This window comes from Polycladospora coralii, assembly GCF_014773435.2.
GTDB classification, from domain to species: Bacteria; Bacillota; Bacilli; order Thermoactinomycetales; family Thermoactinomycetaceae; genus Polycladospora; species Polycladospora coralii.
In genome coordinates, this window is the sequence record NZ_JACXAG020000001.1 from 346,029 (window position 1) to 403,699 (window position 57,671).

General features: G+C 40.4%; 57 protein-coding genes, 1 tRNA gene and 2 other annotated features (2 of these 60 cut by a window edge). Of the genes, 11 read left to right on the top strand and 47 right to left on the bottom strand.

The window, feature by feature from the left end:
• From obgE to IC619_RS01820, 6 genes are all read right to left on the bottom strand, one after another.
• On the bottom strand, window positions 1-988 hold the 5' portion of the coding sequence (gene obgE, locus IC619_RS01795) for a GTPase ObgE (RefSeq protein ID WP_191138402.1). 317 nt of this gene lie to the left of the window's left edge; only the first 988 of its 1,305 coding nucleotides appear in the window; it begins with the start codon at window positions 986-988; its stop codon lies off the left edge, out of view.
• A 23-nt stretch (window positions 989-1,011) separates the two neighbouring features.
• On the bottom strand, window positions 1,012-1,578 hold the full coding sequence (locus tag IC619_RS01800) for a Spo0B domain-containing protein (RefSeq protein WP_191138403.1): 567 nt from the start codon (window positions 1,576-1,578) through the stop codon (window positions 1,012-1,014).
• Window positions 1,579-1,702: 124 nt separating this feature from the next.
• On the bottom strand, window positions 1,703-2,011 hold the full coding sequence (gene rpmA, locus IC619_RS01805; RefSeq protein ID WP_191138404.1) for a 50S ribosomal protein L27: 309 nt from the start codon (window positions 2,009-2,011) through the stop codon (window positions 1,703-1,705).
• 32 nt (window positions 2,012-2,043) lie between these two features.
• On the bottom strand, window positions 2,044-2,373 hold the full coding sequence (locus tag IC619_RS01810) for a ribosomal-processing cysteine protease Prp (RefSeq protein ID WP_191138405.1): 330 nt from the start codon (window positions 2,371-2,373) through the stop codon (window positions 2,044-2,046).
• Window positions 2,374-2,685, bottom strand: a complete 312-nt coding sequence (gene rplU / locus IC619_RS01815) for a 50S ribosomal protein L21 (RefSeq protein ID WP_191138406.1) — start codon at window positions 2,683-2,685, stop codon at window positions 2,374-2,376.
• Window positions 2,686-2,695: 10 nt separating this feature from the next.
• Window positions 2,696-2,775 (bottom strand) — a sequence feature (ribosomal protein L21 leader region).
• Between the two features lie 11 nt (window positions 2,776-2,786).
• Complete coding sequence (locus IC619_RS01820) at window positions 2,787-3,689, bottom strand: DMT family transporter (protein ID WP_191138407.1); 903 nt, start codon at window positions 3,687-3,689, stop codon at window positions 2,787-2,789.
• 100 nt (window positions 3,690-3,789) lie between these two features.
• Between IC619_RS01820 and pdxR the strand changes: the two genes are divergently transcribed.
• Together pdxR and splB are read left to right on the top strand one after the other, a co-directional pair.
• Window positions 3,790-5,265, top strand: coding sequence for a MocR-like pyridoxine biosynthesis transcription factor PdxR (pdxR, locus tag IC619_RS01825; protein ID WP_191138408.1), 1,476 nt, complete (start codon window positions 3,790-3,792; stop codon window positions 5,263-5,265).
• Between the two features lie 58 nt (window positions 5,266-5,323).
• On the top strand, window positions 5,324-6,346 hold the full coding sequence (gene splB, locus IC619_RS01830; RefSeq protein WP_191138409.1) for a spore photoproduct lyase: 1,023 nt from the start codon (window positions 5,324-5,326) through the stop codon (window positions 6,344-6,346).
• Window positions 6,347-6,387: 41 nt separating this feature from the next.
• Here splB and IC619_RS01835 read toward each other — a convergent pair whose 3' ends face one another.
• The 11 genes from IC619_RS01835 to IC619_RS01885 form a co-directional block, all read right to left on the bottom strand.
• Window positions 6,388-7,257 carry a M50 family metallopeptidase gene (locus tag IC619_RS01835; protein ID WP_191138410.1) on the bottom strand — a complete coding sequence of 290 codons (870 nt, stop codon included), beginning with the start codon at window positions 7,255-7,257 and terminating at the stop codon, window positions 6,388-6,390.
• Window positions 7,250-8,038 carry a M23 family metallopeptidase gene (locus IC619_RS01840; protein WP_249669698.1) on the bottom strand — a complete coding sequence of 263 codons (789 nt, stop codon included), beginning with the start codon at window positions 8,036-8,038 and terminating at the stop codon, window positions 7,250-7,252. The genes IC619_RS01835 and IC619_RS01840 overlap by 8 nt, the downstream gene beginning before the upstream one ends.
• Before the next feature lie 142 nt (window positions 8,039-8,180).
• On the bottom strand, window positions 8,181-8,975 hold the full coding sequence (gene minD / locus IC619_RS01845; RefSeq protein ID WP_191138412.1) for a septum site-determining protein MinD: 795 nt from the start codon (window positions 8,973-8,975) through the stop codon (window positions 8,181-8,183).
• A gap of 18 nt (window positions 8,976-8,993) precedes the next feature.
• Window positions 8,994-9,674, bottom strand: a complete 681-nt coding sequence (locus tag IC619_RS01850; protein ID WP_191138413.1) for a septum site-determining protein MinC — start codon at window positions 9,672-9,674, stop codon at window positions 8,994-8,996.
• A gap of 66 nt (window positions 9,675-9,740) precedes the next feature.
• Window positions 9,741-10,439, bottom strand: a complete 699-nt coding sequence (gene radC / locus IC619_RS01855) for a RadC family protein (protein WP_191138414.1) — start codon at window positions 10,437-10,439, stop codon at window positions 9,741-9,743.
• A 65-nt stretch (window positions 10,440-10,504) separates the two neighbouring features.
• Window positions 10,505-11,116, bottom strand: coding sequence for a Maf family protein (locus IC619_RS01860; RefSeq protein WP_347239746.1), 612 nt, complete (start codon window positions 11,114-11,116; stop codon window positions 10,505-10,507).
• A gap of 204 nt (window positions 11,117-11,320) precedes the next feature.
• Complete coding sequence (locus IC619_RS01865; RefSeq protein ID WP_191138415.1) at window positions 11,321-12,313, bottom strand: SPOR domain-containing protein; 993 nt, start codon at window positions 12,311-12,313, stop codon at window positions 11,321-11,323.
• 143 nt (window positions 12,314-12,456) lie between these two features.
• On the bottom strand, window positions 12,457-13,383 hold the full coding sequence (locus IC619_RS01870; protein WP_191138416.1) for a hypothetical protein: 927 nt from the start codon (window positions 13,381-13,383) through the stop codon (window positions 12,457-12,459).
• Window positions 13,380-13,940, bottom strand: coding sequence for a hypothetical protein (locus tag IC619_RS01875; RefSeq protein WP_191138417.1), 561 nt, complete (start codon window positions 13,938-13,940; stop codon window positions 13,380-13,382). Before IC619_RS01875 ends, IC619_RS01870 begins: the two co-directional genes overlap by 4 nt.
• The gene (pilM, locus tag IC619_RS01880) at window positions 13,937-14,935 is read right to left on the bottom strand and encodes a type IV pilus biogenesis protein PilM (protein WP_191138418.1); all 999 of its coding nucleotides are present in this window, start codon (window positions 14,933-14,935) and stop codon (window positions 13,937-13,939) included. Before pilM ends, IC619_RS01875 begins: the two co-directional genes overlap by 4 nt.
• Before the next feature lie 23 nt (window positions 14,936-14,958).
• A complete protein-coding gene (locus IC619_RS01885) occupies window positions 14,959-15,651 on the bottom strand; it encodes a prepilin peptidase (RefSeq protein WP_191138419.1) in 693 nt (230 codons plus the stop codon).
• Window positions 15,652-15,890: 239 nt separating this feature from the next.
• Between IC619_RS01885 and IC619_RS01890 the strand changes: the two genes are divergently transcribed.
• The gene (locus tag IC619_RS01890; RefSeq protein ID WP_191138420.1) at window positions 15,891-16,622 is read left to right on the top strand and encodes an ABC transporter ATP-binding protein; all 732 of its coding nucleotides are present in this window, start codon (window positions 15,891-15,893) and stop codon (window positions 16,620-16,622) included.
• Window positions 16,622-17,827: an ABC transporter permease gene (locus tag IC619_RS01895; protein WP_191138421.1), complete on the top strand. Its 1,206-nt coding sequence runs from the start codon at window positions 16,622-16,624 to the stop codon at window positions 17,825-17,827. Before IC619_RS01890 ends, IC619_RS01895 begins: the two co-directional genes overlap by 1 nt.
• A gap of 42 nt (window positions 17,828-17,869) precedes the next feature.
• On the opposite strand, the gene IC619_RS01900 is transcribed toward IC619_RS01895, so the two are convergent.
• The 14 genes from IC619_RS01900 to hemA form a co-directional block, all read right to left on the bottom strand.
• Window positions 17,870-18,490: an SCO family protein gene (locus tag IC619_RS01900; RefSeq protein ID WP_191138422.1), complete on the bottom strand. Its 621-nt coding sequence runs from the start codon at window positions 18,488-18,490 to the stop codon at window positions 17,870-17,872.
• 118 nt (window positions 18,491-18,608) lie between these two features.
• Window positions 18,609-19,238, bottom strand: a complete 630-nt coding sequence (locus IC619_RS01905) for a hypothetical protein (protein WP_191138423.1) — start codon at window positions 19,236-19,238, stop codon at window positions 18,609-18,611.
• 86 nt (window positions 19,239-19,324) lie between these two features.
• Window positions 19,325-20,701, bottom strand: a complete 1,377-nt coding sequence (gene murC / locus IC619_RS01910) for a UDP-N-acetylmuramate--L-alanine ligase (protein WP_191138424.1) — start codon at window positions 20,699-20,701, stop codon at window positions 19,325-19,327.
• 181 nt (window positions 20,702-20,882) lie between these two features.
• Complete coding sequence (locus IC619_RS01915) at window positions 20,883-22,202, bottom strand: bifunctional folylpolyglutamate synthase/dihydrofolate synthase (protein WP_191138425.1); 1,320 nt, start codon at window positions 22,200-22,202, stop codon at window positions 20,883-20,885.
• Between the two features lie 64 nt (window positions 22,203-22,266).
• On the bottom strand, window positions 22,267-24,912 hold the full coding sequence (locus IC619_RS01920) for a valine--tRNA ligase (protein ID WP_191138426.1): 2,646 nt from the start codon (window positions 24,910-24,912) through the stop codon (window positions 22,267-22,269).
• Window positions 24,913-24,949: 37 nt separating this feature from the next.
• Window positions 24,950-25,182: a binding site (T-box leader), on the bottom strand.
• Window positions 25,183-25,237: 55 nt separating this feature from the next.
• Window positions 25,238-25,396 (bottom strand): hypothetical protein, encoded by a 159-nt coding sequence (locus tag IC619_RS01925; protein ID WP_191138427.1) that lies wholly within the window; start codon window positions 25,394-25,396, stop codon window positions 25,238-25,240.
• A gap of 488 nt (window positions 25,397-25,884) precedes the next feature.
• Window positions 25,885-26,925, bottom strand: a complete 1,041-nt coding sequence (locus IC619_RS01930) for a phosphotransferase (protein ID WP_191138428.1) — start codon at window positions 26,923-26,925, stop codon at window positions 25,885-25,887.
• A 21-nt stretch (window positions 26,926-26,946) separates the two neighbouring features.
• A complete protein-coding gene (locus IC619_RS01935) occupies window positions 26,947-28,038 on the bottom strand; it encodes a LysM peptidoglycan-binding domain-containing protein (RefSeq protein ID WP_191138429.1) in 1,092 nt (363 codons plus the stop codon).
• Window positions 28,039-28,277: 239 nt separating this feature from the next.
• A complete protein-coding gene (gene hemL / locus IC619_RS01940) occupies window positions 28,278-29,564 on the bottom strand; it encodes a glutamate-1-semialdehyde 2,1-aminomutase (RefSeq protein WP_191138430.1) in 1,287 nt (428 codons plus the stop codon).
• Window positions 29,565-29,702: 138 nt separating this feature from the next.
• Window positions 29,703-30,671: a porphobilinogen synthase gene (hemB, locus tag IC619_RS01945; protein ID WP_191138431.1), complete on the bottom strand. Its 969-nt coding sequence runs from the start codon at window positions 30,669-30,671 to the stop codon at window positions 29,703-29,705.
• A gap of 108 nt (window positions 30,672-30,779) precedes the next feature.
• A complete protein-coding gene (locus IC619_RS01950; RefSeq protein ID WP_191138432.1) occupies window positions 30,780-31,592 on the bottom strand; it encodes a uroporphyrinogen-III synthase in 813 nt (270 codons plus the stop codon).
• Between the two features lie 4 nt (window positions 31,593-31,596).
• Entirely contained in the window at window positions 31,597-32,523 is a 927-nt protein-coding gene (hemC, locus tag IC619_RS01955; protein WP_191138433.1) for a hydroxymethylbilane synthase, read from the bottom strand.
• A 64-nt stretch (window positions 32,524-32,587) separates the two neighbouring features.
• Window positions 32,588-33,403 (bottom strand): cytochrome c biogenesis protein CcsA, encoded by an 816-nt coding sequence (gene ccsA / locus IC619_RS01960; RefSeq protein ID WP_191138434.1) that lies wholly within the window; start codon window positions 33,401-33,403, stop codon window positions 32,588-32,590.
• Window positions 33,404-33,419: 16 nt separating this feature from the next.
• On the bottom strand, window positions 33,420-34,763 hold the full coding sequence (gene hemA / locus IC619_RS01965) for a glutamyl-tRNA reductase (RefSeq protein WP_191138435.1): 1,344 nt from the start codon (window positions 34,761-34,763) through the stop codon (window positions 33,420-33,422).
• A 212-nt stretch (window positions 34,764-34,975) separates the two neighbouring features.
• On the opposite strand from hemA, the gene IC619_RS01970 reads away from it, so the two are divergent.
• From IC619_RS01970 to map, 5 genes are all read left to right on the top strand, one after another.
• Window positions 34,976-35,989, top strand: coding sequence for an ABC transporter substrate-binding protein (locus IC619_RS01970; protein ID WP_191138436.1), 1,014 nt, complete (start codon window positions 34,976-34,978; stop codon window positions 35,987-35,989).
• Window positions 35,986-36,747 (top strand): ABC transporter ATP-binding protein, encoded by a 762-nt coding sequence (locus tag IC619_RS01975; RefSeq protein ID WP_191138437.1) that lies wholly within the window; start codon window positions 35,986-35,988, stop codon window positions 36,745-36,747. Before IC619_RS01970 ends, IC619_RS01975 begins: the two co-directional genes overlap by 4 nt.
• Window positions 36,744-37,562 carry an ABC transporter permease gene (locus IC619_RS01980; protein WP_191138438.1) on the top strand — a complete coding sequence of 273 codons (819 nt, stop codon included), beginning with the start codon at window positions 36,744-36,746 and terminating at the stop codon, window positions 37,560-37,562. The genes IC619_RS01975 and IC619_RS01980 overlap by 4 nt, the downstream gene beginning before the upstream one ends.
• Before the next feature lie 207 nt (window positions 37,563-37,769).
• Window positions 37,770-38,240, top strand: a complete 471-nt coding sequence (locus IC619_RS01985) for a hypothetical protein (protein ID WP_191138439.1) — start codon at window positions 37,770-37,772, stop codon at window positions 38,238-38,240.
• A gap of 54 nt (window positions 38,241-38,294) precedes the next feature.
• Window positions 38,295-39,041 carry a type I methionyl aminopeptidase gene (gene map, locus IC619_RS01990; protein WP_191138440.1) on the top strand — a complete coding sequence of 249 codons (747 nt, stop codon included), beginning with the start codon at window positions 38,295-38,297 and terminating at the stop codon, window positions 39,039-39,041.
• Between the two features lie 28 nt (window positions 39,042-39,069).
• Here map and IC619_RS01995 read toward each other — a convergent pair whose 3' ends face one another.
• Both IC619_RS01995 and IC619_RS02000 read right to left on the bottom strand, forming a co-directional pair.
• Window positions 39,070-39,414, bottom strand: coding sequence for a DUF2085 domain-containing protein (locus tag IC619_RS01995; RefSeq protein ID WP_191138441.1), 345 nt, complete (start codon window positions 39,412-39,414; stop codon window positions 39,070-39,072).
• 12 nt (window positions 39,415-39,426) lie between these two features.
• Complete coding sequence (locus IC619_RS02000; RefSeq protein WP_191138442.1) at window positions 39,427-39,672, bottom strand: hypothetical protein; 246 nt, start codon at window positions 39,670-39,672, stop codon at window positions 39,427-39,429.
• Between the two features lie 78 nt (window positions 39,673-39,750).
• Here IC619_RS02000 and IC619_RS02005 point away from each other — a divergent pair, with 78 nt between their 5' ends.
• Window positions 39,751-40,317 carry a DUF6143 family protein gene (locus tag IC619_RS02005; RefSeq protein WP_191138443.1) on the top strand — a complete coding sequence of 189 codons (567 nt, stop codon included), beginning with the start codon at window positions 39,751-39,753 and terminating at the stop codon, window positions 40,315-40,317.
• A gap of 89 nt (window positions 40,318-40,406) precedes the next feature.
• Here the strand turns inward: IC619_RS02005 and IC619_RS02010 are convergent, their stop codons facing one another.
• The 9 genes from IC619_RS02010 to IC619_RS02050 form a co-directional block, all read right to left on the bottom strand.
• Entirely contained in the window at window positions 40,407-41,513 is a 1,107-nt protein-coding gene (locus IC619_RS02010; protein ID WP_191138444.1) for a D-alanine--D-alanine ligase, read from the bottom strand.
• Between the two features lie 14 nt (window positions 41,514-41,527).
• On the bottom strand, window positions 41,528-42,133 hold the full coding sequence (gene yihA / locus IC619_RS02015) for a ribosome biogenesis GTP-binding protein YihA/YsxC (protein ID WP_191138445.1): 606 nt from the start codon (window positions 42,131-42,133) through the stop codon (window positions 41,528-41,530).
• Complete coding sequence (lon, locus tag IC619_RS02020; RefSeq protein WP_191138446.1) at window positions 42,114-44,459, bottom strand: endopeptidase La; 2,346 nt, start codon at window positions 44,457-44,459, stop codon at window positions 42,114-42,116. Before lon ends, yihA begins: the two co-directional genes overlap by 20 nt.
• 75 nt (window positions 44,460-44,534) lie before the next feature.
• Entirely contained in the window at window positions 44,535-46,217 is a 1,683-nt protein-coding gene (lonB, locus tag IC619_RS02025; protein ID WP_191138447.1) for an ATP-dependent protease LonB, read from the bottom strand.
• Between the two features lie 92 nt (window positions 46,218-46,309).
• Window positions 46,310-47,452 (bottom strand): lipid II:glycine glycyltransferase FemX, encoded by a 1,143-nt coding sequence (locus IC619_RS02030; RefSeq protein WP_191138448.1) that lies wholly within the window; start codon window positions 47,450-47,452, stop codon window positions 46,310-46,312.
• A 176-nt stretch (window positions 47,453-47,628) separates the two neighbouring features.
• Window positions 47,629-48,891, bottom strand: coding sequence for an ATP-dependent protease ATP-binding subunit ClpX (gene clpX / locus IC619_RS02035; RefSeq protein ID WP_191138449.1), 1,263 nt, complete (start codon window positions 48,889-48,891; stop codon window positions 47,629-47,631).
• Between the two features lie 22 nt (window positions 48,892-48,913).
• Window positions 48,914-49,495: an ATP-dependent Clp endopeptidase proteolytic subunit ClpP gene (gene clpP, locus IC619_RS02040; protein ID WP_191138450.1), complete on the bottom strand. Its 582-nt coding sequence runs from the start codon at window positions 49,493-49,495 to the stop codon at window positions 48,914-48,916.
• Between the two features lie 86 nt (window positions 49,496-49,581).
• Window positions 49,582-50,874, bottom strand: coding sequence for a trigger factor (tig, locus tag IC619_RS02045; protein ID WP_191138451.1), 1,293 nt, complete (start codon window positions 50,872-50,874; stop codon window positions 49,582-49,584).
• A gap of 365 nt (window positions 50,875-51,239) precedes the next feature.
• Window positions 51,240-51,575 (bottom strand): hypothetical protein, encoded by a 336-nt coding sequence (locus IC619_RS02050; protein WP_191138452.1) that lies wholly within the window; start codon window positions 51,573-51,575, stop codon window positions 51,240-51,242.
• 247 nt (window positions 51,576-51,822) lie between these two features.
• Here IC619_RS02050 and IC619_RS02055 point away from each other — a divergent pair, with 247 nt between their 5' ends.
• Window positions 51,823-54,201: a hypothetical protein gene (locus IC619_RS02055; protein WP_191138453.1), complete on the top strand. Its 2,379-nt coding sequence runs from the start codon at window positions 51,823-51,825 to the stop codon at window positions 54,199-54,201.
• Window positions 54,202-54,453: 252 nt separating this feature from the next.
• Here the strand turns inward: IC619_RS02055 and IC619_RS02060 are convergent.
• From IC619_RS02060 to IC619_RS02080, 5 genes are all read right to left on the bottom strand, one after another.
• Window positions 54,454-54,530: transfer RNA gene (locus IC619_RS02060), tRNA-Arg, on the bottom strand.
• Between the two features lie 85 nt (window positions 54,531-54,615).
• Window positions 54,616-55,140, bottom strand: a complete 525-nt coding sequence (locus tag IC619_RS02065; RefSeq protein WP_191138454.1) for a metallophosphoesterase family protein — start codon at window positions 55,138-55,140, stop codon at window positions 54,616-54,618.
• A 4-nt stretch (window positions 55,141-55,144) separates the two neighbouring features.
• A complete protein-coding gene (locus tag IC619_RS02070; RefSeq protein WP_191138455.1) occupies window positions 55,145-55,783 on the bottom strand; it encodes an XTP/dITP diphosphatase in 639 nt (212 codons plus the stop codon).
• 54 nt (window positions 55,784-55,837) lie between these two features.
• Window positions 55,838-56,569 carry a ribonuclease PH gene (rph, locus tag IC619_RS02075; protein WP_191138456.1) on the bottom strand — a complete coding sequence of 244 codons (732 nt, stop codon included), beginning with the start codon at window positions 56,567-56,569 and terminating at the stop codon, window positions 55,838-55,840.
• A gap of 92 nt (window positions 56,570-56,661) precedes the next feature.
• Window positions 56,662-57,671: the 3' portion of a GerMN domain-containing protein gene (locus IC619_RS02080; protein ID WP_191138457.1), read on the bottom strand. Its footprint extends 70 nt past the window's final position; only the last 1,010 of its 1,080 coding nucleotides appear in the window; its start codon lies beyond the right edge, outside the window; it ends in the stop codon at window positions 56,662-56,664.

Sequence of the window (57,671 nt, forward strand, 5' to 3'; positions counted from 1 at the left end):
GATCTAGCCGATCTGCTACTGCATAAAGTAATTCCTTAACACCTTGATGAGTCGCAGCGGATATAGGAAAGACAGGAATATCTGGACCTACATGTGCTTTAAAAAGCGCCAAATGATCTTCTGCATCTGGTAAATCCATTTTGTTAGCTGCTACAATTTGTGGACGGTGCTCGAGATCATGACGATATCGTTTAATCTCTTCATTAATCTGCTCCCAATCTTGTACAGGGTCGCGTCCTTCTGAACCAGCCATATCAATCACATGCACCAATACTTTCGTACGCTCAATATGACGCAAAAATTGATGTCCTAGACCCACACCTTCATGTGCACCTTCGATCAATCCTGGTAAGTCAGCCATGACAAAGCTCCGTCCATCATCAACCTGAACCACACCTAAGTTGGGAACCAGCGTTGTAAAGTGATACGCACCAATTTTAGGACGGGCAGCCGATACGACCGATAATAGTGTCGATTTCCCTACACTCGGGTACCCGACTAAACCGATGTCAGCTAATACTTTTAGCTCTAATTCAACTTCTCGCTCAACCCCTGGCTCTCCATTTTCAGCAATATCTGGTGCCGGGTTCGCTGGCGTTGCAAAACGGGTATTCCCTCTCCCACCACGACCTCCTTTCGCAATAATTGCCCGCTGTCCTTGATCCGTTAAATCAGCGATTAATTCACCACTATCCAAATCGCGTACAACTGTACCTGGAGGAACTTTTACGATTTTAGATGCCGCAGCTTTTCCATGTTGTGATTTTGAGCGTCCATGTTCGCCTCTCTCTCCTTTAAAATGGCGTTGATAGCGAAAGTCCATAAGTGTCCGTAATCCTTCATCAACTTCAAAAATCACATCACTTCCTTTTCCACCGTCACCACCTGCAGGTCCCCCATTTGGAACATACTTCTCACGGCGATAAGCAACCATGCCGTTGCCACCATCGCCACCTTTAACAAATATTTTTACTTTATCGATAAACACCTATTTCACCTACCTAAGTCGATTCATAAAGCGATTCTTAAAACCGTTTTTTCATCAGCTAAGCTGACGGATCCCGTATGTTTTCTTATACAAGTTTCTAGTCTCTCCCATTCCATAGGAGAAAAATCAAAAATCACTGCTTGCTGACCTGTTGTTTGAACGATGACATCCATATACATGTCATCTCCAATAGATTCTAAATCTATCATTAACTGTTCCCACCCCATGTTACCGTCATCTTGCCTTTCTAACCATGGAAGTAGGGTTTGAATGACATCAAGCATACGTTTCTGTAGTGGAATGTCCGTAAAAGGCAACGCGACATGAACCGAGAGATGAATCAGCCAGCGACGATAATGTTGTTTTAATAAAAGTAAGGTGACCGCCAGCGGTGCATATGAAAACTGTGCCAGCTTTCGTTCTGTTTCTGCTTGCGCACACAGTTTATGTAAATACGCCTTTATCCGCTCCGGCTTGTCCATACTTTGATACCCCAATAAAACTTGAACGTGATTCATGAGATCATGGCGCTGATTCGCCAAGATATCTTGAATCACCGCTGCTGTACTTTGGGTTAGTGGTTTGCTCATGAGTAGCCTCCGAATGGTAGAATGGTATACTTTCATTTATCATCATTCTTACGATTCGTATACAAAAAGCCCTTTTCCTGCACACAGTCAGAAAAAGGGCTTTCCCATTATCAGATGCTTCAAGTTAAGCTTGAGCTGCTGCAACCTCAGCTTGTGCTACTGGGTAGATGCTAACACGTTTTTTATTACGTCCAAGACGCTCAAAACGCACGACACCATCTTCAGTTGCAAAAAGGGTGTCGTCTCCACCTTTACCCACATTTAAGCCAGGGTAAATCTTTGTTCCACGTTGACGCACTAAAATGTTGCCAGCTAAGACAAACTGTCCATCTCCGCGCTTAACGCCTAAACGCTTCGATACGCTGTCACGACCGTTTTTAGTAGAACCTACCCCTTTTTTAGATGCGAAACATTGAAGATTAAGTTTAAGCATGATATCCACCTCTTTCGATTCACTAATTTAAATTACCACTCGCTTATTTTAACATAAGACGGGAACTCATCCGCTACATTTTGAAGCGATAAAAACATGGCTTCTAATAATAATCGAATAGAAGCTTGTTTTTCAGAGGATAATCGGTCTGGAAGTTGACAATCAATCTTACCGTTGCCATCATCACTCGCATGTACCTGCACATCAAACATCTGCTCAATGGCATTCACCATCCCGATGGAAATACCAGAGACAGCTGCACAGACAATGTCTTTACCTGATTGATCATATTCGGCATGCCCAGTAATGCGTATCCGTTCCATTCGATTCTCATGGTCTCGCTTCACACGTATCCGAATCATTTACGCCTCGATGCTATCGATCACGACTTTAGTAAACGGCTGGCGATGACCTTTTTTACGTTTGTAGTTCTTTTTTGGTTTATATTTAAACACAGTAATTTTTTTCGCTTTGCCATGTTTAACTACTTTACCCGTAACTTTAGCGCCATCTAAAACAGGTGCACCTACTTTAGTTTCACCATCTTGGCTTACGAGCAATACTTTGTCGAATGTAACTGCTTCGCCTTCTTGGGCATCCAATTTTTCAATAAATAAGACACTATCTTTTTCTACACGGTACTGTTTACCGCCTGTTTCGATCAATGCGTACATGTCAATCCTCCTCGATATAGAGACTCGCCATGATGAGGGAGACCGACTAAAGTTGGTCTTTCACCCTATCATGTGCGGTTATAATAACCACAACGAACATCTTAGCATAAATCACTTTCATTTGTCAAAGCAGTTTTACTTAGGTGTACCCGCTCAACATGTAAGATCAAAACACTGATTAAAACACCGACTGCGCCAGCGATTTGCAAGGGCATTATTTTTTCTGCTAAAAATAGCCAACCCAATACTAAGGCGATTAACGGTGAAATGTAGGTCCAAGTCGTCGGAAAAACCGGATTGGTTGCCTTGACCAAATAGAAAAAGAGCGAATAAGCAATACAAGTTCCAAACACCGTCAAGTAGATTAATGACCAAATAGCACCTTGTGTGAGGACATGGGTAAATGGAAGTTCAAACAAAGATGCCAGCAGAAGGAGAAATACGCCTCCAAAAATGAGTTGTAAGCCATTACTTGTAATCGGTGAGAGTGATTGGGTTACGCTTGAAAATCGGATCAATGTGAGTGCATAAACAAGTTCTGTAAACAACAACGCAAGTAACCCTATGATCCCATTGGTATCCAGTATCGTTACACCACTTAATAGAATGGATAGAACGCTGACAAAACCAAAACCTAAAGCGAAAATAGTTGTTGTTCGTAAAGATTGCTTGTGTAGTAAAATGCCTGCTAGCATGGTAAATAAAGGTTTTGTAGCCACAATCATCGCTGCCATACCAGAGCTTACATACTGTTCTGACCAGAAAAGTGCCGCAAAACAAAGTCCAGTCAGTCCAATTCCTCCTCCTACCATTTCTAGCCACATTTTCCCTTTTACTTGCCGCAAGTATTTCCACCCCCCTAGGAATAGGAGGACTAAAATTCCGCCGACAAAAAAGCGTAACCCCGCAAATAAAAAAGGTGGGAACCCTCCATTTAAACCAATCTTAATACTCATAAAGGTTGTTCCAAAAATCAGACACATGAGTAGATATCGCATCATCATTTTATTTCCACTCCTTTCGAAACTGTGTGTTATATTCGTTATATGACATAGATGCTATAACAGTAAAACAATCTCTATAACAGTTGAAAGGAGTAGAAATATGTTTGTCACATTAGATCGCAACGCCTCAATTTCTTTGGTTGATCAAATTACATTAGCCCTGATTGAGCGAATCCAATCAGGTTTGCATTATGATGGTGAAAAACTACCATCTGTCCGAAATTTATCGCAAAATCTCGGTGTAAGTTTGTTGACAGTCGTAAAAGCATATGAACAATTAGAGAAAAAGGGCTTTATCAAACGTCATCACGGTAAAGGAACTTTCATTCGTATCCCTATTACAAGTGAGGTGAATAAGCAAGAAAACGATCCCTTTAATTGGCAACATGACATTCAAGATTATATTGGGCGCTCCACCTTCGGACAAGTGACACAAAAAAAGAGCGGCGCATACCCCCTCCATCTAACGACATTAAATACTGACCAGCTTCCTCTAGATTTGATCATACAAGCGAGCCAACAAGCCCTTTCCGAGACTACCTCAATCGGATCTTATGCGAGTCAAATAGGCGACCCGGATCTGCGCGTCGTTATTTCACAATATTTAAGGCAATGGGGTGATCACTGCTCTCCTTCTGATTTTTTAATTACAAGTGGTAGTCAACAAGGTATCGATTTAATTGCACGTACCTTTATCGGTCCTGGAGATGTGGTGATTATGGAATCTCCTACCTATCCAGGTGCAATTGATGCCTTTCGTTCGAGGGGAGCCACCATTTTAACCGTCTCCTTAAATGAAGAGGGCATGCAATTAGATCGGCTCATACAGCTGTTTGATCGTTACACACCCAAGTTGATCTATACAATACCTACGGCTCAAAATCCGACAGGAGTATCCTCTCCTTTAAAAAAGCGAAGACAATTACTCGAAATAGCCGAAATCTATCACTGTTTGATCGTTGAGGATGATCCATGGTATGAAATCTATTATGAATCACCACCACCTCCACCCCTCTATTTGTTAGATCAAACGGGACATGTCATTTACTTAAAAGGTTTTAGCAAAACTTTATCACCAGGCCTTCGCGTAGGTATGTTGGCAGCGAAAGGACCTATTCTTTACAAACTACTAAATGTTAAAGCTGTGTCTGATTTATGTACCCCCTTACTCAACCAGCGCATCTACTATCATCTTTTACAAGAAAAAGCTTGCACAACTTATTTTGCCTCACTTCGTAAAACATTACGCTCACGCCGGGACCATGTGCACCAACTTTTATTAAAACATGCTCCATCTGAAGTAACATGGCGTTTACCTTCTGGTGGATATTGTTTCTGGATCACATTACCGCCCAATATACAAACGCAAGAACTCATTGCCCAATCAGCACAATTAGGTATCACCCTTTTAGATGGGGCAGTTTGCCATCCTAGTATTTCTGATCACAAACATATTCGTCTATCCTTTGCTTCTCTTCCGCTACAACAATTAGAAGAAGGCATCCGAACGCTATGTCAAGTAATGCATGATATCCAATCAACATCCCTGCCCTTCACTACGGAAACGAGTATCTAAGAGAAATTTAACGGAGTGAAAATACTAATAATGGAAAAGCTATGGTTGAGGTGATGAGATGAAACCTTTTCAACCTGATTTGGTCTTTTTTGAACCAGATTCCTTAAATTATCCATTAGGGAAAAAACTATATCAACAGTTTAAAGAACAACGCGTTGAGGTACGTATGACCACCTCACATAACCGAGTGACGGGTATCCCTGGAGAAAATGATTTGGAGAAGTACCGTGTCGCCAAACGAACCTTGGTTGTGGGTATACGTAAGACATTAAAATTTGAAACGTCAAAGCCCTCTGCAGAATATGCCATCCCTCTGGCAACAGGGTGCATGGGACATTGCCATTATTGCTATTTACAAACGACGATGGGAAACCGTCCCTATATTCGTGTTTATGTGAACTTAGATGAAATATTTGCAGCTGCCAAGCATTATATTGCGGAACGAGAGCCTGAAATTACACACTTTGAAGCTGCTTGTACCTCTGATCCTGTCGGATTGGAACATATTACGGGTTCTCTCAAACAGGCGATTGAATTTTTTGGTCAAGAACCTCTTGGTCGTTTACGGTTTGTGACCAAGTTCCACACAGTAGACGGCTTACTAGATGCCCAACATAATGGCCATACACGAATTCGTTTCAGTATTAATGCAGATACCGTCATTCGCCAATATGAACCGGCCACCGCTCGTCTTGATGAGCGAATCGAAGCGGCTACAAAAGTAGCTTATAGTAAATACCCCATTGGGTTTATTATTGCACCACTCATGATTTTTGATGGATGGGAAGCGGAGTACGATGATTTATTGTTTCGATTGCGGCAATCATTACCGGTTGATTTACCTCCTCCACATTTTGAACTTATTAGTCATCGATTCACCAAAACAGCAAAACGGGTCATTGAAGAACGATACCCCAAAACCAAATTGGAGATGGATGAGGAAAAACGAAAGAAAAAATGGGGCAAATATGGCAGAGTGAAGTATATTTATCAAGATGAAGAAAGAAATGCATTAAAATCCCATATGGAAGAACGCATTCATCACCATTTTCCCAACGCAGAGATTGATTACTTTACGTAAATATCGTGATCAGCCTTAGAATAATCCTTGTCTAAGGCTGATCATGACAGCAACTCATTGACATCGCTATGATAATGACCATATTCAAAGTAGTGCTTAAGAATCATCTCCTCGGTGATCTGCCCCACTACATTTCCTGTAGGATCGAGAATACGTATGACATGATATTTCCCTTTATACCAACCCGTCATCGTATGCCATAAACCATCATCTTCATATACCGTAAGCGCCTTTCTTTTCTGCTTCAACACGGATTTCTGATTTAAACGACTGAGTAAAAACCGGATAAATTGATAGCGCCTCTGTTTTAACGCCACGATATTAGAAAATATCAAAAATGACATTAATACAATCCCGTTAAAAGCATATGGAGTAGACAGGATCCATAATAGGCTGATCCAAATGAAACATGCACTGATTATACTAAACCAGAGGGTATATAAAATACACTTTTGATAGGGGAGAAAATAGCTAAATACAGCCTGTAATACTTTCCCGCCGTCAAGTGGGTAGATGGGTAGTAAATTAAAGCTGATTAAGACCAAGTTGGCCTGTATAAAATAGGCAGTCCATTGCTGATCCCAAAGACCGCTATACATAAAAAGTAAGCTCATGATAATTAACCACACATGTTGAAAAGGCCCTGCTAACGCGACCACAATCTCTTCGCGTGCTGAAACATTTCCCCACTCATCTACTTCGGCAACCCCACCATAGGGTAGGATTTCCATCTTCCGAATACGCCAACCGTAGGACCAGGCTGCTGTAATATGTCCCAATTCGTGAATCACAACGAGCACAAATAAGGTCATCAACTCAATAAAATGGCCTGTCCAAACTGCAGAACAGACCACTAACCAGAACAAAGGATGTATCTTTACTGAAAAACCTTGCCATGGATATTTACTCAAAAGACATCACATCCACTGGATTAATAAACCGATCTTGGTGTTCTACAGCCAAATACACCATAGATTTCTGATCTGAACGGACAGCACTTCCGATTACATCTCCACGCTTAACCCAATCTTTCTGTTTAACCTGAATGTCATCCAGTAATCCATACCATGTGACCACACCACTCATATGTTGAACTTTTACAAGGTTCCCCAGACCCTCTTTGTTTCCAACAAAAACGACTAATCCTTCGGCAGCTGCATGCACAGGTGCACCATCGGTTGTGTAGAGCACCAAGCCTTTCCGTTTTTCATCGAACGGTAGACCAACTGTTCCTTTTACGGGAGCACTCCACGTGATCACTTGTTCCTTATCTTCCTTGTCTTTTTGAAATGCAGGCAGAATTGCAGGTGCTTCTCCTATATATTTTTCGTATTGTGCTGACATACCAGCAAAGTTAAATTCTCGTGTAAATGCTTGTGTCATAAATCGCTCAGCTGGCTTTAAAATAGGGGTATGCGCTTGAAATATCAGCAACGTAACCACAAATAAAAGCGCCGAAATCAACAGTTGCGTCTTAAACCAGTTAGACTTTCTTTTGATCGGATGCTTCGCTCCAACGTAGGGTTGATTCCACGGTTCAACATCAGGTGACATGTGATAGAAGTCTAATTCATGCGGTTTAATAGGAGGCGGAAGTGCCATTTTCTCACGTTCTTTACCCTGTTTGAGAAATTGTACTTTTTGTTCACGTCTTTTTTTGACATTTTGGTTCCATCTCTCTAATGACATCATCTTCACCCAGTTCATCCATACTTTTATTGCATACTATGCATGTCCATTTTTGATTATGCAAAAAAACCACTACAAGGTAGCGGTTAATTTTGCTGCTAGTATGTATGATTTACCGTCGTGTACACCACTAATATGCTGTAACTTATGAAAAACCAAACCATCTTTTTACTTTCGTAATCGTTTTAATCTCTTTATCAAGTGCTAATAAGGGGACCATCTCACCTTGTATACGTTTGGCAATGTTGCGATATGCTTTTCCACATAGATTTCTACTTTCAAAAACAATCGGCTCTCCTAAGTTGCCAGCTCGAATCACTTGCTCATCATCTGGTACAATACCTAATAAATCAATCGACAACACAGACACAATTTCATCTATATCCATCATGCTACCATCTTTAGTCATATGTTTTCGATAGCGATTAATGACTAGTTTAGGAGATCCGATATTTTCTTTTTCCAATAGCCCAATGACCCGATCAGCATCTCGAATAGCTGTATTCTCAGGTGTAGTTACAACAATAGCTTGATCAGCACCCGCCACAGCATATTGAAATCCAAGTTCAATTCCCGCTGGACAATCAATCACAACATAGTCAAATGTTTCTTTTAAATCTGTAGTCAGATCTCGAATATGCTCAGGTCGAAGTGCTGATTTGTCTTTCGTTTGCGCAGCTGGCAATAGATACAATTCCTTACATCTTTTATCTCGAATCAAAGCTTGCTTTACCTGACAGCGTTCTTCTAAGACGTCTATAATATCATATATGATACGATTTTCTAGTCCCATTAAAACATCTAGATTACGCAGACCAATATCCGTATCGATTACACAAACTTTTTTTCCGGTTAACGCAAGTGCCGTGGCAAGGTTTGCAGAGGTGGTCGTTTTGCCTACACCTCCTTTTCCAGATGTGATGACAATACTTTCGCCCAAGTTAGTCTCTCCTTTCTCTTATCTGTGGAGATGTCCATTTTCCTTCCAATCTTTCTCTGGTCTAATCCTACTTAAATAACTCATTCGCTCTACCATAATTTGCTTTTTCTCTAAGAATGCAAACCGCATGCCAATATCTTTATCATTCCATTGATCTGGTGGACGTGAAATGGTATCCGCAATCCGGAGTTGTGTAGGACGTAGTAAGGATGCCGCGATTATAGATGAAACATCGCCATTTGAGCCTGCATGTGCTAAACCACGTAAAGCCCCCATCACATAGATACTACCGGTAGAATGAATGGCACCACCTGGGTTTATATCTCCCATAAAAAGCAAATCCCCTTGATGGGTCAAAACTTGACCAGAACGCACGGTGCCAGATCTCACTTGTAAAGAAGGAGTCAGCTCAAGTAAATATGGCATATCCTCAGATTCAAAAGCATGTATGACCAAGTTTTCATGAGATGTGAAAATGGTGCGAATTTCATTCTCTTCAACTGCGGTAATTCGTCTCTTTCCTAACTTGATGATTACGTTCATAAGTGGCCCATCCCACATATGGGCATGACTTTGATTCGTCAGCTTGTCCGACAATTCCACCATAACTTCATCAAATGGGCGTGTATCATCAAGAAAAAAAAGAAGACCTTCCTTCGTTCCTTTAATGGTTACGCCCGCTTTCAGCAATTTTTCCATACTCCCGTCACCCCGACTTATCTTAAGTATTTCGCTTCTATCCTGTAATTTCCTTCTCCCAAACTTTCATTTAGAGTCAAAGATAATACCTTTTTCTTTCATACTATAAAACACTTGGTCACCAATGATAATATGATCGATCACTTCAATGCCCATTACTTGGCCAGCTAAAACCAGACGCTCTGTCACTTTTAAATCTTCTCTACTGGGAGTTGGATCACCGCTAGGATGATTATGGACACAGATGAGCGCAGCACTACTGGTGCGTATCGCTTCATGAAATATTTCACGAGGATGAACGACAGAAGCATTAAGTGTGCCTTTAAATATACATTTATTTTTGATGACCTTATATTTCGTATTGAGGAATAGACAGATAAAATGCTCCTGTTGTTCAAATCGTAATTCTTCCATAACGAGTAAGGCCGCATCTTCCGGAGATCGAATCGTATCTCGTTCGAGCGGAAGGGCTCTGGAAATCCGTCGACCAAGCTCCACACCTGATGTAAGCTGAATCGCCTTAGCTGGTCCAATGCCATTAATTTGAATTAACTCTTCCCATGTCGTATGAACGAGTTGTTGTAATCCACCAACTTCACTTAATACACGTTGAGCAAGTGCTAACACCGATTCACCTGAACGACCCGTTCGTAATAATAAGGCAATTAATTCTGCATTGGTTACTTGATCAGGACCATATTTGATAAAGCGTTCCCTCGGTCTTTCTTCTGAGGGGATATCTTTTAATAATAGGTACTTAGACATTGGACAGCCTCCTCAGCTCATCCACTCGGTCTCTGCTGTTTATGCTCAATGGGTGTAACTGCTTCTCAAACACCTTGTGAACGAATTTTTGTTCCCACTTGTATGCCCCAATTCTTAAACATCTCATCGATCAGAGACACGGATAAGCCCATGACATTAAAAAAGCAACCTTCGATTTGATCGACCAGGATACTACCGATCCCTTGAATGCCATATGCACCAGCTTTATCCATAGGATCACCAGTTCCTACATACCACTCCATACGATCACGATCAAGCGGTTTCATCCAAACGCGGGTACAGCGAGCACGCTCCTGTGTCCGATATATGTTTCCTGCTCGCACTTCTACTAGCGCGATACCTGTAAAAACTTCATGTACTCTTCCTTGCAAGCTTTGTAGCATCTCAACAGCTTCTTTTGTATCAGACGGCTTTCCTAAAATCTGACCTTCTAATACCACCACCGTATCTGCACCGATAACGATTGCGTCATCACATGAGTTTGCTACTGCAGTGGCTTTTTGCAAAGCCAGCTTCATTACGTTGTCTTGGGGGGAGGCATGAGCATCAATATGCTCATCAATTTCACTGGTTTGGACACGAAACATAAGTCCGATATTGTTTAATAATTCTTTTCTACGTGGCGAACCTGATGCTAAAACCATTTCTAGATTCACATTTATTCCCTCTTTCTTCTATTTTATCGCAAAAAATAGTATCCGTACATATGTACGCCTTTCATTTTTTGAAGAAGCGATACAATCCTAAATCATTCAACTGATACTACAAATAACATTGTATGGTTTTTTCACATCGACTCGCAATCGAATGATACAAAAAAAGAGAGAACAAGTGAATAAAGTCCTCTCCAACATCTGATTTTAATTGTGTATTTGGTTGATCAAGCTTTCATAAGAAAGTGCATAGTAGATTAAACTTTCCTGTAACTTGGCTGTCATTTCCGCCGAAGGTTTTTTTTGTGCTTCCTTCACATCTAGCATGACTTGATCAAATGCACGAATCATTTCTTCCAATAACGGCTTCATATTGCTAGAAATATTGGGCTTCATTTGATTCATGGTTGTCAAAAAGGATTGATGCATCTTATTCCATTCTCCGTCATGGGTAAACGTTTCACGTTGATTTGTTCCTGGCTTAAAAAAAGATGTAGAAGCTGTACTCAACTGATGAAACAGCTCTAGCCCATTTTTGATTCCCTCGGTATTTAATTCCGTGTCTATATGGGGCACCTCCATCTGTTTTGAAGGCGTGTTTAATGTTTTCATATATACTTGGATACCTTTTGCTTGATACGAGTTGGATAATAGAAGTGCTTGCTCCCGATCAGGCGCAATACCTAAGTAAATGCGATAAGGGGCCTGCTTGGACATAACCGCTTGTACCCCTTTTTGCTTATAAATTTGTAGCATTTTTTCTGCACCCTCTTTTTCAGAAAAGCTCCCTGCTTGTAAAAGCACAGCATTTAGAGAAGGCCATACAATATTTTTTGAAGCAATTTGTTTTGTCGTGGTTTGAGGTAAGTGCGTATCTATCGTAACAGATGATCCCGTTCGATCAGAAAAAAAAAGTTTCAGAACGGAGAAGCCCATGATGGTACCGATTAGTAAGGCTCCTATAATCGATAGCATAAGTTGTTTAAAAGCGGTCTTACGACTAGCTTGATTTTTCTTCTGATGAAAAGGATTACTCTCAGCTCCCCATTCAATCCGATTAGGAGAATCATGCGACGGACGTTTTTCTTTGGAAATGGCTTTCTTACTTGCAGCAAGTTTCGGCTTCTTTTCTTGGCTATTCCCATTATGACTCTCTTTTAACTGATTCTTTGTTTTCATTACAATTTTAATATCTGCCATTACAACCACGTCCTTTAGCATTCTTATAATATATGGATATGTCGATGCAGATTAGATAGAACACGGAATTACTAGAATCTTTTCGTAAAAAAGTAATCTCCAAGCTAGATTTACTAGCTTGGAGATTACTTTTTAAGTGTTCATTATGACGCTGGTGTTGTCGGAGTACCGACATTCTCTTCATCATCAGGGTCATCATTGGCTTCAGGCGTATCTGATTCAGATTGTGACTTTTCTTCTTCTTTTTCTTTCGTGTTCTCTTGATTCAAATCATCCTTCAAATCATCCACTGCCTCTTTCTGATCTTCTTTTTCTTTACTTGGCGGTATGATTTGAATGGATTCATCTGATGTAGGAATGGATGGTATATCACCTGGAGAAGATATCTTCAATTTGGGATTTAAGTAAGAATAAAACCCAATACGAACACGTGTATTTCCGTCTCCACCTTGGATATCTGTCACTTGATGCTCCCATTCAACGATCACAAAAGTAGATGCAGATTCTCGAATTTGATCAAAAAAAGATTTTAATTCCGCAGTATCAGCTACAAAGTAAAGATCTGCCCATACCAGCTTTAAATAGGGAGAAGATAATTGCGGCTGCGTATACTTTGCAGAAGTCGGTTTCTCTTGTATTCGACTCAAGACTTTTGTTGCGCCTATTTCTTCCTTGTTTTCGTTTTCTTTTTGTGGGTCTAACTGTTGCGACATCTGATCCAGCTCGTCCAATTTATTTGCAAAATACGCAGATTTCCAACTAATTCCTGCTGAAGTTGCTCGTTCTTCTATCTGCTTTAAAGCATTTGCCATATTTAATTGATCCGGCAACTTCAATTGTAGTTGCTCCAATTCGTCCTCTGTAGGTCTTACTTTTTCACTAAATTTGCCTCCATGATAATCTTGGAGCAATTGATCAGTTCCCCTTTTTTCTTTTCGTAATAGGGCCAACTTTTCATTGTTTTGATAAAGTAAGTAGCCAGGACCACATCCGATAGCGATCAATCCCAGTAAAAGGATAATCATGAGGAATTTGTTTGTTTTATACCAGAGTGGAGATTTAAGCTTCAACTCCCCGCCTCCTTAAACACGAAATGAAACTGTACAACTTTAGCTGTATCAGGCGTAATTTTTAATTCTTGTAGCTGAGATGCTTCCACGATATTGTCGATCGTAAACCCTTTGATTCGTTTATTGTTCTTCATATTATTTTCAAAAGATTGAATCCCTGCTATTGAATGAAAGGCAGCGACACCATAAAATTGATCACCTTGTACATCAATTTCAAACAATCGGCTTTCGGGTGTTGATGCGGACTCAATCGTGGATAGTGCAATATCCCATTCCGCATTTTGTGAACGCATGCGTTCAGCTGTCGCTTGATAATCTAAAACCGCTTGGTTTGTTTTTTTAGATGCCATATATTCATTTTCTAGAGGTTTTGCCTGATCTCTTTCTGATTTTAATGCATTAAGTTGCTGATTGATGCTTTTCATTTCTTTGAGTTGTTGATAATATAAGTAGCCGCATGCTAACAAAAGCAGACTAAAAAGCAGAATGATCAGCCCGATCCACCATGAATAGTAGCGGCGAACAGGTGATATTGGAGGCATCAGATTAATTTTCATTTATCTGATCGCTCCTTTAGCAACAGACCAATAGGTACAGAAAAAGCATTTCCTAGCCATTGAGAAGCTTGCTCTTTCACTGTTTGTGATAATACAGATCGATTTGCAGGTCCTATCACCATTTCTTTCCCACCTACTTGTGTTTCTAGATAGGATTGCATCTGTTTTAAATCAATTGCATCTCCCGTGAGCACCCATTGTGTAGGTTCCCATTGCAAAATTTTTTGCCAAATCGAAAGAATTGGGCCCATTTCTTCAAGCAATTGTTTCCCATATGCTTCTATTTCACTTTCATCTTTCATGATGGGTTCTAATGGATCACGGGGAGGCTGATCGAAATGATGGCGAAATGAGGGAGCTTCTAATGCTACAAATGAAACATCTTGTAGTTCTCCATCCTTGAAACAAGAAAGCTCTACGCCATTTAAAGCCACATGAATCGAGAGATAATGATTGGAGAGATCCTTGGTTTGATGCATAAGCCAGCGGTGCAAACCGAGTGCTGAAACCTCAAGCGAAATGGGTTCTAAGCCGCATTTCTCTATAATACGCACTAATTTGTTCACATACTCTTTCGCAGCGATGACTAACATAATCTCATCCAATTCTTCTAAATCTAATCGCTTGATCACATACCAATCAAACGTAACATTCCGTACAGGTAACCCGAGCGTGGGAATCAAATTTTCTTGTATCCACTCTTTTCGCTTTCTTTTTTTCATAATCGGAATTTGATGTTTTTGAATATAGACATGGCGACTATGAATGGCTACATGTACTTTCTTCGAAGCAAACTTATGACCTGCAAGTGCCTCACGGATCGTCTCGATTAAGCCTGCTTCTTCGATAAATATGCCATCCTCACTCCATATGGATGGAAAAGGATGTGCAACCACTTTTTGTACTTCCAAGCTTTTGTGTCTTTGTTTTACTTGAACTAATTTTAAGAGTGTATCATTTAATTCAAGTCCTAATCGTTTCCGCCAGAACGGCATAATAACCGCTCCTCCCTCACACTTCAGAAATGAAACCATGAAATGTACCTATCCCAAAGTAAATCTTTTTCCAATAATGTTAACCAAATGCCTATACTTAAAAAAGGTGCAAATGCAATCCGCTCCATTTTGGGAATCGGATTCTTTAATAGATAACGTACACACCAATAGATAAGCGCCAAACACGAACCCATCCAAAAAGCCAACCATATGCCTTTTAAGCCCAATATCCAAGATGCCATTGCGAGCAACTTCGCATCACCAACCCCAAGACCATTCGTTACCCGACAGATGACATAAAGAAGTCCAAACGTAATGGAAAATACTAAGAAGTAATCGATGAAATGATGAAAATCATATAGCATGCGATAGCCAGCAAAAAGTACGATTCCCGGATAAGTGATCAGGTTTGGTATTCTCCTAGATCGTAAATCAGTCCATATCAGAATGAGCGTAAGCCAGATCAGTATAAAGTTCAGCAGAAGAAATAAACCCCACTTTTCCTCACGCACGAGCAAGAAAGCCATGCTACTCCCAATCAGAAGTGATATCCATCGCCCAAGCCATTTTTCACCTACTTCTTTCCTATTTTCATCATAACGTTTATCGCATATCCATGTAGCTATAGGAGGTGTATAGTATGCACCTATCCCCATTATGGTAACACTAATATAGACCATTAAGCTATCCATAATTTTATCCACATCACTTTTCATCACGCTATCTCTGAGGTGTCGATTTACATCATTTTTCATATGAAGTGTCGTGTATTTGGATGAATAAAACCCATTGAATACCCTCATCATATTCTAAAAATTACATAAAATCTACTTGTTTTCTTGGATGTTTTGATTTATATGCAAGAAGAAGCATACACCCTGCAAACTAGACAAATACATATAAATAAGATAGCATAATTTTAAATTATATCATTTGTAAATAGAGGAGTATAATCATGTTACAAGTTGAAAACTTAAGTGGTGGTTATGCACGGAGCCATCCGGTCATTCATAATATTTCTTTCGAAGTACAGCCATCCGAGATGGTTGGCTTAATCGGATTAAACGGTGCGGGTAAAAGTACGACGATTAAAAATATACTCGGTCTCCTTCACCCCCACCAAGGAACCGTCCAGATTAATGGAAAAACACTGGAACAAGATCCTACAGATTTCCGCTCTAAAATTTCTTATATTCCTGAAATCCCTCAATTCTATGAGGAACTCACATTAGATGAACATTTACAGCTAACCACTAAAGCTTACCGCCTTGATCCACAGGTAGCGAAGCAACGTACAGAAGATTTATTAGAAGCTTTCAGGATGAAAAAAGCTAGAAAATGGTTTCCTGGAACTTTTTCCAAAGGGATGCAGCAAAAAATTATGATCATGTCCGCTTTCTTAGTTCAACCTTCCGTTTTAATTATTGACGAACCATTTGTAGGTCTTGATCCGCTAGCTATTCAAGCTCTACTCGACTTACTTCAATCGGGTAAAAATCAAGGTATGGCGATTCTAATGTCCACACATATTCTCGAAATGGCAGAAAAATATTGTGATCGTTTCTTACTGTTGCATGAAGGACATATTCAATTACATGGCAGCTTAACAGAGATGAGGAAACAAGCAAATCGTCCACATGCGACATTAGAAGATTTATTTATTGAGACAGCAGGAAGTGATACATAATGCATACAGCCCCATTATTTGAAGAACGTAAAGATAAATCTTATTTAAAGGCGATGCGTATCGTCACAATGGTTGCTCAAGGGGGTGGCACGCCACTCGTCATCGGCGCTTTTTTCATCCTTCTGTATATGGGGTACTCCTCTCTATTAGAATGGCTACCTACGTCCTTCCCGACATGGATCATCATTGCATGGATCAGTTCATTTTTTCTAACATCAAATCGGCTACGCACTTGGATTAAAACTGCTGATTTAACGTACTTATTACCATTAGAATCTGAAATGAAAGGATATTTTCGCGCTAGTATTCGCTATAGTATCATCGTTCACAATCTACATTTACTCCTTTTTCTTTTTTTGGTCTATCCTTTCGTCCAATTACATATTAGTAACTTTCAAACCTTTCTTCTTATGATCATGTTATTATGCTTATTACAAACGCTAAATGGCTACATGGCCTGGTGGGAAGCTCTACTTAAGCCCATTCGATCTACAAAATGGCTACGCACCGTCGTGATGATACGATGGATGATAAATGTCTTCTGCAGTCTCACGATATTTAAACTCTATTGGATTTGGTTTGGTATAGGTTTTATGGGAATGTTTGCACTCCTTTTATTCCTAAAAAAGCAAGCACCTAGTTACCCTCTTCCCTGGAGCTTCTTTGCCAAGCAAGAACAGTCTATTTTAGCTAAATATTATCGTATTGCTAATTGGTTCGTAGATATGCCTCAATTACCTGTAGAAATAAAAGAAAGAAAAATAGGGGTACGTATGCTTGACTTCTTCTTCCCATCGCAACATGCGTTAACCTTTCTCTTTATACGAAATTTCGTCCGTAAAAGTGAGATGATAAGTATCATCGGCCGTCTTCTCATTTGGACATCTATTTTAATGATCGGTATTGATTCAATTTGGGCACATCTGGTTCTCATCTTTATTGGGTTATGGATGACTTATGAGCAACTTCCTCAGGTTACAGATCAGCGCTTTTATCCGGTATGGTACAGGTTGTATCCGATTGATTCCCGTGACCGAAAAAAATATATTCGCTGGTTTTACGCCATCCTATTATGGGGACAAACAATGCTATTAGGTATCATTTCCGGTTGGATTTTACACTCGTTTCTCGCCAGTTTTCTCACGATTGCTTGGGGCATACTGATCACCGTGTTACTTATTTTATTTCGTAAATTGCATCAGTGAGTAAATACAAAAAGCAGGGGTTCACTCTCACCCCTGCCTTCTCTATTGTAGCGCTTTTATATCTTGGACTATTTTATCGTAGTCAGGTTCAAGCCCATTATAAAATGTAACCACTGCCCCAGTTTGATCAATCAGATAAAATTGAGGTGGATGATTCACTAGGACCGGAATGTCTTCTGATGGCCCTGGTTGTTGCGATATACCCGCTTTAAATGCCTCTTTACCAAATTTTTGAATCTCTTCTACTGAATACCCTGTGAGAAAATCCCAGTTTTTAAAATCGATCTGTTTTTCCTTGCCGTATGCGGCTAAAACTTCTGGTGTATCATTTTTGGGGTCAACGGAAAAGGAAACAATCTGGATATCTAACCCTTTTTCGTTCGCAGTCTCTTGCACTTTAGCCATGTTGGCTGTCATAGGTGGGCATATATTGGGACAATGTGTAAAAATGAAATCCGCAAGCCAAACTTTCCCCTTTAAATCGTCTAATGTAACTTGCTCATTATTTTGATTGGTATACGAAAAGGCTGGTACTTGCCAGTTCAACTCAGAAACATCATTGTTCACCTTAGGATTATTTTGTTGTGTACTTTCGGTTGGTGTTTGACAAGCGGTAAGCACCACCATCACGGTGACCAACAGCATCCCCACTCTACTCATCATGTCCAATCCCTCCTTATTCTTATCTTGACCTTATCTAGCCTACCACAAACAGGAAGGAAAGGAGATTCACTTCACAAATTTGCAATGAAATTTAATAGCCTCGGAGGTAATGATTGAGTTAGGTTGCAAGTTTTCCTCTAAGCGTACGCATGACTTTTACGCCATTAGGATCTTGACTGTTTTGAATGCACGGGTCTGTTATCACTACTTCTCTAATGGTTACAGGTTGATTTTCTGTCAGCACTTGGATTTCCAATTTTTGATCCTTTCCAAATAGAAATGCTAAGTCTTCCTCAAGTCCAGTTTGTCTTGTGTTGAGAACCATTTGTTGAATTAAAATCTCATCCTGATTGTAATCGATAACATCAAGATGCGTTTGAAGCTCTATTCTAAATTGATAGGGTGTGGTAATAAATGTTCGCCTCTCATCAATATTTACTTTCCATTCCATTTTTATTGCTTTTTCACAAATTTGATCATGCTCACTTTGCTCAACCAGAAAGCCGATGTGATCAAAAATAATCTCTTTACCGAAGCCAAATGTAATATTTACAATTCCTTTTCTCATCTCAATAATACGAAATAGGATTTCTTTGTCTCTGATATCATCCCAAGTAAGGGGTGGGTTAAATGTCACAAAATCTCCCTTATACTTCCCAATCCTTAAATGCGTTTTAAAGCCTTGACTAGCATAATATCGTTCTGTTTCTTCTAACAAAGGCGTCCAAAAATGATAGTGAAATAGCATATTGCTCCTCCTCATCATGCATTCTTAGTTCTGTATATCATCCTTTATGGATAAAAAAAACCCGTTCAGTTAGAACGGGTTATCGCTTATTCACCTTGCTTTTTTAACGCTTCTACCAATTGATAGGCTACACGCCAGATATCGCCAGCCCCCATCGTAATCACAACATCTCCTGGTTGTAGGTCTGATCGTAGATATTCGATTAATTCCTCTTTGGTTCCGATAAATCTAGCGTTATGATTACTATTTTTACGGATCAACTCTGTTAATCGTTCTGAAGAAACCCCTGGGATCGGCTTTTCACCTGGTGGTGCATAAATCGTATTAATCATAACTTCATCCGCATCGTGAAAAGCACAACTAAATTCTTCCATCAAAAGATGCGTCCGTGAATAACGCTGCGGCTGAAATACAACTTTTACGGGCCGATTTAGTGCTTTAGCACCACTAAGTGTCGCTCTGATTTCCGTAGGATGGTGCGCATAATCATCAATCACTAAAACTTGATTCACTTCACCAATCACCTGAAAGCGACGTTTCGAGCCCTGAAATTCATATAAGCTACTCGCAATATCCGCAAATGGCAGACCGATTTCAAGACATACGACCACAACGGCAAGTGCGTTTGAGATATTATGTCGCCCATTTGTTTGTAGACGAACTTCTCCCAGTTTCTGCTCATCTTTCATTACCGTAAAGGAAACTTCACGGTATTTTTCTTGAATTTCAGTAGCCCTATAATCTGCTGGGTGATCAATTCCATATGTAATATAGTTGCCTCGCACTTCTTCAGCCATATCACGAACATAAGCGTCATCCCAACATAAAATCGCTGTTCCTTCTGTTCTAACTTGGCTTAAAAACTCACGGTAGGCTTTCTTTAAATTCTCAAAGTCACCGCCATAATTCTCTAAATGATCAGGTTCAATATTGGTTACAATCGCATAATGGGGGAAGTACTCCAAGAAAGTACCATCGCTTTCATCTGCTTCCGCAACCACGTATTTACTTTTTCCAGCTTTGGCATTTCCCTTCAGACCAATTACTTCTCCTCCGATAATATACGTCGGATCAGCGCCACAAATTTCCATTGTTTGAGCAATCATAGACGATGTTGTCGTCTTTCCATGTGCTCCTGCTACTGCAATTCCAATTTGATTATTTAATAAGCGTGCCAACATCTGAGAGCGATGTAATACTTCTATATCATTTGACCGAGCGGCAACAATTTCCACATTTTCAGGATCAATGCTTGAAGAGTAAACCACAATATCGGCACCCTCAATATTTGATTGATGATGACCGATTGTAACTTGTGCTCCACGTTCCATTAATTTTTGTACAAGTACATTCTCCGCCACATCTGAACCTGATACTTTCATTCCTAAGTCTAACAGAACGCGTGCAATTGCACTCATTCCATACCCACCAATTCCAATAAAGTGCACATGTTTTTTGTCCACCTAGGTCACAGCCTTTCTTTTTAATCAAACGTTTGTAATCATCATGTATTTTACTCTTTATGCACTTTCACCAAAACGCCCTTTCGGTCAGACAAGGTGTTCCAAGTTTTGACTACGAGGCATTTCCGCATAAAACACACTTCCTCATTTGGGCGAATCGACACAACTGATCCAAGTCCCTTTATGCTGTAGAATACCGTTTTAAATGTTGTCGTATTTCAGATACGAAATATAATGAACCCGTACATAAAATTAAGTCGTTTTCGTCTGCTCGATTCATGGCTTCTTGTAAGGCTTTAACAGGTTGATTCACGATTGAAATCTGATCTTTATGTATGAGGGACGACATACGATCCGCTAAGCCTGTACTGGACAGAGAGCGCTCCATTCCGGTCACTTCAGTAGCAATGACAAAATCAATGAGTGGTTTCATTGGCGTGAGGATATGTTCAATGTCTTTATCGGCCATCATAGCGATTACCAAATATAAACGATTATAATGATACAATTCTGCTATCGTTTGGCTAAGCGCCTGAAATCCAGTTAGATTATGTGCACCGTCAAGTAGAACAATCGGACGAGTAGCTATTTTCTCTAAACGTGCAGGCCAAACCGATTTGGTTAATCCGTTCTTAATATCTACATCATCAATTATCGTAGCATATTGTAAACGCAGAATCTCAAGGGTCATCAGTGCAGTACCCGCATTATCAAGTTGATGTTTTCCGACAAGAGGTATAAACAAGTCTGGGAGTGAGCGGTACACGGAATGAAAATCAAACATTTGTCCATCACCAGACTCTTTCGTCACATTTATATTATACGCTTGATCGATTACATATAGGTTACTTTTCTTTTGTTTCGATTTTTTTTGCACAACAGCTAAGGCTTCTGTATGATGGCTACCGCAGACGACAGGTACCCCGGCTTTAATTATGCCTGCTTTTTCAGATGCGATTTCTGAGATTGATTCACCTAAGTAGAGCTGATGATCCCAGCCAATATGTGTGATGACCGATATTAAGGGGTGAACGACATTTGTAGCGTCTAGCCTACCACCTAGCCCAGTCTCCCAAACCACAAACCCCGGACAGGCCTCATAAGCAAAATAGACGAGTGCGATTAATGTCCAAAATTCGAATTGTGACACTGTGCCCAATGCCAAGTTTTTCATTTCTTCTATATAGGGACGTAAGTGATTAGCCCAGTAGACAAAAGAGGATTCTGAAATCGGGGTTTGATTCACTTGAATCCGCTCATTCCAGTTAACAATAGCAGGAGAGACGAACAAACCGACAGCATACTTTGCTTCCTCCAACACAGAAGCAATCATCTTGGCGGTTGACCCTTTCCCATTCGTCCCAGCAATATGAATAAATTTACTACGATGTTGGGGATTTCCTAATTGTGCAAGCATCCAGTCCATACGTTCTAAGCCCGGTTTAATCTGATTAGAGCATGTTATATCCATCCATTGAAAAACATCTGCTACAGTTTGCATCATCATCACCTTTTTATAAACAGACGAGATCGTGGTAAAGGGGCGTTTAGTCGCCCCCCTCCCATTATGATTGTATTTCTTTGAGTCGAGCTTTTACTTTTTCGCGCTTTTCTTTATATGCTTCGCCTTTTTGTCGTTCTTCTTCAACCACTGTTTCTGGCGCTTTCGCCATAAATCCAGGGTTAGATAATTTCTTTTCTACCCGTATTACTTCAGCATCTAATTTTTTTAGTTCACGTTGCAATTTGGTAACTGTTTGTTCTAAATCAACCAAACCGGCTAACGGCAAGAACAATTCTGCCCCTGTTATCACGGTTGTCATCGATTTCTCAGGACGAATCAAGTGTTGATCAACTAAAAATTGATCGACACCACATAGACGGCAAATCGCATCTTTATTTTTCAATAAGATGGTGTGCGTGGTTTCATCTGATCGTATCTGCAACGTGATCCCTTGCTTGGGAGGCACTTCCATTTCAGCGCGTATATTACGAACTGCTCGAATCAACTCAATCAAAACACCCATTTCTTGCTGCGCATCAAGTGAGGTAAATGCTTCGTTAACTTCAGGCCAAGTAGCTATTGTAATACTTTCTCCTTCAATTGGCAAATGACGCCAAATTTCTTCTGTAATAAAAGGCATCATCGGGTGGAGCAATCGCAAACACTGATCAAGGACATGTGAAAGAACAGCTTGAGTCGTTCGCTTTTGTTCAACGTCATCTCCATATAACGGTAACTTTGCAAACTCAATATACCAATCACAGAATGATTCCCACATAAAGTTGTATAAGATACGCCCGGCTTCACCAAATTCATAGCGATCAAATAACCGTGTCACATCTGCAATGGTCTCATTTAGACGATGTAAAATCCAGCGATCCGCTGTTGATAAATGGTTTGTCATGATCAAGTCCGCTTGGTTTACGTCCTCCAAATGCATTAAGGCAAAGCGGGCCGCATTCCAAATTTTGTTGGCAAAGTGACGAGCTGATTCTACCCGTTCCCAACGGAAACGAAGATCATTTCCTGGGGATGAACCTGTAGCAAGCATAAAGCGCATGGCATCAGCACCATATTTTTCAATTACATCCATCGGGTCGATCCCATTATTGAGCGACTTTGACATTTTGAGTCCATTTTCATCGCGCACAAGCCCATGAATGAATACATCATCAAATGGAATATCATTTGTAAACTCAAGCGAGGTGAAAATCATGCGTGCTACCCAGAAATTAATAATATCAAATCCGGTTACCAACACATTCGTTCGGAAAAAACGCTCAAAGTCCTCTGTATGCTCTGGCCATCCCAGTGTAGCAAAAGGCCACAAAGCTGAACTAAACCAAGTGTCTAAAACATCTTCGTCTTGCTTTAACTGTTTACAACCGCACTTCGTACAAGCGGTTGGTTCAATACGGGCCACGTTTATTTCTTGGCAATCCAGGCAATGCCATGCTGGAATTTGATGTCCCCACCATAATTGACGTGAAATACACCAGTCACGAATATTTTCTATCCAATGCAGATAGGTTTTTTCAAAACGATCTGGAACAAAACGTACAGCATCTTTGCTTTTCTGTTGTTGAATAGCCTGCTCTGCCAAAGGCTTCATATCAACAAACCACTGCGTTGATAAATAGGGCTCAATCACTGCATCTGTCCGTTCACTATGCCCTACGGTGTGCATATGTTCCTCAATTTCAACCAATACACCCGTTGCTTGTAGGTCAGATACGATTTGTTTGCGACACGCAAAGCGGTCTAATCCTTGATAAGACATCGCATTTTCATTCATGGTGCCTGTTTCATCCATAATTAGAATTTGAGGTAAATCATGACGTTTGCCCATTTCAAAGTCATTCGGATCGTGAGCCGGTGTAATTTTAACTGCGCCACTACCAAAGTCCGCTTCAACATAAGAATCCGCTATGATCGGAATTTTTCTACCTGTAATGGGCAGGATAACGGCTTTACCAATAAGTGCTTGATAACGTTCATCGTCAGGATGTACAGCCACAGCTGTATCACCTAGCATTGTTTCTGGACGCGTCGTCGCCACACGTATATAACCAGATCCATCTTCTAATGGATAATTCATGTGATAAAGTGCACCTTTTTTCTCTTTATAGATGACCTCGATATCGGATAATGCCGTCCGTGCTTCTGGGTCCCAGTTAATAATATATTTCCCCCGGTAAATCAGCCCTTTTTCGTACAGGCGGATAAACACTTCCTTTACCGCATTAGACAACCCTTCATCTAAGGTAAATCTTTCTTTACTGTAATCGAGCGATAGTCCAACCTTGCTCCATTGACGTTTAATATTAGCGGCATACTGATCTTTCCATTTCCAGACCTCAGAAACGAAATTTTCACGCCCCATGTCACGACGATAAATACCTTCCTCACGCAGTTTCAATTCTACTTTGGTTTGGGTTGCAATTCCGGCATGATCCATTCCTGGGAGGTATAACGTATCATATCCCTGCATACGTTTAAAACGTATTAAAATGTCTTGTAGTGTGGTGTCAAATGCATGACCAATATGTAAATTACCTGTAACATTAGGGGGAGGAATGACAATGGTATAGGTTTCTCGATCTGGTTGTTTTCCTGATTCAAAGTAACCTCCTTCTAGCCAAAATTGGTACAAGCTTTCTTCTACTTGCTTAGGATCGTATGATGACGACATTTGTTGATTTTCCATTTCTCTCTTCCTTTCCATTATAAAAAACCTTCCGTCAGCAAAGGACGAAAGGTTTGTTCGCGGTACCACCTTTGTTCACAAATTAAGGCTTCCATTTGTGCACTCTTCCCAAATAACGGTTTGGTTCCGGCTCGCTTACTAGCTCTTGGCGCCTTCAGTCGAACAGCTCCTGGGTGACTTTTCTGTGATTCTCCATGAGGGATCTTCCAGCACTTGATCCCTCTCTCTGTATGGCGTACATCACATACTTTTCCCATTCCTTGCCATTTTCTACGTAAATAATTATTTTTATTATATTACAATGATTGCCTAGTAAAAGTCAAACTTATTGGATACCAAAAATCGACTGAATGGTATTATACATTTCTTGTGGATTCGCTAAAAAAGCTAAGAGTAGGACTGTACTTAATAGCAGTACACTTAAAAAGCTCAGAAACATAACACTGCGATAGGTTTTCCGAACGACTGATTTTACCACGTTCAATTGTACGAACTCCTTCCTTACTGTAACTCCTCAAGCATATCTCTTTTATCATATTCTTATTTTCCACTTTTGGTACACATCTGTCTAGTACCATTTAAGAATATTATGCCATCATCATGGATCAGTAAGTCATTTACATCTAGATAACATAATAGCAAAAAATAAATCGGATAGCGAGTCTTATATCTTTGCGAGCACATGAATTTGATTGATATGAATCGTCTTATATTGACTCTTCATGTACTTTCGCCCAAACACAAATCCCAAACTTTTTTATGTAGTTGTGCATAATATTTGACTAAAGGAAAAAGGTTTTACTCGTACCATATTTTATAAAGTGGAAGAAGGGATGTCATATGAATCAAGTGATTATGTGGGTACTATTACTTGGGCTACCCACTCAAGGTATTCATTATTGTTTACGAAAACAAATCAGCCTACTCTTAGACTGTAAAAACAGACGGATTGAGTAGGCTTTGCACATTCCATTATCTTTTTAGAATTTTTTTGATTCTCGCTTTGCTCTCTGACTTAGGGGGCGTACTTTTTTTCTTAGTCGATTGCCATAATCGTCTGGCAAAATCCCACAATTGTTCAAAATGCCATAATTCTGCTTCTAGTTTATGCGTCGCATCTGCTTCTGAAGAAAAATAACTAGGTGTTTCATAATAACGATTTGCATATTTCATTAACCGCTCCGGATAAGCCAGATACAATGCAAGTAAACGCTTTTCAGTTCCTTGTAATTTGTTTTTTTCTTCATAAGCTTCTAAAATCTCACTGGGGTGTTCTTGATCCCCTTGGTCACGTATATATCTACGCATATACGTTGCTAAGTCACGTACGGGCGTATCAATACGTACATTGTCAAAGTCAATAAACGAAAAACCATTCTCGTACGACAAGATGTTAGAAGGATGAATACGAGTATGGCATATTGTATACCGCGGTGGTTTTCCTGATGTCACATCAACGAACTTTTCCATTCCTCGTAAAAAGAATTGATAAGGCTCTTGTAGCTGCTCATATCCCCGTAAATACACCTTGTCAAACGGTGAAGGATAATCTCGCATTTTGGCACTTTCTTGGTATAAGTCAAGTTGATCTTTTTTTAATTTCCACTCTTCTAGATCTTCTTTCCCAATTTTTGTTCGCAATTCCCTAAATTCTGATATAAGCGGTTCAGCCTCATGATGAAATTCGGCTAATCCACGCACAATGTCCGTATTGGGAAAATCAGCATCAGGCTCTTTCCAAGGTGTTGCATACCAATTCACGGACTCTACAGATGCTACAGGTTCACCATTATGTGTGGGAATCCAAGGTAGTAAGTGTTCATACCCATTTTCTTGTAATTTTTGGAACAGACGATGCAAGACTAGTAATTTCTCACGTGAAGACCTTGACTTTTTTAAAGCATATACGCCATCTTCATTAATAATTTTACAAACATTTCCTTGAAAGGAAACTTGCTCCGGTTGCCATCCATATAAGTGAATGACCTCTGTAAGTGTGGCATCTTGTTCCATATCGAAACTCCTCCTTTCAAATCACGAAGAAATGTTTTCTCTCGTATTTTTGGGTATTTTTATAATTTGTCCATTTTCCAGTTCTTCAGATTGAAGTTGATTTAATTTGATAATTTCTTGAGACAATAACCCATACCGCTCAGCAACCTCTTGTACAGTCTCATCTTTTTGGGCGATCACCATTTTCATACGAGCAAAATCTTCTCCATCTTCACGAAGTAACCACTGAATCCAGTCATGTTTCGATTCTTGCTCACTCATCGTTTCATTTTCTAGATCCGACTCTACCTCTATTTCTGCTTCTAACTCCGCCCCCACATGCTGCGTTTGATCTTCACGATGAGGCATTTGTCTTTCGTGCCTAAAATTTTGACGATCTTCCCAGAATGCATGTGGTTCTTGTGGAATGAATGACTTTGGTGGTGCGGGTTCACCTTCTTGGCTATCATCTATTTCCACCTGGATCGGTTGATCTTCGTTTCTGTTTTGAAAGATTTCTTGATCTTCTTCGACTTCAACTTCACTTTCCGAATGGCCTACCCGTTCATCCTCTTTCTCTGCATTTTCATGGTTCTCCATTTTTTCTACAGTGAATGGCACGGTTTCTTCTTGTTCCTCTGTCTGCATGTCATCTGAAGGTTCAGCTGGTGCCCCTTTAAACAGCGGGTCTTGATTAGAGGTAAGTAACATCTCTTCTTCGCGATCAGAATGATCAGACGATTCCGGAATTAAACCATCAATCATAAGAATGGCTTCAATTTGAAGTTCAAATGGAGAAATAACAGTGTAATCGAATGTTTCTACTTCAGCCGAAACATGCTTTAAGATCGCTTTATCAGCCGGTAAAGTAATTTCTACTGGTATCACATAAGCAATGTCATATTGCGTTTCGGATTGGCGCTCTGTATGTAGCTCCAATCTTTCCTGTTCATTACCCAAGTAACTTCCGTTTAACCGTAGATATCCTTCAATTTTCAGATGCTGTCCTTCATCTTTTATCTCAACATCTGGATATAGATCTAGTTCTAACAAGCTACCAATACCGATCTGCTGTGGATGAAGCCTTACTTTTTCAGAAATGTCAAAACGGAGTTGGTTAAATTGGTTAGTCATGACTAGACCCCTCCTTTTTAGTTATTTCCGAATGTGAATCATCGGTTTATGACATTACTGATTTATATGCAATGGACTTGAAGTTATAACTATACCGGAAATTTAAAAGCACCTACACGTCATTGCGCGTAGGTGCTTTACTTTATCTTTTGAGAGGGGTGAAGACCTCCACTTCTATAAGTGGGATTTCAATCTCCACCTGATTCCACGATGTTTCAGCTTTGACTGAGACGAGTTCACTACAAATTTTTGAGTGCCAGACGATTAGCTTCAAGTGTACGATCCAGATCTTTTTTTTGATGTGCAGTTGAAATAAACATGCCTTCAAATTGAGATGGAGGAATGAATATACCTTGAGCAAGTAGATTCCGAAAATATTTGGCAAAACGTCCTTTATCTGCTTGACTAGCCTGTTGATAGCTAGTCACTTTCTCCTCAGTGAAAAACAGACAAACCATCGATCCAACCCGGTTGATATGGTGCGGAATACCTAATTCCAGCGCATTTTTACGTAAACCCGCTTCTAAATAAGCACCTTTTTCTTCTAAATCATCATAAGCTTCACGTGTCATCTCAGTTAGTGTCAAATAGCCTGCCGTCATGGCGAGTGGATTACCGGATAACGTTCCAGCTTGGTAAACTGGGCCATCTGGTGCCATCTGCTCCATAATTTCACGCTTGCCACCATAAGCGCCCACTGGTAGACCACCCCCGATTACCTTACCCATGGTAGTTAAGTCAGGGATAATGCCATATCTACCTTGAGCAGAATAGTAATCCACACGAAAACCAGTCATCACCTCATCAAATATAAGTAAGCTCTTAAATTGCGTGGTTATCTCTCTTAATCCTTCTAAAAATCCTGGCTCAGGTGGCACAACACCCATATTACCAGCCACAGGCTCTAATATAACAGCAGCAATTTCCGTGCCGAATTTGGAAAAAGCAAGTTGTACACTCTCTAAGTCGTTATAGGGCACTGTTAGGGTATGTTGAGCTGTATTATCAGGTACGCCAGGACTATCTGGTAAACCTAGTGTAGCTACTCCAGAGCCTGCTTTAATCAATAAACTATCAGAATGCCCATGATAGCTACCTTCAAATTTTAAAATCTTATCTCGACCCGTATATGCTCTAGCCAACCTTAATGCACTCATTGTTGCTTCTGTTCCAGAATTGACCATCCGTACAATATCAACCGAAGGCATTCGTTCGGTAACCAGCCGCGCCATTTCCGTTTCTATTTCAGTAGGCGCACCAAAACTCGTTCCTTTTTCCACTATTTTTTTTATACCATCAACCACATTAGGATGTGCATGCCCTAAAATTAAGGGGCCCCAAGAGCCGATGTAGTCAATATATGTATTTCCATCAACATCGATCACATGTGCACCTATACCCTGATCAATGAAAATGGGATTCATTTCAACAGACTTAAAAGCTCTAACCGGACTATTTACTCCACCCGGTATCCATTTAATGGCTTCTTGATAATCAGCGATAGACCGATCATATCCTTTATGCATGAGATCACCTCTTCTATTCGTTTGTTTATGATATAGACTCTTTTGCATGCGCCTGCTCCGCCACGACCTGTCGGTCAAACCTAATGTTTATTTCTCCCTTCAGATTTTGGCTACGGAGGCCACGCTAATGCTCAAAGTTCAATTCAACTGCCACCGTGCAATATCTTTTGCATAATAGGTTAAAATCATGTCTGCCCCTGCACGTTTAAATGATGTCATCGATTCAAGGACAACTTGTTTTTCATCAATCCAACCGTTTTGTGCGGCTGCTTTAATCATGGCATACTCACCAGAGACTTGATAAGCTACAATAGGTAAATGGAATGTTTCTCTTATGCGATGAATGATATCTAAATAAGCTAATCCAGGTTTCACCATCAACAAATCAGCCCCTTCTTCCACGTCAGAGTAAGCTTCGCGTAATGCTTCTCTCGCATTGGCAGGGTCCATTTGGTACGTTCTCCGATCTCCAAATTGTGGCGTAGAATGAGCAGCATCTCTAAACGGCCCATAAAAGCTTGATGCATATTTTACTGCATAGGAAAGAATCGGGGTATCAGTAAAGCCCGCTTCATCTAATCCTTGGCGAATGGCCGCTACAAACCCATCCATCATATTGGAAGGAGCAATCATATCCGCACCTGCTTGCGCTTGTGAAATGGCCGTAGAGACTAATCGCTCAAGTGAAGCATCATTTGCCACTTCTCGATTTTCAATTACACCACAATGTCCATGCGAAGTAAATTGACAGAGACAGGTATCCGCAATCACATATAGCTGAGGGAACGAAGCTTTAATATGACGAATCGCACTTTGTACAATCCCTTGTTCATGATCCGCTCCACTTCCACATTCATCTTTTTCAGCTGGAACACCAAACACGATGATCGAAGTAATGCCTAAGTCCATGACTTCTTGTATTTCTTCTTGTAATTGGTCTATCGAAAAATGAAACACTCCAGGCATGGATGGTACTTCTGCTTTAATTCCTTCACCTGCAACAACAAAGATGGGATAGATCAAATCTTCAGTATGTATATGGTGCTCACGAATCATTTTACGAATGGCTTCATTTTGTCGTAGTCGACGATGACGTTTAAATAGCATTAAGATTCCTCCCGATGGTTAATTTGAGCCCACGTGTGTCAACATAGAAATGGTCGTGTATTTTGCTCTCCATGCACTTTCGGCTTGAAACACACTTCCTCATTTTGGTTATTTAAGACTACTGATTTGAATCAACGTATCTACTAATCCCTCTATCGTATATTTTGAGGTATGAAATTCTCCCACTAATCCTAGTTTATTAAGTGCTTCTGCTGTCACAGGTCCGATGCAAGCGATCGGTATTTGTTGCAGCTTCTCCCATAAATGAGATGCCTTTGCTTGAACAAGTTGAACTAAGCTACGCGCAGTAGATGGACTGGTCAGCGTGATCATATCAATCTGATCTTCCGACAATAATCCAATGATTTGCTCCGCATTCTCTGTCTCTGTTAACGTTTGATACATAATGACTTCAGTTACCTGACATCCCATCTTTGTTAATTGATTAGGAATGGTACGACGCGCCAGTGAAGAACAAGGAAATAAAACCCCATCACCATTATTTACATGAAATTGGAGCTCCTGAATGACAGCTTCAGCTTGAAATTCAGCAGGACAAATATCAATTTCAACCCCGTATCTTTCCATAGTCGCTTTCGTTTTGGCACCTACTGCTACCCATTTTACGTTTTGAAAACGACTGTGATTAAGTCCGCCTTCAATCACGTATTGAAAAAAATAGATTACAGCATTCACGCTTGTGAAAATGATCCACTTATAAGCTTCTATGTGTTCTAAAGCACGATCAAGCTTTGACAAATCTGAAGCCTTCACAATTCGAATCAATGGCAGTATAAGTGGTTTTCCACCTAGCGACTCTATTTTTTGTGACAACGCGTTACTCTGCTTTTGATCCCTCGTAATCAGTATACGTTGTCCATTTAAGGGCTTCTTTTCTTCATTTCTTGATTGAATGATCAATATTTCATCCCACTAGTCCATTGCGCACACGATCAAGCAAGTCTTCTGCTCCTTGTTCTTGTAACTCTTGTGCCAATTTTTTACCCACTTGCACGGGATCAGTACCGAGAGCAGCTCCATATATCATCTGTTTTCCTTCTGGATCACCAATTAATCCGCTCAATTGGATTTCACCGTTCATCCATTCCGCATAACCAGCTACCGGAAGATGACATCCGCCTTGAAAAGATTGTAAGAATGAACGTTCAGCTTGTACAGCACGAGCTGTTTCTTCATGGTTGATTTGGGCTAAACGCTCAATTAAAGCCGCATCATCCGCACGACATTGTATGGCTAGCGCTCCTTGTCCTACCGCAGGTAACATCTCTTTTACGCTTAGTTCATCGAATTGATCATAAGACATATTCATACGCGCTAACCCTGCAACAGCTAACACAATCGCGTCAAAAGTACCATTCTTTAATTTATCTAATCGGGTCCCTAAATTCCCTCGAATCGGTTTAACTACCAAATCTGGACGTAGCGATAAGATTTGAGATTGACGTCTTAAACTACTCGTTCCTACAACTGCACCGGCCGGCATTTCTTTTAAAGCACGACCATCTTGAGAAATAAAACAATCATGCGGGTTTTCTCTAATCGGTATAGCACCAATGGTTAAACCATCTGGCATCTCTCCGGGCATATCTTTCATACTGTGTACAGCAAAGTCAATCCTTTTTTCGAGCAAAGCTTGTTCAATTTCCTTTACAAAAAGTCCTTTTCCCCCTACTTTGGATAACGTGACATCTAAGATACGATCGCCCTTGGTGACGATTTTTTCTAAACTAACGTGTAAATTTGGGTCCATTTCTTGTAAGCGATCAATCACCCACTGGGTTTGTGTAAGCGCTAATTGACTTCTTCTTGTACCTACAACAATAGCATTCATCATATTCTCCTTACTGATGGGTGAATATCACACCATCTACGTCATTATAAATCAAAGGATGGGGTTACATCCAATTATGAAAGGATAAGCTTGATTGGGATAAAAAGTAGTTTAATAAGATAGTCAGAAACGATAGTGTATTCCACCATGCAATTCTTCGTCTTTGCCAGCTACTTGCTGTCCATTGTACCAAAACGCTCCCATACGCCAAGAGGACGAATAAGGAAGTCCATATTTTAAGATCTCGCCAAAAACCAGCGCCTACAAACTGATAAGCGTATAAGCTCCCCAGTACGATTGCAATGGTCATGAGAAGAACTCCTGCTATAACCAACCAATTCGAAAAGGAGAACAGCCGATCTAAGCTGGGCATCTGCATCGTAAAACGCGTCCACTTTTTTTTCTTTAACAAGTTGGTATGCACTAAATAAAGTAAGGTTCCGATACTTGAGAGCGAAAACGCAGCATAAGCTGCAATAGCCATACTCAAATGAACGAGGACTAGATTAGAAACATATAATTCCTGTAAACCGTCTGAAACATTTTGTATGACAAACACATGAATCATAAGAACCAAAAAACTGACAAAATTAGTTAAGAAAAATAAAAGCGGCATGGGATAAATAACGTGCATGATAAGCGTAAAGCTGACAAGCACCCATGAATATATAAAGAGTGAGTCAATCGGAAACATCCCTGGTAAGATTGACGCAGCTTGTAAGATAAAGACAAAGGATTGCAAAGCCCATACCAATAGCAGTAATCCATAACTAAGCCGTTTGCTCCGCTGATTAGCATGTAGCAAATCCGACAGTGCAAACACTAAACTGAGTGCAAATACATACACGATAAAATCAAATATCCAACGTTCAGCAAACACTTAACGCCCCTCCTTATCACTTACAAGCATACAGTGAAGACCGAGCATCCGTAGTTGCAGCTTCTTCTTTGTGCATCTCCTGCTGTTGGTTTTGCAGTTGCTGTTCAAGTGCAAACAGATGAACAAACATTTCTTTGGCTATATCTCGATCAGAGCCAATTGCGGATTCTTTAATCCGTTCGATTGGATCATGCAATAATTGATTGACAATGCTTTTAGTTTGCTTATTTAATACGCGCATCTCTTGTTCAGTCAAATGCGGTAGCTTCCTTTCAATCTTAATCATCGCTTCCGCCTGTGCTTCCAAATATTTCTCACGCAAGGCGGAAATAAGGGGGACTACACCAAGTGTATGCAACCACTGCTGAAACGCTAGCACTTCAGCTTCTATCCATCTTTTTACCCGCTCTGCTTCCTGCTGGCGCAAACTCATATTCGTATCTACTATACCTTTTAGATCATCAATATCATATAGAAAAGCTTGTTCGATCTGATGGATAGCAGGATCAATATCTCTTGGTACTGCAATATCAATAAGGAATAAAAGTGACCTTCTCGTTTTAATAACCGGCTCTACACTTTCTTTTGTTAATATCGGTTCGCCTGCTCCAGTAGAACTCACTACGATATCTGCTTCTTTTAAAGAAGGCATCAATTGATCCCAGCTGCGCGCTTCTCCTTGAAATTTAGCCGCCATTTCTTGTGCTTTCGCAAAAGTACGATTAATGACAAGCACTCTTGTTGCACCCGCTGCATGAAAATGTTTAGCTGTTAATTCACTCATTTTCCCTGCGCCGATGAGCAATATCGTTCGATTGCGAAATGAATCAAATAGTTTTTTCCCTAGTTCAACTGCAGCATAACTGACAGATACAGCATTTTGTCCGATTTCAGTTTCGGTATGCACCTTTTTTCCAAGCGTGATAGCCTGCTTAAATAATGTGTTAAACACTGTACCCGTGGCCTGCTGCGCTTGTGCAGCAAAGAAAGCTTGTTTCACTTGACCTAGGATCTGTGTTTCTCCTATAACGAGTGAATCGAGCCCACAAACCACATGCAAAAGATGAGAGACTGCGTCTTGATTATGCAAGATATAAAGGTGAGACACAAATTCCTCGCGTGGAATTCGAAACCAGCTCTCTAAAAAGGTTTTTGCATAATACTCGCCAGTGTGCAACTGATCGCATACCAAGTAAAGCTCCATTCGATTACAAGTGCTTACGATCACACATTCCAACACACTCTTCATATCTCGTAAAGTACGAATTGCCAAATCTAGACGTTGCTCAGAAAAAACAAGTCTTTCTCTAATTTCAACAGGTGCTGTTTTATGATTAAAACCAATCACGATTGTATGCATTCAAATTCACCTCGAATCTTTGAAGTAGCTAATCGCAACTTCGATCCAACTCCATAATATCAGTACAAGTTATTATAACATAGCAATCTCATTTCCCAAGGTGACCCTGTGAACACATTTTGAAGGCGCATTTTTTCATACCGTTCCTTAGCCGTATGCTCGAGCATCACTTGGTTCATCTATCAAAATCTAATTCTATTGAGGTGATCGACATGTATCGCGTTAAAAAGTTAGTGATTGGGCTCATGATCATCTTACTCACCTTACTTGTCGCTTGTCAAAGTACAGATGTTCAAGACAAAAAGGTAGAAACCATCACTTTGGTAGAAGTGACTCACTCTATCTTTTATGCCCCACAGTATGTATCTAAAAACCTCGGTTTTTTTACTGAAGAAAATATTGAAATTGAATGGGTTAATGGGAATGGTGGCGACAAGACGATGACCGCCCTATTAGCAGACCAAGCAGATATCATTTTGGTTGGTGCCGAGGCAGGCCTTTATGTCACTGCTCGTTCTCAATCTACGGATATCATCGCTTTTGCACAATTAACACAAACAGATGGAAGCTTCTTAGTTGCGCGTCATCCCATCACACCGTTCACATGGGAGCAACTAAAAGGAAAAACGTTGCTTGGACAACGTCGAGGTGGCATGCCACAGATGGTAAGCGAATATGTACAAAAACAAAATCAAATCATCCCTCACCAAGATGTAGCCCTCATTCAAAATATTGATTATAAAAACTTGAGTAGTGCTTTCGTAGCAGGTACAGGCGATTTTGTCCAATTATTCGAGCCAATGGCTTCCAAAATAGAAGCGCAAGGTTATGGAAAAATTGTAGCCTCATTTGGTACAGAAAGTGGCCATCTTCCTTACACCTGCTATGTGACCAAAAAAAGCAAACAGGAACCGGAATTACTGAAACGGTTTACACGAGCCATTCAAAAAGGACAAAGCTGGGTGAAAACCCATTCGGCCACTGAAATTGCGAGCGTCATTCAAGAAGACTTTCCAGATATCAGCAAAGAAAACCTTATTCAAGTGGTTGATCGCTATAAAAAGCAGGCGTCTTATGCAGAAGACACGATTATCGACGAGGAAGAGTATCAGCGCATGCTTACCATTATGAAGGAAGCGAATGAGTTGCCCAAGGTCATCCCTTACGATCTTTATATTAATACCACCTATGCCGAGGAAGTGAAACAGGAGTTGAAACAAGAATGAGCACATATGTGGAAGTGCGTGATCTTACCCATCGATATTGGGACGTGAAAAGCGAAACGATCGCACTAAAAGAGATTAGCTTCTCCTTAAAAGAAGGTTCGTTTCTAGTAGTAGTGGGGTCAAGTGGCTGTGGAAAAAGTACGTTATTATCGATTCTTGCGGGCCTATATCCCATTCATGAAGGGTTCATTACCATTGACGGCAACTCGCTCGCCTCATGCCAAAAGCGAATCGGCTATGTTCTCCAAAAAGATGCTTTGTTGGCTTGGCGAACGATTAAACAAAATGTACAACTCGGCCTTGAAATACAAGGCATTGCCACATTGAAAAATAAGCAGTACGCATTTGACTTACTCGATCAAGTGGGGTTAGGTCATGTCGGGGATCATTATCCTCATCAACTTTCTGGCGGAATGAGACAACGTGTTGCTTTAGCGCGCACCTTAGCTGTAAAACCCGATCTTTTATTACTCGATGAGCCCTTTTCCGCTCTAGACATTAAAAATAAAATCCATTTAGAAACCCTTTTAAAGTCGATTCACAAGCAGCAGAAAAAGACCACGATCTTAGTTACCCATGACTTAGAAGAAGCGATTGCGCTGGGAGATGATGTATTGGTTTTGTCAGGCCACCCCGGTACGGTCCGCAAAATCATGAAAATTCCCGATAGCATTAAGAATATTCCCCCACTTGAAGTCAGAGGTCATACGCTTTTTAGATCTCTTTTTGAAGAACTATGGAGAGAGGTTGACTTATGAAACAAATGATTACACTGGAAAAAGGAGCACAAAGTACTCATCATGCTCGCTTTTTGCGTAAATATCGACTTCAAAATTTAAGTGTTTGGATAGCACGACTGACACTACTTTTTTTATTGATCGGAGGATGGGAATGGGCAAGTCAAAAGGGTTATATCGATCCTTTTCTGTTTAGTAGCCCCACACTCATCCTTAAAGAAGCGCAACACCTGATACAAGAAGGTGTGTTTTTCACTCATATCTTACAAACCTTCTTAGAAACCACAGTCGGTTTTTTAGGTGGTACATTACTAGGTATTATATTAGCAACCATCATTTGGGCTTCTCCTTTCCTTTCGAAAGTATTAGATCCTTATCTTGTGGTGTTAAACAGTTTACCGAAAGTTGCACTAGGTCCTATTTTTATCGTTACGTTGGGTGCAGGTTTCGTCTCTATCATCGCCATGGCAATCGCCATCACCATTATTATTACAACTTTAGTTATCTACAACAGTTTTCAAACTGTAGACCCAAATTACTTAAGACTCGTACGCTCCTTTGGTGCAAATCGCTTTCAACTCTATCGTCTAATCATCTTTCCAGCTTGTATACCAAACATGATTGCGGCGCTGAAAGTGAATGTAGGCTTAGCGTGGGTAGGTGTCATTGTCGGTGAATTTCTTGTATCCAAGGCTGGACTCGGTTATCTGATTATATATGGATTTCAAGTATTTAATTTACATTTAGTTATGATGAGTCTTGCCATTATTGCGATTTTAGCGACGCTTATGTATCAAGCGATTGCCTTCATCGAACATCGTTTCAAACATATCTAAGGATTTACGAAAATAATTGGTTAGTGATAGAATATTATAAACCTCACTGATCTATGTGTAGCAGAAGTATTTGAAAATGATACAATATCTGATGCCCACATATCATTTATTAGCAGAATAAGTAAGTCTATACGCCATCACTTAGCGGAACGGGCATGATGGGTGAAAACCACCACACTTGATCCAAAGCGAAGGAGCTTTGAAGTTATGAAATCAAAATCTATCGGATTCCTACTCTTACTGATCGGTATTTTCATTTCCCTTATTAAATCAGGATTAGCTCCTCTTCAATCTTTTATGGATTGGCCCTTTTTATTCTTTTTCGGCGGTTTACTTTTGATCTTTATCGGATACGCGAAAAATAATAGTATTCTCACTTTATGGGGCGGGATTCTGGCCACTTTAGGTATTTCAGTCTGGGGTCACCGTCATGTGACAGCTTGGCCTACCCACTGGTCTTTTCTGATCGGATTATTAAGTATTGCATTCTTCATACAATTTGTCGTAAATCGTAATAAAATCACCGCGACAATTGGTTTCTTATTGTTACTTGTGGCCTTTTTTGCATGGCCTGGCATAGTAGGTATCCCATACATCGCTCCAATAGCCGAAGTCATCAACCAATTCTGGCCTGCTCTTCTTATCATGATCGGCTTGATTTTCTTAGTAAAAAAATAAGACCATTCGTGATTAAACTTAATCGTACGTTTTTCATCAAAAAGGAGGCTCAAAATGATTACCATTAACACAAATGAAGAAATCCAGAAGATTGCCCGTTCAGGTGAGATATTAGCTGCTTGCCATCGTGAATTAGCGAAACGAATAAAGCCTGGTGTAACGACATGGGAGATTGACCAATGGGTTGAGGACTATTTAGCGCAAAACGATGCGATCCCTGCGCAAAAAGATTTCATGGGTTATCCTTATGCCACATGCGCTTCAGTTAATGATACAGTATGTCATGGTTTCCCACAAAAAACACCATTAAAAGATGGAGATATTGTAACGATTGACATGGTGGTTAATTATAAGGGATGGTTGGCCGACTCAGCATGGAGTTATGCTGTCGGGTCCATTTCCAAAGCAAATACGCATCTATTAAAGATCACTGAAGCAGCTTTATATAAAGGAATCGAGCAAGCGATACCCGGTAATCAAATTGGGGATATCTCACACGCCGTTCAATCCCATGCCGAAGCACACCATTTGTCGGTAGTACGCCCTTTCCTTGGTCATGGAATAGGCAGGAAGCTTCATGAACCACCTGAAGTGCCACATTACGGTAAGGCTGGAACGGGTCCTCTTTTAAAAGCTGGGATGGTCATTACAATTGAACCTATTCTAACACTCGGCTCTCATCATGTGCATATATTAGAAGACGGGTGGACAGCCAAAACAATCGATGGAAGCTGGTCAGCACAGTATGAACACACCATCGCAATTACAGAACACAAACCGCTCATTTTGACCAAACAATAGGAGCATAAGGAAGTGTCACGACACTTCCTTATGCTCCTATCCATTTCTCTACAAGCCCGTAGGCACTTTTCACTACAATAAAGGAAAGGCCTATCCCACTTAATAAGCCTGTAATCACTCTAAGTCTATTATTACTCTCCCTCCAACCCCATAGCTGCGTAAATCCATCTACGAGTAGGGGAAGCTGGAGAATAACCCCCCATAACCAAGAAAATGAGTTCGGTATAAAAACAAATACAGGTATACTCACATAACCCAGCAAAATGCTCATACATCGCGCACATAATGGGAAGGTTTGGCCTCTTAGCTGTATACTCCGTTCTACTTTCCGATGACACGGCACCCATTTGAGTATATGGGCTAATGTCTCCATATGTTTATCTCCTTAATCGCCTATATTTCCACAATCGATGCAATCACAAATTCCACTTGAAGAAAAAGCAATATCGCCACAGCATGAATCGGATCTGTTGTTTTTCTGTTGTTGCCGGCGATAATACCAAGTTCCCATCATACTCATACAGATCGATACAGCCAGTACAATTCCAGCTTCTAGATACGCTTTCTCCCAAAATAGAACAGCTGCGGTTAGATATAATGTCAGGTTAATTGTACACAAAACAAAGAACATGTTATATCATGACCTCCCTCAAAACCGTTTCAAAATTATACATTTTCGCATAGGATACGATAGAAAAGGGAAAGGTAGGTGACCGCTATATACTTTCACTCATTTTCTATCCCCACTACGCTTCACAGCTATTCAAATGCAATTGCCAGCCTACCCTACTCATTTTTTCATTCGATTAGGCGTAGATATCACATTGGGCAAACGGGATATTTATTTACAAATCCGAATAAAGGATCATGGGGTGCTCTATTAAACCCGGCAAACTCACGTGTATGTATTCGGACATTATTAATCGCCATCACAAACTTTTCCACATACGCTTCGCTTCATGCCTCTATTTCGTTTAATGCCTACCCTTCTGGCCATAAATTACTTTCTCCTCATATTGCAACTCTGCGAAGCATCAATCCGATTCGCCCCTATGCCAGCGTTTTATATAACCCGACAGGAAACCTAACGATCGGACAAAGCCACTTAGAAGAGACCGTATTTCCGTACACCATCAGTGCTTCGATAACCGAAACACCGCTCACTTTAATGCCAGGAGAAATCATTACAATCTACCTCAGAAATCATACTTCTTCTTCTAGGTCACAAATTTCTTTCGGTTGGTATGAGGAAGCATTACCTACTTATTCAAGATAGTGGAGACATCGAAATGCCTCCACTATTTCAAATCTATTTTATGAGATGATTCGTCTTTTATTTTAGTGAAGCGACATCACTAAAATATTTTAATTCATATCTAAAGTTGTAATCAGTTCCGATTTTTCACGATAGCGTGTAATAGCCAATTGAATTAGTTCTGCGATGACCGCTTTGTAAGACAAGCCAGATTCCGCCCACAAATGTGCATACATACTGTATGGGGTAAATCCAGGCATGGTATTAATCTCGTTAATCAAGATTTCTCCATTATCTTTACGAACAAAAAAATCTACCCGCGATAGCCCTGAGCAATCAAGTGCTTGATAAGCTCGAATAGCAAGTTCTTGAATTTGGGCTTGTGTTTGTGATGGTAAATCAGCAGGAATCTGCATGGTCGACTCTCCATCAACATACTTCGCTTGGTAATCGTAGAAATCACCTGATGAAATGATTTCACCCACAACGGATGCTTTCGGATCATCATTTCCCAAAACTGCCACTTCAATTTCACGTGCAGGAATAAATTCCTCTACGATTATTTTACGATCATACTTACCTGCTAATGCTAAAGCAGCTTGTAATTCGACCCGATTTTCCGCTTTCGATATCCCCACACTTGAGCCTAAGTTTGCTGGTTTAATAAAACACGGATAACCTATAGTGGACTCAATTTGTGCGTACACAACCTCTACATTTTTAATGATTTCAGATTTTAAGAAGTACATATATGCACCCTGCGGAATTCCGGTTTGTGCAAATAACTTTTTGGCTATCACTTTATCCATCGCTACTGCTGAAGCTAGCACGCCCGCTCCTACATATGGAACATCAGCAATTTCAAGTAAACCTTGCATCGTACCATCTTCTCCAAATGTACCATGTAGCACCGGGAATACGACATCAACCTCTTCTTTTGAGAAAGTAGGACCGTTTTCTATTTCTTTTTTTTCACTACTAGCGATGGGTAAACTTCCTTGTAGTCTTTCCAGTATTTCTGTGTTTAAATGTGCAGCAATCATCTGTATAGATGAAGCACCTTTCACCCATTCCCCTCGCTTGGAAATACCAATTGGAATCACATCATATTTTTCTGGATCCATCGCTTGGATAACAGATGCCGCTGACGATAATGAGACATCATGCTCACCTGATTTCCCACCAAACAAAACGGCGACTCGAAGTTTTTTGGTCAAAACAGTTCATCCTCTCATATGTCTCTTTTATCGTAATGATTAAGATGTGAATAGATTTCATTCCACAATTTCTCTTTACCATATGAAGTTTGGGAAGAAAAAAGAATTACAGGATCATTACGATCTACCAGTAAGGCCTCTTTAATGATTTTAATGTGTTTTTGCCAGTGTCCTTTTGTAACTTTATCGCATTTAGTCGCCACGATGATAACGGGGAGCTCATGATACTTTAAGAAATGATACATGTTATAGTCATCTTCACTTGGTTTATGACGAATATCAATCAACTGTATGACTGCCTTTAAAGGCTCTCTTGAGGTGAAGTATGTTTCCATCATCTTTCCCCACTGTGCTTTCACACTTTTAGGTACACGTGCAAAACCATAGCCAGGGACATCGGCAAAGTGGAAGGAATCATTTATTCGATAAAAGTTTATCGTTTGCGTTTTCCCCGGTGTAGAACTTGTTCTCGCTAATTTTTTACGTTGGATCAGCGTATTAATAAGTGATGATTTTCCCACATTAGAACGCCCAGCCAGAGCGATCTCTGGCAGGGCGTCATCGGGATATTGGGTAGGCTTTACAGCACTAATGACAATTTCAGCTTTTGTTACTTTCATTAAAATCCCTCACTAAAGCAAGCTTTAACACTTCATCCATGTGACTCACAGGGGTGAAAGTTAAGTCGTTTAATATACTTTCTGGAATATCTTCCAAATCTTTTTCATTCTCTTTAGGGAACAAGACATGTTTAATTCCAGCTCGATGCGCACTTAATGACTTTTCTTTTAGTCCACCAATAGGTAGAACACGCCCTCTTAGCGTAATCTCACCCGTCATGGCAACATCTCTAGATACTGGAATATCCGTTAGAGCCGATACCATCGCAGTTACCATCGTAATCCCGGCCGAAGGGCCATCTTTTGGCGTTGCTCCTTCTGGAATATGGATATGAATATCATATTTTTCGTGAAAATCTGGCGCAATGTTAAAAAAATCTGCTCGGGAGCGGATATAACTAAAAGCAGCTTGTGCAGATTCTTGCATCACATCGCCTAACTTTCCAGTCAGCATAAGCTTTCCTTTTCCCGGTAAAACAGAAACTTCTATAGATAGTGTATCCCCACCCACTTCAGTCCAAGCAAGTCCTGTAACCACGCCAATATGGTCCTCATCTTCTGCTTTTCCATAGCGGACCTTTTCAGCTCCAAGATACTGCGGTAAATTTTTTTCAGTAATAATAATTCGTTTTCGATTGCCTGCCAATAATTGTTTGGCAGCTTTTCGACAAAGCGTGGCAATGGTACGCTCTAGATTACGTACACCAGCTTCCCTTGTATAATTTCGAATGATCTTAAGCATAGCTTCTCGCTTAATTTGCATCTGCTCTTTGCTAAGTCCATGCTCTTTTAATTGCTTAGGATACAAATAGGTCTTGGCAATTTGTTCTTTCTCTAATTCTGTATATCCTGAAATTGTTAAGACTTCCATTCTATCTAATAATGGACGTGGAATTTGACTCACAGCATTTGCAGTCGTAATAAACATGACATTCGATAAATCATACGGAAGTTCAATATAATGATCACTAAAGGTTGTGTTTTGATTGGGGTCAAGTACCTCTAGTAAAGCTGAAGATGGGTCGCCTCGGAAGTCCATGGCCATTTTGTCAATCTCATCTAATAAAAAGACAGGATTTTTACTGCCAGCCGATTTCATACCTTGAATGATTCTACCTGGCATTGCCCCTACATATGTACGACGGTGTCCTCTAATCTCAGCTTCATCACGAACACCACCTAGCGATATTCTTACGAAATTACGTCCAAGCGACCTAGCAATAGAGCGCGCCAAGGAAGTTTTACCTACCCCTGGAGGGCCGGCTAAACATAGTATTGGACCTTTCATCACCTTTACCATTTTTTGTACAGCTAAGTACTCAAGTACACGCTCTTTCGCTTTTTCTAAACCATAATGATCTTCATCTAATATTTTTTCTGCTAAATGAATATCTAAATCATCCATGGTTTCTTTCTCCCACGGCAACTCTAGTAACCACTCGATATAAGTTCGTACGACTCCCCCTTCAGCTGAACTAGTAGGAATTTTCTCTAAACGATCAATTTCTTTCGAAATCTTTTCTTTAACCGTATCTGCAGCTTCTATATTTTGTAATTGCTCTCGCAACTCTTCGGCTTCAGATAAACGACCTTCTTTATCTCCTAACTCACGCTGTATCGCTTTCATTTGTTCACGTAAATAATATTCTTTCTGTGTTTTTTCCATTTGTTTTTTCACACGTGAACTAATTTGTTTTTCTAGCTCTAACACTTCTTTTTCATCATGGATGTGACTCAATAACTTTTCAAGCCGCTCTTTCACATCCAAAATCTCCAGAATTTCCTGTTTATCTGGTATCTTGAGTGGCAAATGTGAAGTGACCACATCTGCAAGACGTCCTGGCTCTTCTATATCAACTACAGCTGAATAGGTTTCTGTTGATAATTTTTTAGATAATCTTAAATATTGTTCAAAGTGATCCAAGACAGTTCGCATTAAAGCTTCTATATCCTTACCTTCATGTTGGATCTCTTCAATTTCTTGATATCGCACCTGATAAAATGCTTCAGAATCCGCAAATTCTCGAATTGTAGCACGACGTAGTCCCTCTACTAAAACGCGAATCGTGCCATTAGGTAACTTTAACATTTGACGCACTTTGGCAATCGTTCCAACGCTATAAATGTCATTCTCATCTGGCTCTTCAATTTGAACCTCTCGTTGGGTAGCGAGCAGGATTAGACTCTCGTCATCAACCATTGCATGCTCTAAAGCTTGTACAGAGCGATCTCTGCCTACGTCTAAATGTAGGACCATTGTAGGAAAAACCAATACACCTCTTAATGGTAACAGAGGTAATATTTGTTCCTCTATTTTTACAGCCATACCTGCACCTCCATTGCTGTCAACAGGGAACTTTACTCAGCTTTGTCTGATTTTATCTTATTCCTTATCTTTTGTCTATGTATCCCCTTTTAAGGTGACAAAAGACGAAGGCTGAAGCACCTCTGTCAACACCTGTTCCTCAATTTCGTTTATATCAAACGCCCATTTAAAAACTTCATCAATCCGATCCACTGGAATAACCTTTATTTCTTCGTACGTATGAAAAATGGCTTGCATATTGCTTGCTGGAATGATTACACGTTTTGCTCCCGCTTGTCTAGCTGCATCAACCTTTGCGATCACACCGCCGACCCCTTTCACATGACCATGAATACCAATTTCACCGGTCATCGCTAACAAATGATCAACTGGCTGATTCTTCATGGCTGAATAGATGGCGGTTGCCATTGTGATTCCAGCAGAAGGACCATCTAATGGAATTCCTCCCGGAAAATTGATATGCAAGTGATACAGATCGGGTCTTTCTCCTAAATTACGTAGAACAGTCAGCACATTTTCAACAGAACCGCGTGCCATACTTTTTCTGCGTAGTGTCCGTTGTTTACCACCCATCTCTTCCTCATCAACAAGACCTGTAATTTGAACACTACCACTCCCCTGCTCTACACGCGTTGCAGAAACTTCTAATTCGAGCACGGTACCTAAATTAGGCCCATAAACCGCGAGCCCCGATACTACACCTACTGCCGGTTTTTCGGGCATGGCCTTCTCCGGTCGTGGACTTAATTGACTACTATGCACCACCCATTCCACGTCTACTGTTTCGATTTGTCGTCTTTTCTCGGCCATCGCTAATCCAATTGATGTTTGGACGATATTAACAGCATCTCTTCCATTTGTGGCATATTTTTGTATGACGCGAATGGCCTCTTCTTCATAATGGAAACCAACACGCTCTAATGCTTGTATAGCTACTGTTTCGATTTCAGTGGCTAATAATGGGCGAAAATAGATTTCCATACAACGCGAACGAATCGCAGGTGGAATCTCATCAGGAGTTCTTGTCGTTGCTCCAATCAGTCTAAAATCTGCTGGTAGACCATTTTGAAAAATATCATGGATATGACTAGGTGTCTGGTGATCTTCGGAGCTATAATAAGCACTCTCGAGATAAACTTTGCGATCTTCTAATACTTTAAGTAGCTTGTTCATCTGAACGGGATGTAATTCTCCAATCTCATCAATGAAAAGAACACCACCGTGTGCCTTGGTAACCGCTCCCTGTTTGGGTTGGGGAATGCCCGCCACTCCCATCGCTCCAGCACCTTGATAAATGGGGTCATGCACTGATCCAATCAGCGGGTCTGCAATCCCTCTTTCATCAAAACGGGCAGTTGTTGCGTCTACTTCAACAAACTTGGACGAAACATTAAAAGGTGAGTCACTATTTTTCTTAGCTTCTTCTAAAATACAGCGTGCCGCTGCTGTTTTCCCCACTCCTGGTGGACCATATATGATCACATGTTGGGGGTTAGAACCACATACTGCTGCTCTTAGAGCCCGTATTCCCTCTTTTTGGCCGACAATATCTGCTATACGGTGTGGCCGCGTTTTTTCTGCTAAAGGCTCTGTGAGCGAAACTTGTCGCAAACGAGTTAACTTATCCATTTCTTTACGCGCTTCTTTATCTGCTGCACTTCGACTTGTATGTTGACTTCGTATCAAATTCCAAAAATACATCCCGATCACAACTGAAAAAAACACTTGTAAAAACATGAGTACAGCCGTCCAACTCATATTCATCCATCCCTTTCATCGGTGTCACCTTTCTAATGGTAGTATGACCTCGATTTAAAAGGGATATGATTTGTTTTTCGCTCAGATGTCCATCATTTTTTTCCTTTTTTCATATACATATCAAAAGCCCAATGCAACATAGGCATAACAGGAAAATCCCATTCTCCCATCAACTCATGCACTTCTCCTCCAAACCCAAGTTTATATTGTAAGATTGGGTCAGCTGCATGTTCTTCATCAATCTGATTATGAACACCCTGAAAATCATAAGTACGATCTCCCAATGCGTAAGCATCTTGAATCATTTTCCAACGCATCAGATAGGAACCAGGCTCATGCGCTTCATAGCTTGTACAGGCACTATAAAGTTCCCAAAAATGCCCATCCACCCTAACGGTTAGTGCTGCACTCAAGTATTGATCTTGTTTTTTCGCAAAATATAAACGAATGCGACTCACATCTTCCATTTTCAAAGATTGGAACATCGTATTAAAATATTGAAGTGTGCGAACTTCTGACTGTTCACGCTTTGCGGTACTACGCAAGAGATCATGAAAATGAACTAACTCGCTTTCATCACCTTCACTAATCTGAATACCCTCATCATCAGCTTTTCGAATCTGATCTTGTACCAACGGATCAAAATCAACAAAAAGTTGGTTGAGTGATTTACCTTTCATATTTAAACGATAGACAAAAGTGGGTTGAACCGTATCAAAGCTCTCTTGTGTCATCCATTTGCGCCATCCCATTTTATCTAATTCTTGACCGATATATTCAACACCATTATAGATCACATCGGATGAAATATCTGTAATTCGTTTATTACTTAGTCCATAAGATTGAAACTCTTGCCTTCCAGACGCGATATTTTTACTACTCCATTTTTGTCGTGTTAGAGGTGGATCCATCTTCAGGCTAAAAACTTGCTTTGTTTTTAAATACTGAAATAATGGATCAAACCACTGATGGATGGGTATCTGACCAAACCAATCGATTAGTGGACCTCTTGGTATGTACGCTAAGTGTTTATTAATTCCGGGTACTTTTCGGTATAAAATTAAAGCACAGCCCACAAGCACATCCGAACTTGAAAACCAACCGATATAATCGTAAGTCCATTTCCATTCTGTTTTGAGATCAGCCCAAGATGGATATTGATAAAAATTACGATATGGGTGTTTTGCGATAAAATTCAAATAATCATGACGACTGACTAAATCTACCTTAAACATGTATTTCGCCCCTTGCTATCATCAGAAAAATGAGCCGTATGCATACCATTGTAGCATAATAAAATGAATTGCTCTTCATTTCTCATCGTTAAAGTATCGCTTTTTCTTCCTGTAAGTAAATACAAATAGACCCGCTCTACACATAAAAGTGTCGCGGGTCTGTTTGTCACTTACAATTAAGCACTTTCTTCTTTTTTATTGACAATCCTTCCTTCTCGCGTGGTCAAGCTCGGAGGAACTTTATCCAAAATCGTTTCTTTCGTAATCGTACATTTCTTGACATCATCGCGTGATGGCAGGTCAAACATCACATCCAACATCACGGATTCGATAATGGCACGTAGGCCCCGCGCTCCGGTTTTACGTTTAATCGCTTCTTCCGCAATCGCTTGGAGTGCACCTTCTTCAAAGTCCAAATCGACATTATCCATATCTAATAGTTTGGTGTATTGTTTTACCAGTGCATTCTTTGGCTCAGTAAGAATCTGAATTAAAGCATCTTCATCTAATGGCTCCAATGTAGAAATGACTGGTAAACGTCCTACAAATTCAGGGATTAAACCAAACTTAAGTAAATCTTCAGGTAGCGCCATTTTGAGGTATTCACCTGGTTTAAGGTCCGATTTTTGGGAATCCATTCCAAAGCCGATTACTTTCTTCCCTATTCGTCTCTTAATAATGGTTTCCAATCCATCAAAGGCTCCACCACAAATAAATAAGATGTTGCTTGTATCAATTTGAATAAATTCTTGATGTGGATGCTTGCGTCCGCCTTGCGGTGGCACACTGGCAACTGTTCCCTCTAAGATTTTAAGTAGTGCTTGTTGCACACCCTCACCAGACACATCTCTCGTAATCGAAGGGTTTTCAGATTTGCGTGCGACTTTATCGATTTCATCAATATAGATGATTCCACGTTCTGCTTTTTCCACATCATAATCCGCAGATTGAATCAACTTAAGCAAGATGTTTTCAACATCTTCTCCTACATAACCCGCTTCGGTAAGCGAGGTCGCATCTGCAATCGCAAACGGTACATTCAGGATCTTAGCTAACGTTTGTGCAAGCAACGTCTTACCGCTACCTGTTGGACCAATCATCATAATATTACTTTTTTGCAACTCGACATCTTCTGATTTTTGGCCTGCATTGATCCGTTTGTAGTGATTATAGACAGCTACCGAAAGTGATTTTTTAGCTGTTTCTTGGCCAATCACATACTGTGCAAGTATCGATCGAATTTCTTGAGGTTTAGGGAGACTTTGCAAGTCCATTTCTTCTTCCGTCCCAAGCTCTTCTTCTACTATTTCATTACATAGCTCGATACACTCATCACAAATATATACCCCTGGACCAGCTACCAATTTACGAACTTGATCTTGTGACTTCCCACAAAAAGAACATTTTAGTTGCCCTTTTTCTTCATTAAATTTGAACAACTGTCGTCACCCCTTTCAGCAATCATTTACGAGTAATGACATCGTCAATAACCCCGTATGCTTTTGCCGCTTCAGCTTCCATAAAGTAGTCCCGATCAGTATCTTGTGCGATACGTTCAAGTGACTGACCTGTTCGTTCTGCCAAAATACGGTTCAGCTGACTTTTCGTTCTCAAAATCCATTCCGCATGAATTTTAATATCTGACGCTTGACCTCTTGCACCACCTAAAGGCTGGTGAATCATAATTTCACTGTTTGGTAATGCAAATCGCTTCCCTTTTGTCCCTGCTGCGAGTAGAAATGCGCCCATACTAGCTGCAAGCCCTACACAAATCGTAGAGACATCCGGCTTAATATATTGCATGGTATCAAAGATAGCCATTCCAGCAGTTACAGAACCACCTGGTGAGTTTATGTACATACTAATGTCTTTTTCTGCATCTTCAGCTGACAGAAAAAGAAGTTGTGCCACTACTAAGTTTGCTATGTGATCATCAATCGGACTGCCGATTAAAATAATACGGTCCTTTAAAAGACGAGAGTAAATATCATACGATCTCTCTCCACGATTGGTCTGCTCAACCACCATCGGAACTAATGGCATGAACGCCACCTCGCTTCCAAAATGGATATTTTGAAAACAAGGCACGTATTCGTTCTGTGCCTCGTTTTCTAAGTTCCTTATAACCATTATGCCTTATTTTGACTTACTGATACAAGTAGATCGATCGTTTTCTTCATACGAAGTTGATCTTTAATCGATTCCAAAGCTCCTTGTGCATCAACCAGCTTACGAATCTCCTCAACATCACGACTCATTTGTTGTGCCATGTCTTCCATTTCTTGATCGATATCTTCAGTACTTGGTTCTAGGTTTTCTGCTTTTCCGATCGCTTCGAGTACGAGATTTGCACGTACTTTCTTCTCTGCATCACCTTTAAATTGCTCTTTTAATTGTTCTTGGTCTTGACCCGTAAATTGGGCATACATTTCTAAGTTTAAACCTTGATATGAAAGTTGTTGAGCAAACTGATTTAACATTTGTTCGGTTTCACTTTCAATCATGACTTCTGGGATTTCAACCTCAGCATTTTGAGCAGCCTTTTCCACTAATTCATTACGGATATAGCTTTCTTTTTCTTTCTCAGCTTTTTCCTGTAATTTTTTCTCTGTATCTGCTTTTAACTCTTCCAAAGTATCAAATTCGCTCACATCTTGTGCAAATTCATCATCTAGTTCCGGCAGATTTAAACGTTTAATTTCATGTAGTTTCACTTTGAAAACAGCAGGCTTACCAGCTAAGTCTTCTACATGGTATTCTTCAGGGAAAGTAACTTCAATATCTTTTTCATCCCCTAGGTTCATACCGATCATTTGATCTTCAAATCCTGGAATAAAAGAGCCTGAGCCAATTTCTAGTGTGTATTGTTCAGCAGTACCGCCTTCAAATGCGACACCTTCAACAGAGCCTGCAAAATCGATAATGACACGATCACCATTTTCGACTGCGCCAGACTCAACTACTTCAAGTTGGCCTTGCTGCTTCTGCATATTGGTTAGTTCTTCTTCAACCGCTTCAGCTGTAACTGTGAAGTCTTTTTCAGGAACTTCTAGTCCTTTGTACTCTCCTAATGTCACTTCAGGCTTTACGGTTACAGTGGCTTTAAAAATAAGGGTTTTCCCTTTTTCTAATTGCTCAATGTCAATCTCTGGACGATCAACAGGGAATATTTCCGTTTCTTTAACTGCTTCTTCATAAGCTACTGGCAATAAGATATCTAAAGCATCTTGATATAGAGATTCTACACCAAAGCGTTGTTCGAAAAGCGAACGAGGTACTTTACCTTTACGAAAACCAGGTACGTTCACCTTTTTCACGACTTTTTTAAATGCTTGATTTAATGCATCGACTACTGCTTGCTCATCTGTTTCTACTGTAAGTATTCCTGTATTTTTCTCTGTTTTTTCCCAACTTGCCTTCATCGTACAAACCTCCTGATAACAATCTATTCAATTTATGGATGAATTAGTCCGCAACTTGCCATTTAAATAGCAACCACTACATTATAACACAGGCCAAACACTTTGCAACACGAGGGAAGTAGAAGATATTCGTACATTCCAGACAAATTTGCATGAATCATTTTCTATAAATCCTGTATGTAGTTTAAGTTTTTTTACCATCGTTCCAAATGAGATACCCTACTCATTTTTCACTTGTGAATACCATTCACGGTATGATGTTCATCATATGTCTTTAGGAAAAAAGAGTTCCTCTTGCTTTTTGGTGATCGTCCTTATCAGAAAAACAAACTGCCACCCCCTATAGATAGAGGATGGCAGTTTGATCATTGAACTGAAGATACTCCTGTAAAGGGTACTCTAAACGTCCCGTTATTCGTTACAATGGTGAAATAATCACAGTTTACTTCCGAAATTGTGCCCGTATAAATTGCTTGTGCATTTGTAAGAACCGTACCTGTTGCTCCAATCGATTCGATACACTTTAAAAAATTGCAGAAACAAGGTGCAGTTGTTGAAGTTGGTGTACAACCCTTTGTTTTTTTTGAGTCACATGTGTTACAACCACCACAATCACAACTGTGGCTGCTGCTATGGGAGTGCGAGCTTTTTTTCGAGAAAAAACCATCATCGAATACACCGCTATTAATAATCGTAGACACCTCAATTCCTCCTTATTACTACGTGCTTAGCCTTTATCAATGTATATCACTACTGACATTCTGCTCATACACTATGAGCACAAACAAATAGACGACACGGTTAATAACCATTTTATGAAAGATAAATATTGATAAACGTCCATCTATGGGATAGCAAATACCATTTGGGTGTAGTCATATATCCGTTTCAATTGGAAAGATGACTAAATATACTGTGACAAATATCTTTCAGAAAGGAGGAGGATCTATGGGCAAAAAACCATTGAGAAAAAAACGCAAAAAAAGTCCTCTTTCTTACTATTCCTATGGTAAGCATAAGCGCACACCACTTTATACCCACAAAAAGCGATACCCCTCCCATAAAAAAAATGAAATTGGTAATATTGATGTGGAAAACGAAATTAACAATCAACCCGAAACAAACACTGATGCCACAAACAAGGTAACAACAGATAGTGACTCGACAGCAAAAAATAGTGCTGATACATCCAGTGAAGCGGACAACCAATCAGACGCACAAGCTAAAACGGAGGCTGACACTTCCAGCGATGCCCAAAATCAAGCGAACTCCGACAGTGACTCCATTGTTCACAGTCAATCCGAGAACAGTAGCGGAGCAAACGTTGAACCGGATAGCTTTTCCACCACAGACGCTTCGAGTGATGCCCAAAATGACAACGATTCCGACAGTGACTCCAAGGCTCAAAATCAATCCGAAAATGCGAGTGAAGCAAGCAGTGATTCTGAAAGTGAATCAAATGCCCTCAACCGTTCAGACACCTCTAGTGGCGCTAGTGTCAATCCCGATAGTACTTCTACCACAAACGCTTCGAGTGATGCCCAAAATGACAACGATTCCGACAGTGATTCCATGGTTCAAAACCAATCCGAAAATGCCAGTGGGGCAAAAAATGATTCAGATTCTGAAAGTGGATCAAACGCCCTCAACCGATCAGATACCTCTAGTGGCGCTAGTGTCAATCCCGATAGTACTTCTACCACAGATGCTTCGAGTCATGCCCAAAGTGACAACGACTCCGACAGTGATTCTAAGGCTCAAAACCAATCCGAAAATGCCAGTGGGGCAAAAAATGATTCAGATTCTGAAAGTGGATCAAACGTCCTCAACCGATCAGATACCTCTAGTGGCGCTAGTGTCAATCCCGATAGTACTTCTACTACAGACGCTTCGAGTCATGCCCAAAGTGACAACGACTCCGACAGTGATTCTAAGGCTCAAAATCAATCCGAAAATGCCAGTGGAGCCAAAAATGATTCAGATTCTGAAAGTGGATCAAACGTCCTCAATCGAACGGATACCTCCAGTGGCGCTAGTGTCAATCCCGATAGTACTTCTACTACAGATGCTTCGAGCGATGCCCAAAATGACAACGATTCCGACAGTGATTCTAAGGTTCAAAACCAATCCGAAAATGCCAGTGGGGCAAGTGCAAATCCCAACAGCTTGTCCACTAGTAATCCCGATACATCCAGTCAAGCACGGAATAAAGCGGATTCAGATACTGAATCTACCGCACAAACCCATTCTGATACATCTAGCGGAGCAAACGTAAATCCCAACAGTTTGTCCACTAGTAATCCCGATACATCTAGTGGGGCGAATGTAAACCCCAACAGTTTGTCGAATAGTAATCCTGAAACATCCAGTCAAGCTCGAAATAAAGCGGATTCAGATACTGAATCTACCGCACAGACCCACTCCGACACATCTAGCGGAGCAAACGTAAATCCCAACAGTTTGTCCACTAGTAATCCCGACACATCTAGTGGGGCGAATGTAAACCCCAACAGTTTGTCGAATAGTAATCCTGATACATCCAGTCAAGCTCGAAATAAAGCGGATTCAGATACTGAATCTACCGCACAAACCCACTCCGACACATCTAGCGGAGCAAATGTGAATCCGAATAGCTTATCTACCAGCAATCCTGATTCTAACAGTGGCGCGAATAGCAACCCGCAACTGAGTAATAATTCCGAGGTATGTCCGAAGACCGATGCAAACACTTCGACGAGTGATAGTGGAGCTACAAACACTTCAGATACAACCAGTGGAGCTACAAATGACACCGATTTAGCCAATGATAGTGATTCACGTAACGGTGACTTAAGCACATGTAGCGATTCAAAGTCAAAAAACGATTCAAAAAATAACAACCCGAGCAAATCGGATAATGCACTTAGTACTACCAGTGAATCCAAAAATAAATCACATAACGATAGTGATGCATCCAATGCCTTTGATCATGATACAGCTTTAGATAGTAAGGCGAGTGGAACTGCTAGTGCAGCCAATAATTCAGCAAATACCATATCGCATGGGAATACCAATTCCTTTTCTGTAGGAAACAATACGATTGTCAATGTTACAGATAATTCCTTTGGCGTTTCAATGCTTTTAATGATGAAGCTACTTACAAATTCTGACTCTGATCAAAATATTGATCTTTGTAATTCTCACAAAAATCAAGGAAAATCCAATTTCACTAAAAAATTGGAGTACACATTAGATGCATTATTAGAAGAAGAAAAGCAAAAAAGAATGTTATTAATGGATCTTTTACAAAAACAAAACACGACTAATGTACACCATACAAACAAATAGTTAGCATCATTAAAAACATCCATGTGATTTTAAAAATTGCAGGGAGTGCTATATGTGTGAACGAATGACTATGTGGAGAACACGGATATCGTCAATGTCTAAGCTGTTTGTACAGCCTTATCGATTCGTATCGCATATGATTATGATAAGAATCCCTCGTACGCTTACTCCTCATCTCAATTTTCATTTACTTTGTCATGGCCATAAAAAAAGATGTGCCCACAGTATATACTGTGGGCACATCTTTTTTTATGGCATCCCAGGAGCGATTCGAACGCCCGACCGACGGCTTAGAAGGCCGTTGCTCTATCCAGCTGAGCTACTGGGACATATTGTAAATCATTGCTGTAACGAACAATATCTATAATAGGATAACCTCAGCAAATTGTCAACTGTTTTTTTGCTCAACTGATGCTATAGCTTCAAATTCCGATCCAATAGGAGTGAAACGGAACGATTTAAATCAGGAAAGGGACGATGATCTAAACCAAAGTAATCGACCTGAGCCTGATTCCCATTTACGTTCAAAACCACATAGGTCGAGTGCGAAAACCCTCTGGGTTTCGAGATACTCCCTGGATTTATCAACAGCACGTCCCCAATTTTTTCGCAAAATGGAAAGTGAGAATGACCAAAGCAAGCGATCTGTGCCCCGACTTCCTCACAACGATAACTTAAAGGAATCGGTGTTCGTTTCACTTGGTAATCATGCCCATGTGTGACCAGTATACGAAGTGGCTCCGCTTCCCAAATCGTTTCTTCTGGGAAAGGGCTCCAATCACAGTTTCCTTTCACCACTGTGATTGGCGTGTCTTCAAATTCTTCTCCATCTGTACAAACATCTCCGCAGTGAATCACGTGGTCTGCTCCTACGTTTTCCATTATTTTTAACACTTGATCCCTTTGACCATGGGAATCAGAAAGAACTAAAATGCGCATAGGATCACCTTTTTAATTGAACTTGCTCGAAGTCATAGGTATCCTGCAACACTTGGATCAGTTTTCCCGTTGCTTTGGCCCGATGACTGATTTGGTATTTTCGTTCTGCAGACAATTCTGCCATTGTCTTTCGTTCTGCGGGAATATAGAAGAGCGGATCGTAACCAAATCCATTGTTTCCACGCGGAGTTGGAATAACCACCCCTTCACATTCTCCACGTACAATCTGTGTTTCCTGCCCTGGGACTGCAAGTGCCATCACACACACAAATTTCGCCTTACGTTGCTCTTCTGAAAAGTGCTTAATTGCTTCCATTAATTTATGATTATTTTGAGCATCTGTGGCATTTTCACCTGCATAACGAGCCGAATATACCCCAGGTGCTCCATCAAGTCCCGACACCATAATCCCGGAATCATCAGAAATGACGGGTTTGGCTACGATTTTTGCAATGCTTTCTGCTTTTTTGATCGCATTCCCTTCAAATGTGTCTCGATCTTCTACTATTTCAGGTAAGTGGGGGAATGCTTTTAGTCCCTTCACTGTCAAACCAAATTCATGTGCAAACAAATCCTGAAATTGTTTAATCTTATTTTGATTTCCACTTGCCACTAAAATATATGGATATGGCCATTCTATCATTACCTTTTAACCCCTCTACACCAAAAATGAAAGAGAGGACCTTTACAGGACCTCCTAAATCAATTTCGCATTTTCACCAAGCGCCTCTTTTTGCATTTGGATCAGTTCAGCTGTTCCCTTCTGGGCTAATGCTAATAACTGTGACAATTGATCTGCGGTGAAGGGTGCCTCTTCACCTGTGCCTTGAATTTCAATAAAAGCCCCTGATCCAGTCATCACCAAATTCATATCTACATCTGCATTAGAATCTTCTTGATAACACAGATCTAAGCAAGGTTCACCTTTTACAATCCCTACACTCGTAGCGGCCAAAAAGTCAGAGACAGGCATTTTGGCAATGGTCCCATTTTTCACCAAAGGCACCAACGCGTCTATCATGGCTACAAACGCTCCAGTTATGGCCGCAGTACGTGTACCGCCATCAGCTTGAATCACATCACAATCTAACCATAAGGTACGCTCTCCAAGTGCCCGTAAATCAATGACAGATCGAAGCGCCCTGCCGATTAGGCGTTGAATCTCCATCGTTCGTCCACCTAGTTTACCTTTACTTGCCTCTCGAATGGTGCGTGTTTGAGTAGCACGTGGCAGCATGGAATATTCAGCCGTTACCCATCCCTTCCCACTATTACGTAAGAAAGGTGGTACCCGTTCCTCTACCGTTGCCGTACAAATCACCTTTGTATTTCCTACTACTATGTATGCTGATCCTTCAGCGGTTTGAATATAATTGCGCTCAATGGTCACTTCCCTTAATTCACTATTAGAACGTCCGTCAACTCGCAATCAGATGGCCCCCTTTGCTAAATGTCTTAAGTATAGCACACCGTATGAAAAAGAAAAGGAATGACCTGAGATCATCCCAATTCTTCACCCCATTATAACCCATTTGGGTTAATCATTTGTGGTCGCGTGACAGGTTGATCACTTTTTGCATTTTTTGCGCCATTTACACGTATCGATTGATCTCCATTTACAGTTACCTTGACTTTGCTAGCCTGCAAATTTTCAGTCAGTGATAGAACGATCATTTGCATAGCATCTTTAGCTGCAGCATTTTGATTATCGTATTGTAACAGTTGCTCACCAAAATCAGCTACAACCACATCTTTTTCTTGCTTCACCTTATTCACTTGCAAAGAGGTATCTAAAACACCGACTAAATCTTTGGAAGTATGCAACGGCCCTTTGATTAATTCACTCAAAACAGTTTCTCCAACTTTATCCGTTCGATTCACCATCCGCGTTACAGGCACATAATACACATTGTTATCTGTAGTTTGTCCCAAAAAGTAAAGCGTAACTGGCATACTTTTCGTTAAATTTACGCCTTCCGCGATCTCTAAGTTAATTCCGCCATTACGTGTCAGCTGTTGCGATTTATTTTTTTGCTTGGGCATATCTGCTAGCGGTTTCCCCTCTACCCAGATATTGACATGCTTTACTTTATCAAAACCCGTCAAACTCCACACGACTGCTTCTAATAATTCGTTTTCAATCTTCTCGTCATAACTTAAAAACTCTTTAGAAAAATCAATCGTCGCTACACCTTCTTTAATATCTAACCCCTTCACTTTTGTGCCTGCTGGAAGAATCGGTGTAAAGCCTTTAGGTAACAAACTGGTGACAGGTCCATCTTTTACCATATAAGTCATTGCATCTTTGGCAATTGATTTTGTCGTAGGAATGTTAAGTGTATAAGGGACAACATAACCAGTATCTGTAAGAAAGAACAACTCCACGCCTGTCGCTTTCTCCTCTTTAGCACTCGCTTCCTTCTCTTTTTCCGATTGCTTTTCTTGCAAATTGACGGCTTCAGCATGATTGTTTAATGCACTTTCTGGTGGTGGATCAATCGGTGAAGATGAGTTTTGTTCTGGACCATATA

Coding starts and splice junctions, on each gene's coding strand:
- IC619_RS01875 (WP_191138417.1), bottom strand. CDS start 13,940: ATGAAAATTAATCTGATGCCTCCAATATCACCTGTTCGCCGCTACTAT.
- IC619_RS01985 (WP_191138439.1), top strand. CDS start 37,770: ATGAAATCAAAATCTATCGGATTCCTACTCTTACTGATCGGTATTTTC.
- IC619_RS02070 (WP_191138455.1), bottom strand. CDS start 55,783: ATGATAGAATGGCCATATCCATATATTTTAGTGGCAAGTGGAAATCAA.
- IC619_RS01895 (WP_191138421.1), top strand. CDS start 16,622: ATGCATACAGCCCCATTATTTGAAGAACGTAAAGATAAATCTTATTTA.
- IC619_RS01935 (WP_191138429.1), bottom strand. CDS start 28,038: ATGACTAACCAATTTAACCAACTCCGTTTTGACATTTCTGAAAAAGTA.
- yihA (WP_191138445.1), bottom strand. CDS start 42,133: ATGAAAGTAACAAAAGCTGAAATTGTCATTAGTGCTGTAAAGCCTACC.
- radC (WP_191138414.1), bottom strand. CDS start 10,439: ATGTCTAAGTACCTATTATTAAAAGATATCCCCTCAGAAGAAAGACCG.
- IC619_RS02030 (WP_191138448.1), bottom strand. CDS start 47,452: ATGTTTAAGGTAGATTTAGTCAGTCGTCATGATTATTTGAATTTTATC.
- IC619_RS01865 (WP_191138415.1), bottom strand. CDS start 12,313: ATGGCAGATATTAAAATTGTAATGAAAACAAAGAATCAGTTAAAAGAG.
- hemC (WP_191138433.1), bottom strand. CDS start 32,523: ATGAATGCTATTGTTGTAGGTACAAGAAGAAGTCAATTAGCGCTTACA.
- IC619_RS01900 (WP_191138422.1), bottom strand. CDS start 18,490: ATGATGAGTAGAGTGGGGATGCTGTTGGTCACCGTGATGGTGGTGCTT.
- IC619_RS01820 (WP_191138407.1), bottom strand. CDS start 3,689: ATGATGATGCGATATCTACTCATGTGTCTGATTTTTGGAACAACCTTT.
- IC619_RS01890 (WP_191138420.1), top strand. CDS start 15,891: ATGTTACAAGTTGAAAACTTAAGTGGTGGTTATGCACGGAGCCATCCG.
- IC619_RS01975 (WP_191138437.1), top strand. CDS start 35,986: ATGAGCACATATGTGGAAGTGCGTGATCTTACCCATCGATATTGGGAC.
- pdxR (WP_191138408.1), top strand. CDS start 3,790: ATGTTTGTCACATTAGATCGCAACGCCTCAATTTCTTTGGTTGATCAA.
- IC619_RS01840 (WP_249669698.1), bottom strand. CDS start 8,038: ATGATGTCATTAGAGAGATGGAACCAAAATGTCAAAAAAAGACGTGAA.
- IC619_RS01905 (WP_191138423.1), bottom strand. CDS start 19,238: ATGCTATTTCACTATCATTTTTGGACGCCTTTGTTAGAAGAAACAGAA.
- IC619_RS01885 (WP_191138419.1), bottom strand. CDS start 15,651: ATGAAAAGTGATGTGGATAAAATTATGGATAGCTTAATGGTCTATATT.
- hemL (WP_191138430.1), bottom strand. CDS start 29,564: ATGCATAAAGGATATGATCGGTCTATCGCTGATTATCAAGAAGCCATT.
- IC619_RS01980 (WP_191138438.1), top strand. CDS start 36,744: ATGAAACAAATGATTACACTGGAAAAAGGAGCACAAAGTACTCATCAT.
- IC619_RS01970 (WP_191138436.1), top strand. CDS start 34,976: ATGTATCGCGTTAAAAAGTTAGTGATTGGGCTCATGATCATCTTACTC.
- IC619_RS01810 (WP_191138405.1), bottom strand. CDS start 2,373: ATGATTCGGATACGTGTGAAGCGAGACCATGAGAATCGAATGGAACGG.
- IC619_RS01920 (WP_191138426.1), bottom strand. CDS start 24,912: ATGGAAAATCAACAAATGTCGTCATCATACGATCCTAAGCAAGTAGAA.
- IC619_RS02055 (WP_191138453.1), top strand. CDS start 51,823: ATGGGCAAAAAACCATTGAGAAAAAAACGCAAAAAAAGTCCTCTTTCT.
- IC619_RS02000 (WP_191138442.1), bottom strand. CDS start 39,672: ATGTTCTTTGTTTTGTGTACAATTAACCTGACATTATATCTAACCGCA.
- hemB (WP_191138431.1), bottom strand. CDS start 30,671: ATGCTATTTAAACGTCATCGTCGACTACGACAAAATGAAGCCATTCGT.
- rpmA (WP_191138404.1), bottom strand. CDS start 2,011: ATGCTTAAACTTAATCTTCAATGTTTCGCATCTAAAAAAGGGGTAGGT.
- map (WP_191138440.1), top strand. CDS start 38,295: ATGATTACCATTAACACAAATGAAGAAATCCAGAAGATTGCCCGTTCA.
- IC619_RS01800 (WP_191138403.1), bottom strand. CDS start 1,578: ATGAGCAAACCACTAACCCAAAGTACAGCAGCGGTGATTCAAGATATC.
- lonB (WP_191138447.1), bottom strand. CDS start 46,217: ATGAGTTGGACGGCTGTACTCATGTTTTTACAAGTGTTTTTTTCAGTT.
- pilM (WP_191138418.1), bottom strand. CDS start 14,935: ATGCCGTTCTGGCGGAAACGATTAGGACTTGAATTAAATGATACACTC.
- IC619_RS01930 (WP_191138428.1), bottom strand. CDS start 26,925: ATGGAACAAGATGCCACACTTACAGAGGTCATTCACTTATATGGATGG.
- IC619_RS01850 (WP_191138413.1), bottom strand. CDS start 9,674: ATGGAAAAATTGCTGAAAGCGGGCGTAACCATTAAAGGAACGAAGGAA.
- tig (WP_191138451.1), bottom strand. CDS start 50,874: ATGAAGGCAAGTTGGGAAAAAACAGAGAAAAATACAGGAATACTTACA.
- lon (WP_191138446.1), bottom strand. CDS start 44,459: ATGGCTGTAAAAATAGAGGAACAAATATTACCTCTGTTACCATTAAGA.
- splB (WP_191138409.1), top strand. CDS start 5,324: ATGAAACCTTTTCAACCTGATTTGGTCTTTTTTGAACCAGATTCCTTA.
- hemA (WP_191138435.1), bottom strand. CDS start 34,763: ATGCATACAATCGTGATTGGTTTTAATCATAAAACAGCACCTGTTGAA.
- IC619_RS01995 (WP_191138441.1), bottom strand. CDS start 39,414: ATGGAGACATTAGCCCATATACTCAAATGGGTGCCGTGTCATCGGAAA.
- IC619_RS01915 (WP_191138425.1), bottom strand. CDS start 22,202: ATGCAAACTGTAGCAGATGTTTTTCAATGGATGGATATAACATGCTCT.
- clpP (WP_191138450.1), bottom strand. CDS start 49,495: ATGCCATTAGTTCCGATGGTGGTTGAGCAGACCAATCGTGGAGAGAGA.
- rplU (WP_191138406.1), bottom strand. CDS start 2,685: ATGTACGCATTGATCGAAACAGGCGGTAAACAGTACCGTGTAGAAAAA.
- IC619_RS02065 (WP_191138454.1), bottom strand. CDS start 55,140: ATGCGCATTTTAGTTCTTTCTGATTCCCATGGTCAAAGGGATCAAGTG.